Below are 56,623 nucleotides of genomic sequence, written 5' to 3'. Positions count from 1 at the left end.
GCCGTCGGCCTGCCGCCCGACGAGGCGCAGCATGCGCGGCTTGTAGGCGCCGACGACGATCGGGATCGGGTGGGCCGGGCGCGGGCCGCGCTTCGCGCCGTCGACGTGGTGGAACTGCCCGGCCACGCGCAGCGGTGAGCGGTCGTCGGCCGCCCAGATGCCCCGGATGATGTCGATCGCCTCCGACAGCGCGGTGACGCCCTGGCCCGGGGTGCGGCGCGGCTCGCCCATCGCCTCGATCGCGTCCCAGAACCCGCCGGCGCCGAGGCCGAGATCGACCCGGCCGCCCGAGAGGAGGTCCAGGCTCGCGGCGCTCCGGGCGAGCACCGCGGGTTGGCGCAGCGGCACGTTGAGCACGTTGCCGGCGAGGCGGATCCGGCTCGTGCTCGCAGCCACCCAGGTCAGGAGCGTCCACGTGTCGTGGAACTGCGGCTGGTAGGGGTGGTCCTGGAACGTCGCCAGGTCGAAGCCCAGCTCCTCGGCTTCCCGGGCGAGCTGGACCGGCGCGTGCGGGGAGGCGTTGGACGGCGTGAGGAAGACGCCGGTCTCGAGGTCGTGGCCGTAGTCGGGCATGTCTCGATCGTCCGCCTCGCGCGGGAGCGGGGCAACGTGTCGGTGAGTCGCTTACGATGGGTGAGTGACCATGGAGCTGATCGACGACGAGCTGTGCCGACGCATCAACCCGGTGATGGAGCTGGTGGGGCAGCGTTGGGCCTCCAGCATCCTGCTCGCGATCGGACGCGGCGCCACGCGGTTCACGCAGGTCACCGCGACCGTGGAGGGCCTCTCGGACCGGATGCTCGCGAAGCGGCTCAAGGAGCTGCAGCACGCGGGTCTGGTCGAGCGGACGATCGTGCCCACGACGCCCGTCCAGGTCCGCTACACGCTCACGGATCGCGGTCGGTCCCTGCTCGTGGCGATGCAGCCGCTGATGCGCTGGACGCACGCCGCGTCCCTCGAGCGCGCCGCCGGATGATCTCGCTGCTGCCGGTGCGTCGGGTCGAGGCGGACCCGCTCGCCGTCGCGCCGCGCGACCGCTGGCCGGCCACGATGCCCGCCGTCGCGCAGATGCTGACCGTCGGGCTCGACCTCGGCCCGGTCACGGTGATCACCGGTGAGAACGGTTCGGGCAAGTCGACTCTCGTCGAGGCGATCGCGATCGCCTACGGCCTCAACCCCGAGGGCGGATCGACCGGTGCGCAGCACGTCTCGCGGCCGACCGAGTCCTCGCTCGGCGAGCACCTCCGCCTGATCAGGGGTGCCGGGGCGCCCCGCAAGGGTTTCTTCCTGCGGGCCGAGACCATGCACGCGTTCTACAGCTACCTCGAGGACTCGGGCTGGCCGGACCGCCTGCACGAGCGCAGCCACGGTGAGTCCTTCCTCGACCTCGTCGCCGCGCGCTGGCGGGTGCGCGGGTTGTGGCTGCTCGACGAGCCCGAGGCCGCCCTGTCGCTCTCGGGCTGTCTCGCGCTCGTCCGGCTGCTGCGCGACCAGGTCGACGGCGGATCCCAGGTCATCGTCTCGACGCACTCGCCCGTGCTCGCCGCTTTTCCCGGTGCCGACCTGCTGGAGGTGGGGGAGTGGGGCATCCGCTCGTGCGCGTACGACGACCTCGACCTCGTCCGGGGGTGGCGAGGATTCCTCGCGGCGCCGCAGCGGTTCGTGGCGGACGACGGCGGGTGACGGTGGGGCCGGACGTGCGAGAGGCCGGACCGCTGCTGCGGTCCGGCCTCTCGTCGTTGCGCGGAGGATGGGGGATTCGAACCCCCGAGGGCTTTCACCCAACACGCTTTCCAAGCGTGCGCCATAGGCCACTAGGCGAATCCTCCCGGCCGAACGAGGATACCCGACCCGAGGCGTGAGGCCGAATCGGCCCGTGGTGGTCGCCGATCGACCCGCGCGGGCCGGTCGATCGGGGGGCCCGCCGGGGTCGGGTATCCTGGACACAGACCCCTCGTGCGACGTCATCTCGCTGAACTCCCCCAGGGCCGGAAGGCAGCAAGGGCAGGTGAGCTCTGGCGGGTGTGCGAGGGGTCCTTTTCATGCCCGGACGCGTCAGTCAGGGCCGCGGGCGCCGACCGTCGGCAGCGTCGGCCACGACCGCCGCGATGCGCGCCGCCCGGGTGGCCGACCGCCGCGCCGTGTCCACCGCCGCGATCCCCCTCTTCCTCGCCGACGGCGGGAAGGCGTCCCACGCCGCTCGCGCCGTCGGTACGGCATCCAGCGCCGCAGCGAGATCGGGCGGCTCGATGAGGGCCTCGGAGTTGTCCAGCACCGTCCACGAGCCGTTGTCCCTCGCCGTCTCGATCGCGCGGCGCCCCGCGTCCTCGACGAGTCCGGCGGCCTCGAGGTCCGCGAGCCTCGCCTTGTTCGTCGCGGCCCACCCGCTGGTCGGACGACGCGGAGAGAACCACTGGGCCACGACGCGATGGTCCAGGCCCTTCTTCGGCCCGTCGATCCAGCCGAAGCACAGCGCCTGGCGCACCGCGTCCTCGTAGCCGACGCTCGCGTCGTCGTTCCCCGCCCGCGGCTGCAGCAGCCACGCCCCGCGCGAGGTCGCGTGGTGCTCGGCCAGCCACGCGCGCCAGGCGGTGGTGTCCGCCGCGACCACCCGTTCGCCGTCGTCCAGTGCTCCCATGGTGCCGACCGTAGCGCCGACCACCCGCACCGCCAGGGCTGCGCGGCTCTCGCGGAGGGCGGTGGTCGAACGACGGCGCCCCTCGCCCGTCCCCAGGGGTCCGGACCCGCCCCGTCGTGTCCGACCCTCCGACTACCCTGAACCGGTGACCACAGCCCTGTACCGCCGGTACCGCCCGGACTCGTTCGCGGACGTCATCGGCCAGGAGCACGTCACCGATCCGCTGCGCGCCGCGCTCCGCGCCGACCGCGCCACGCACGCCTACCTCTTCTCCGGTCCGCGCGGCTGCGGCAAGACCACCTCGGCCCGCATCCTGGCCCGCTGCCTCAACTGCGCGAAGGGTCCGACCGACACCCCGTGCGGTGTCTGCGACAGCTGCGTCGAGCTGGCCCGCGGGGGTCCCGGCAGCCTCGACGTGGTCGAGATCGACGCCGCCAGCCACGGCGGCGTCGACGACGCGCGCGACCTGCGCGAGCGCGCCGTGTTCGCCCCGGCTCGTGACCGCTACAAGGTCTTCATCATCGACGAGGCGCACATGGTGACGCCGCAGGGCTTCAACGCGCTGCTCAAGCTCGTCGAGGAGCCGCCCGCGCACGTGAAGTTCGTGTTCGCGACGACGGAGCCCGAGAAGGTCATCGGCACGATCCGCTCGCGCACCCACCACTACCCGTTCCGGCTCGTACCGCCCGCCGTGCTCCAGGGTTACCTCGGCACGCTGTGCGAGGCCGAGCACATCGCCGTCGACAACGGTGTGCTGCCTCTGGTCGTGCGCGCCGGCGGCGGCTCGGTCCGCGACTCGCTCTCCGTGCTGGACCAGCTCATGGCCGGCGCGTCGGAGGACGGCGTCTCCTACGACCTCGCCTCGGCGCTGCTCGGCTTCACCCCGGTCACGCTGCTCGACGACGTCGTCGGTGCCCTCGCGGCGGGCGACGGCGCCGCGCTGTTCCGCGTGGTCGACCACGTGGTCGAGAGCGGACGGGACCCCCGCCGGTTCGTCGAGGACCTGCTCGACCGGATGCGGGACCTCATCGTGATCGCCGCGTCCGGCAGCGAGGCCGAGACCGTGCTGCGCGCGCTCCCGTCGGACGAGGTCGAGCGGATGCGCCCGCAGGCCGCGGCGCTCGGCGCGCACCGGCTGTCGACCGCCGCGGACATCGTGAACACCGGTCTGACGGAGATGGTCGGGGCGACGTCGCCGCGCCTTCTCCTCGAGCTGGTGCTCACCCGCGCGATGCTCGCGATCGGTGGGCTCGGGGAGGCCCCTGCGGCAGCGGCTCCCGCCGCACGCGGGGCGTCCGTCGCACCGATCGCCACGGTGGTCCCGCCGGTGGCGGCGCCCGTGGTGCGGGAGGCCCCGGCGACGGCGATCCAGGCGGCGGAGCGCCCGCGCACCGAGCCGGCCGAGCGGCGTCCCGCGGAGCAGCGTCCGACCGAGCAGCGTCCGACCGAGCAGCGGCAGCAGCAGGAGCAGCGTGCGCCCGAGCAGCGCCGGCCCGAGCAGCGCCAGCCGGTCGAGCGCCCCGAGCCCGAGCAGCGGGCGACCGAACGTTCCGCACGGGAGCGGCCGCCGGCGCGCGAGGACGCGGCCGAGACGCGACCGGCCGAACCCGCTGCGAACGCTGCGCCGGCTCAGCCCACCTCCGACGCCGGGGCGGTGGACGGGACCGAGCTGCGCCGTCGCTGGCCCGAGGTCCTGGAGACCCTCGCAGGCTCCAGCCGCGCCACGTGGACCCTCATCTCCCAGCACGCGCAGCCCGGTGAGGTCACGGCGGACTCCGTCACGCTGCTCTTCCCGACCTCGGGCCTGATCTCGGCGTTCACCTCGCGCGACGGCGGTTCGACCGTCTCGCAGGCCATCTTCGAGACGGTGGGCCTGCGCCTCCGCGTGATCGTCGACGTCGCCGGACCCGACGGTGGACCCGGCGGCGGTGGCGGCCGGGGCGGCGGGAACGACGGCGCGGACGGTCAGGGCGGGCAGCGTGGCCCCTCCGCACCGGGCGGCGCCGCCGGCTCCGGTCAGGGTCGGCCAGCCTCCGACGGCCGTGGCGGCCGCGACGGTCAGCGCGATCAGACCCGCGCCCAGGCGCCGTCGGCCCGCACCACGTTCGACGACGTCGGACCCGAACCCGACGAGGACCCGTTCGGCCCCGAGGACCCGGGTCTCGCCTGGGCCGCGACCGAGGACCCCGAGGCTGCCGCCACGGGGGGACCCGCGCCCACCCCCGCGCCGCCGTCGGCGGCACCGGCCGCCGTCACGCGGTCGATCTCCGCCCCCGCACCTGCAGCGACGATCGCCCCGGCGCCCGTCGCCGCACCGGTCGCGAACGCCGAGCCGGCACCGGCCGAGCGGCGCGCGGTCTCCGAGGCCGTCGCCCGCGCCCTCGCGGACTGGGACGCTCCGCAGGCCCCGGGCGCCCCGGCGGACGAGCTGACAGAGGACTCGAGCGACGCGGTCGAGGTGGCCGACGTGCCGCACATCCGCTCCCACCTCAGCGTCGTCGCCCCGGCCTCGGACGCCGCGACCACGCCTCCGACCTCGCCCCCGCCCACCGAGGACACCGCGGCCCACGCCCTCGCGACCGACGGCCCCGTCGCAGCCCCCGCCACCGGTGGGCTCGCCCCCGTCATCGACCTCCACGCCCGCACGCGGGCGCACGCTGCTCCGAGCGGAACGATCGAGGACCTCCCGCCCGCGCCGTGGGAGGAGGTGGACGAGGAGGAGCTGCGCGAGGCCGGCAGCTCCGTCCCGTCCGCGGCATCGGGCCCGATGGGTGCCACACTGGTCGCGAAGATGCTGGGCGGTGTCGTGATCGACGAGATCGTCGACGGCGTCTCGGACCTGCGGAGGTAGCGGCGTGAGCACTGCGTACGAGGGTGCGGTCGCCGACCTCATCGCCGAGCTGGGCCAGCTGCCCGGCGTCGGCCCCAAGGGCGCCCAGCGCATCGCCTTCCACGTCCTGGCCTCCGACACGGCCGACGTCGCCCGCCTCGCCGAGGCGTTGATCCAGGTCAAGGCGCGCGTCAGGTTCTGTGTCGTCTGCGGCAACGTCGCCGAGGCCGAGAAGTGCCGCATCTGCGTCGACGAACGCCGCAACGACACCCAGATCTGCGTCGTGGAGGAGCCGCGCGACGTCGTCGCGATCGAGCGCACCCGTGAGTTCCGCGGCAGGTACCACGTGCTCGGCGGCGCGATCAACCCGATCAACGGGATCGGACCGGACGAGCTGCGGATCCGCGAGCTGATGACCCGCCTCGCCGACGGCACCGTGACCGAGGTCATCATCGCGACCGACCCCAACGTCGAGGGTGAGGCCACCGCCTCCTACCTCTCCCGGCTGCTCGGGTCGATGGGCCTCGCGGTCACTCGCCTCGCCTCGGGCCTCCCCGTCGGAGGCGACCTCGAGTACGCCGACGAGATCACGCTCGGCCGCGCGTTCGAGGGTCGGGTGACGATGCGTGCGTGAGCCCACACCCGGCGCGCTCGACGCCGACCTGCTCGCCATCGAGGAGCGCACCGCCCAGGAGGCTCGCACGTTCCTCTCCACGGTCACCGAGGTCTCGGCCGGGACCGCGCCCGAGGCCGCGTTCCCGCTGCTGCTCCTGGCCCTGTCCGAGCTGGCGGCCGCCGGGTCCGTGCTCGGCGCGATCGTCGACGTCGTCCCCGCCGAACGCTTCGAGCCCGACGTCGGACCCGATGCCGATCTCGACCCGCTCCGCGAGGGCCTCGCCAACGCGCTCGAGGGTGTCGACGAGTACACCGACGTCGCCGATCCGGTCCTGGGCACCGACGCCGGGGTCTCCACGCTGTCCGGCGACCTCGCCGCGATCGCGCAGGAGCTGACGCTCGGTCTCGCCCACCACGACGCCGGGCACCGCTCCGAGGCGCTGTGGTGGTGGCAGTTCTCCTACCTCCAGATCTGGGGCGAGCGCACCGCCTCGGCGCTCCGCGTCGTCCTGGTGCTGCTCGGCCACCTCCGGCTCGACGTCCCCGACGACGTCGCCGGCGAGGCCGAGTTCGAGGCGCTGCACCACGACTGAGCAGGACCACCCCGCAGCACCCCCACCGCAGGAGATCTCGTGCGCATCGTCGTCATCGGTGGCAGCGGCCACATCGGCTCGTTCCTCGTCCCGCGGCTCGTCCGCGCCGGTCACGAGGTCGTCTCGCTGAGCCGTGGCACCTCGACGCCGTACACGGGCGGTGAGGAGTGGTCGCACGTCGAGCGGGTGATCGCCGATCGGGAGCAGGAGGATCGCGACGGCGTCTTCGCCGACCGGATCGCGCGGCTGCGGGCGGACGTCGTCGTCGACCTGCTGTGCTTCACGCTCGGGTCGGCGACGGCGCTCGTCGAACGGTTGCGCGGCGAGACCGGCCACCTCGTGGGCTGCGGCTCGGTCTGGCGCGCCGGCCCGAGCACGTCCCTGCCGATCTCTGAGGAGGACGCCCCGCCGCCCGTCGGCGAGTACGGGATCCAGAAGGACCGCATCGCCCGACTGCTCGCCGACGAGACGGCGAGCGGCGGCCTCGTCACCACCACGCTCCACCCCGGGCACATCAGCGGTCCCGGGTGGGCGCCGATCGGGCCGACCGGCAACCTCGACCCCGCCGTCTGGTCGACGCTCGCGGCGGGCGAGACGCTCCTCGTGCCCGGTCTCGGCGCCGAGACGATGCACCACGTGCACGCCGACGACGTGGCCCAGGCCTTCGAGCTCGCGATCACCCACCGCGACGCCGCCGGCGGTGAGGACTTCTTCGTCACCGCCGCGCACGGGCTGAACGTGCGCGGCTACGCGGAGCTCGCCGCGGGGTGGTTCGGGCGGGCCGCGAACCTCGAGCACGTGTCCTGGGAGACGTTCCGCGAGGGACTGGCGCCCGAGCACGCCGAGGCGAGCTGGGAGCACCTCTCGCGGAGTCAGGTCTTCTCGGTCGAGCGGGCGAGGCGGCTGCTCGGGTACGAGCCGCGCTACTCCGTGGTGGACACGGTGCGGGAGTCGGTCCGGCGGTTGATCGACGAGGGAACCGTCAGGGTCCCGCAGCCGATGGTGGTCTGAGCCGACCGTCCCGCCCGGTCGCCGATCACGCGATGCGCATCCCCCGAGCGAGCGTCGCCGTCGGGACCGCGAGTCTCCGAGCCGTGAGCGCGACCGCGCCCACGCCGATCACCAGGTACGCCGCGAGGCTCCACGGCCAGTACGGCGTCCCGGCCGGCACCTCGCCGTCGGGCTGGGTGCCGTCGTAGCACTCGTCCAGCTCGTCGGGCTGCCCTGCCTGGGCGTAGCGAACTCCGGCGCTGATGGCGCTCAGCGGGTCGCTGAACGAGCCGTCGTCGCTCGACGGTGTGAAGTCGGCGACCATGACGAACGGGTTGAGTCCGAGCAGCCAGGCCGTCCACTCGGTGTGGACGACGGTGCGCTCGTCCTCGTACCACTCGCACGTGTCGCTGGAGGCGGCCGAGCTCGAGTAGTCGTAGCCGTACACGCGCACGGTCTCGGTGCTGGACAGGAAGAACGCGGACAGCCCGAACGCGATGAGTGTGCCGACCGACAGCGCGGCCACCAGCACGTAGGTCAGCACGGCCGACCCCGCGGGACGCGAGACGAGGCTGGAGACGACCAGGCCGATCGCGCAGACCACGGCGAGCACGACCGCGAGCATGAGCACCGCCCCGATCGCGGCGAGCACGCCCGTCCCGCCGATCGCCAGACCCCACAGCAGGAACGGCAGCGATGCCACCAGGAACGCCAGCGCCGCGCCCCACGAGGCCAGCAGCTTTCCGACGGCGATGTCCCAGGAGGACAGCGTCGACGCCTGGAGCACGGCGAGGGTCCCGGCGTTCCGGTCGCCGTTGATGGTCGTGGCCGTCAGGGTCGGCGAGACGAGCAGACCGAGGAACAGGACGAACAGGAGGACGAGGCCGAAGACGGTGCGGCCGATCGTCTCGCTGGGGTCGTAGCCGACGTAGCCGAAGGACGACCGGTGCAACACGGCGACGATCCCCGCCGTCACGAGTCCGACCATCGCGAACCAGATCGCCAGCGCCACCTTCCACCGGGTGGAACGGATGCGCTGACGCGCCTCCAGCACCGCGACTGTCCGCACGCCCCACCAGGTGGGGCCGCGCGGGATGCGGTGGGGGGCCGTCGGGCCGGGGGCGGGGGCCGGCGCGGAGCTCGGCGGGGGCGAGGTCTGCGCGCTCATCGTCGCTCCGTCTCCATGGCCAGGTAGGTCTGCTCGAGGCGCCCGCCCGCGGGAGCCATCCGGGAGACCGGGATCCCGGCCGTGACGGTGTCGCGCAGCAGCGCCGCGGCGTGCGTCTCGTCCGGGAGGTGGACCAGGAACGTGCCGGCGCCCGGTGAGCCGGGTGGTTCGTCCGGATCGGGGGTGAGGGGGAGGCGGACCGTGGCCGCCCAGGCGAGGAGGGCGGCGGCGTCGAGCGTCGTGATCCGCCAGCGCGCGACGGCGGGGGCCGGTGCCCCCGCGACGGTCTGGCCCCGGTTGAGGAACACTGCGTCGTCCACCATCTCCTCCAGCTCGACCAGCACGTGGGAGGAGACCAGGACGGCGACGCCCGCGTCGGCGAGCGAGCGCACGAGACGGCGCAGGTCGACGCGGGATCGGGGGTCCAGGCCCGAGGCGGGTTCGTCGAGCAGCAGCACGCCCGGCGCGTGGATGAGTGCGCGCGCCAGGCCCAGCCGCTGCTTCTGTCCGCGGGACAGGACGCGCGCCGGCGCCCCCGTGTACTCCGCGAGGTGCACCGTCTCGAGCAGCCCGAGCGCGCGCTCGCGCGCGACCTCGGGAGGCACGCGGTAGGCGGCGCCGAACGTCGTGAGGACCTCGAGGCACGTGAGGGAGTCCCACGTGCCGAAGGTGTCGGGCATCCAGCCGACGTGGCGGCGCGCATCCGGACCGTGCTGGCCGTACGTCATGCCGTGCACCCTGACCTCGCCGGCGTCGGGCGCCAGGAGGCCCGCGAGCATGAGCAGCAGCGTGGTCTTGCCGGAGCCGTTCGGTCCCACCAGGGCCGTGACCGACCCGGGAGCCAGGGAGAGCGAGGCGTCCGCGACGGCGACCATCGACCCGAAGGCGCGGCGGACCGAGGAGGCCTGGAGCGCGGGGGCGCCGACGACGGGCGCGGCGGGCGGCGGTGGGAGACCCATGACCGAACACTAGGGGTCGGGCGGACTACAGTGGCAGCACCACCGACCCAAGGGAGGGTGCCTCGTGCGTCCCCAGCTCTGGCACATCATCGTGCTCCTTGTCGTCGTCCTGCTCGTCTTCGGGGCGGCCAAGCTTCCTGACATCGCCCGCAACGTGGGCAAGTCGGCGAAGATCCTCAAGGAGGAGGTCAAGGACCTCCGCGGGGACGAGCCGAGCAACCCGACCGCACCGGGGGCCGCCCCCTACACCCCGCCGCCGGCCGCGACGACGCAGCCCCACGTGGACCCGTACGCCCCGGGAGGCACCACGCCGCCCGGTGTGAGCAGCCCGACCGACGCGCCGTCGTCGGCTCCGAACGCCGGCCCGTCCGAGTGGCCCCCCGGCTCCTCGCCCCGCTGAGAGAGCTCGACCTCCAGCGGTGGTGACGCTGTCCCGCAAACCGAACCAGCGCTCGCGCCGGCAGAACCCCGAGGGCCGCATGGCCCTCGGGGATCATCTGCGTGAAGTCCGTCGTCGCTTCGTCCTCGCCTTGGTGGGTGTGGCCATCGGCGCGGGCGTCGGCTGGTTCCTCTACGATCCCGTCTTCGCGCTGGCGGCCGAGGCGATCCGCAACACCGACGGTGGCGGTGTGATCACGGACCTGAACTTCACGCAGTCGATGGCACCGTTCGACCTGAAGGTCCGCGTCTCGTTCTTCCTCGGCGTCCTGGCCTCGAGCCCGTGGTGGATCTACCAGCTGTGGGCCTTCGTCGCCCCCGGGCTGACGCGCCGGGAGAAGCGCACGGGCCTGGCCTTCGTGGCGGCGGCCGTGCCGCTGTTCCTCGGTGGCGCCTACCTGGCGTGGGCCGTGCTCCCGAACGCGCTCCGCCTGCTCACGTCCGCCACGCCCGACGGCGTCAGCAACCTCATCGACGCCGCGAACTACCTCACGTTCGTCATGCAGTTCATGCTGATCTTCGGTCTGGCCTTCCTGCTGCCCCTCCTGATGGTCGCGATCACCGCGGTCGGTGTCGTGCGGGGGTCGACGTGGCGGAAGGGCTGGCGCTGGGCCATCGTGGGCATCTTCACGTTCGCGGCCTTCGCGACGCCGTCGCCCGACGCCATCTCCATGGTTCTCATGGCACTGCCGATCTGCGGCCTCTACGGCGTCGCGCTCCTCGTCTGCGCGCAGCTCGACCGGCGCCGCGACAAGCGGCGCGCCGCCGAGGACGCCGAGCTGGCCGGCAGCTCGGAGGGATCCGCCGGACCCGGTCCTGCCGTTGCCTGAGCTCGAGGTCTCCACGATCCTTCTGCTCGTGCTGGCCGGTCTGGCCGCGGGCTGGGTGGACGCCGTCGTCGGTGGCGGCGGCCTGATCCAGCTCCCCGCGCTGCTCCTGACGCCGGGCGTGACGCCGATCCAGGCGCTCGCGACCAACAAGGTCGCCTCGATCATGGGCACCTCGGTCAGCTCGATCACCTTCTACCGGCGGGTCCAACCCGATCTCACGACGGCGGCGCCCGCGGCGCTCGCGGCCCTGGCCGGGGCGGTGGGGGGCGCCGCGCTGGCCTCGCGCATCCCCGAGGAGGCCCTGCAGCCGATCATCGTGGTGGTCCTGATCGGGGTGCTCGTGATGGTGATGGCGCGACCGCAGCTCGGTGCGCTCACCGACCTGCGGTGGGAGGGCAACAGGCACCGGACGGTCGCGGCCGCCGTCGGGCTCACGATCGGGCTCTACGACGGGATGCTCGGGCCGGGGACCGGTACGTTCCTCGTGCTCGCGCTCGTCGGGGTCCTGGGCTACGCGTTCCTGCCGGCGTCGGCGATCGCGAAGATCATCAACTTCGCCACCAACCTGGGCGCGCTGATCTTCTTCGTCCCGAGCGGGCACGTGCTGTGGGCGCTCGGTCTGGTGGTGGGCACGGCCAACCTCGTGGGCGGTTACGTCGGTGCCCGGATGGCCATCTCCCGCGGCTCGGGCTTCGTGCGGGTCGTGCTGCTCGTGGTCGTCTCCGTCCTCATCGTGCGGCTCGGCGGCGAGGTCCTCGGGCTCTTCTGACGCCCGCGCGTGTCTCTCGTGGTGAGCACCAGGGTCCACGCCTCGGTGCGCCGTCCTAGAATCGGCCCCGGCCCTCCTCCCTCCGACCGGTTCGGACTCCTCGTGTCGCTCATCGTCAGCAAGTTCGGTGGTTCCTCCGTCTCCGACGCCGCCAGCATCAGTCGCGTCGCCGACCGGATCGTGACCATGCGAACGCAGGGCCACGACGTCGTCGTCGTCGTCTCCGCGATGGGGGACACCACCGACGAGCTCGTCGACCTGGCCGAGCAGGTCTCCGCCGGGGCCGAGGCGCCGCAGCGCGAGATGGACATCCTGCTCACGGCCGGCGAACGCATCTCGATGGCCCTGCTCGCGATCGCCATCCACGCGCGGGGCGTCCAGGCCCAGGCCTTCACCGGCCAGCAGGCCGGCGTGCTGACCGACTCCGCCCACGGCAACGCGCGCATCATCGACGTCACGCCCGGCCGGCTGACGAGCTGCCTCGAGGCGGGCAGCGTCGCGATCGTCGCGGGCTTCCAGGGGGTCAACGAGGACGCGGGCGACGTCACGACCCTCGGCCGCGGCGGCTCCGACACGACGGCGGTCGCCCTCGCCGCCGCCCTGCACGCCGACGTCTGCGAGATCTACACCGACGTCGACGGCGTCTTCACCGCCGACCCGCGCATCGTGCCGACCGCGCGCAGGCTCGCGCGCGTCACGAGCGAGGAGATGCTGGAGATGGCCGCGAACGGCGCCAAGATCCTGCACCTGCGCAGCGTCGAGTACGCCCGCCGCTACGGCGTGGAGATGCACGTGCGCTCGTCGTTCTCCATGCTCGAAGGAACCCGCGTGGTCACGCCCACCGAGGAAGAGGAACAGTCGATGGAAGCCCCGATCATCTCCGGCGTCGCGCACGACCGCAGCCAGGCCAAGATCACGGCCGTCGGCGTGCCGGACGTCCCCGGCGCGGCCGCCCTGCTGTTCGAGGCGGTCGCGGGTGCCGGCGCGAACATCGACATGATCGTGCAGAACGTCTCCGTCCACGAGACCGGACGTACGGACATCTCCTTCACCCTCCCGGTGGCCGACGTCGCCGTCGTGCGCGCCGCGCTCGAGGCCGTCGAGGCCGAGCTCGGCCACACCGACCTCATCGTCAACGACGGCATCGGCAAGCTGTCGCTGGTCGGGGCCGGGATGCGCTCGCACCCCGGCGTCTCGGCCAAGCTGTTCGGGGCGCTGCGGGACTCGGGCGTCAACATCGAGATGATCTCCACCTCGGAGATCCGCATCTCCGTGGTGACGTCCGCGGACGATCTCGACACGGCCGTGCGCGCGGTGCACACGGCGTTCGGGCTGGACGCGACCGAGGTCGAGGCCGTGGTGTACGGAGGATCGGGACGATGAGCGAGCACGTGGACGAGCAGGTCGGCCGGCACAGCCGCGCCGAGACCGGACTGACGGTCGCCGTCGTCGGCGCCACCGGCCAGGTGGGCGCGGTCATCCGCCGCCTCCTGGACGAGCGCGACTTCCCGGTCGCGGCGATCCGGTTCTTCTCCTCGGCGCGGTCCGCCGGCACGACCCTGTCCTGGCGGGGGAGCGACGTCGTCGTGGAGGACGCCGCGGCCGCGAGCGTCGAGGACCTGCGCGGGATCGACGTCGCCCTGTTCTCCGCCGGCGGCGCGACCTCGAAGGAGCTGGCACCGCGGTTCGCGGAGGCGGGCGCCGTCGTCGTGGACAACTCCTCGGCCTGGCGCCGCGACCCCGAGGTGCCCCTCGTGGTCTCCGAGGTCAACCCGCACGCGGCGGCGCACCGCCCGCGCGGCATCATCGCCAACCCGAACTGCACGACGATGGCGATCATGCCCGTGCTGAAGGTCCTCGACGGCGCGGCCGGCCTCGAGCGTCTCAAGGTCGCCACCTACCAGGCCGTCTCGGGCGGCGGGCTCAAGGGTGTGGCCGAGCTCGGCTCGCAGGTCCGCGCCCTGACCGACGCCGGGGCGCCCATCGAGGAGCTCACGCACTCGGGCTCCGCCGTCGACTTCCCGGCTCCCTCGCTCTACACCGAGCCGATCGCGTTCAACGTGCTCCCGCTCGCCGGTTCGTTCGTGGACGACGGTTCCGGTGAGACCGACGAGGAGCAGAAGCTGCGCTTCGAGTCGCGCAAGATCCTCGAGCTGCCCGACCTGCTCGTGGCCGGCACCTGCGTGCGCGTGCCGGTCTTCACGGGCCACTCGCTCGCGGTGCACGCCGAGTTCGGCTCCTCGATCACGCCCGAGCGCGCTCGCGAGCTCCTCGAGCAGGCGCCCGGGGTCGTCGTCTCCGAGGTCCCGACGCCGCTCGCGGCCGCCGGTCAGGACCCCACGTTCGTGGGCCGCATCCGCGCCGACCAGTCGGTGCCCGCCGGACGCGGGCTGGTCCTGTTCGTCTCGAACGACAACCTGCGCAAGGGTGCCGCGCTGAACGCGGTGCAGATCGCCGAGCTGCTCGTCCCCGAGCTCTCCACGTAGGGGTCCACCGCCTCCGCGTCCGCCCACGGGCGGAGGTGGGATCGCCCCGGCGGCCGATGTGCTCCGCGCCCCCTCCCGCGAGGCTGGACGCATGGCACACCTGATCGACGACCTCTCCCTCGGCGACACCGATCTCCTCGGCTCCGTCCGCGGCTGGCGTCTGGGCGACTGCGTGGTCGCGGTGGTGCAGGACGGGGGCGTCGTCACAGCCGGGGTCGGGGCCGACCCCGAGCAGCACGTGGAGATCGGGTCGATCTCCCAGGCGCTCACGGGACTGCTGTACGAGGACGCGCTGGAGCGCGGCGAGGTGGCGCGGACGACGACCCTCGGTGACGCGTTGCCGACCCTCGTCGGGAGTCCTGCGGCCGGTGTCACGCTCGACGCGCTCGCAACGCACCGGTCCGGGCTGCCGCGCCTCGCTGCGGGCACGAGTCCGCGGCGGCGCGAGTGGGACCTGGTCCGGCACGGCCGCAACCCCTACGGGGAGACGCTGCCGCAGCTGCTGCGCCAGACGGTGTCGACGTCGGTGACCGCCACGCCTCGCGTGCTCTGCTCCAACCTCGGTGGCGCACTCCTCGGGCACGCGGTGGCCGCGCGGGCGGGGACGGACTACGCGGGCCTCCTCGACGCCCGCCTCGCGGCCCCGCTGGGGCTCGACTCGGTCCACGTCGCCGACGTCCGCGGCGATCTGCTCCCGGGGACCATGGTCGGGACCACGCGTCGGGGTCGCCGGCGCGAGGCGTGGGTGGGGGAGGGCATCGCCCCGGCGGTGGGTGTCCGCGCGACGGTCGGCGACGTCGCCCGGTTGGCGGCCGCGATCCTGGCCGGTGAGGCTCCCGGCCTCGGTGCCCTCGAGCCGCGAGCCGACCTCGACGGTGGTACGCGGATCGGGTCGGGCTGGTTGACGTCGGCGCCGGGTCGCACGGGGCGCACGGTCACGTGGCTCGGCGGCGGGACCGGCGGGTTCCGTTCCTACCTCGGACTGGACCGCGCGCGGGGGCGGGCGATCGTGGCGGTCTCGCCGCGCTCGGTCGCCCCCGACGGCCCAGCGCTCGGCTGGCTCGCGGGCTGAGCGCGTCGGCGCCGGTCCCGCGCCGGCCGCGCCAGTCAGGCGGCGTCGAGGTCGAGGACGGCGCGGCCGAGTGCCGCCGTCGCCTCGAGCAGCAGCGGGCGCGGCATCCCGAGGTTGACGCGGATGTGGCCGGGCGCACCGCACAGCGCGCCGTCGGTGATCGCGACGCCGGCGTGCTCACGGAAGAACGCGCCCAGGTCGTCCGGGAGCGCAGCGCCCGACGGCGACCGCACGTCACGCAGATCGACGAGCTGCAGGTAGGTGCCCTCGAGGTGGGTCGGAACGGCGTCCGGGATCGCCGAGGCGAGCGCGCCGACGAACGCGTCGCGGTTGCCGCGAAGGTAGTCGCGGGCGCCCGCGAGCCAGGGGCCGCCGTCGTCGTAGGCGGCGATGTTCGCGACGAGGCCGATGGTGGCGGCCTCGTAGCCGGCGAGCGTCGCGGGCTGCTGCAGGATCTCGCGCAGGCGCGGCGTGGTGGCGATCATCTGGGCGCACTTGAGGCCGGGCAGGTTCCACGCCTTCGAGGCGGACACAGCCGTGACGGTGTGCTGCGCGGTGGTCTCGTTGAGGCTCGCGTACGGGACGTGTGCGACGTCGTCGAGCAGCAGGGGCGCGTGGATCTCGTCGGAGAAGACCGTCGCGCCGTGGCGCTCGACGACCTCGGAGATCGCGAGGAGCTCCTCGGCCGTCAGGACGCGGCCGACCGGGTTCCACGGGTTGCACAGCACGAGGAGGGCCGGACCCTCGATGCTCGCGAGAGTCGCGTCCAGCGCGTCGAGGTCGTGGGCCCACCGTCCGGTCCCGTCCTGCGCGGCGGCCACCGTGCGCAGTCCGTGCCCGACGAGCCCGGGGCGCGTCAGGAACGGCATGTAGGCGGGCGTGGTGACCACGGCGGTGCTGCCGGGACCCGTGACGTGGTCCAGCGTGACCCGCAGCGCCGTCAGCACGTCGGGCACGAGGCGCACGTCGCTCGCCGGGAAGTCCCAGCCGCTGGTGCGTCGGTACCAGTCGGAGCACGCCCGCGCGGTGTCCCGCACCAGGTCCACGGGCAGGTAGCCGACGGTCGCGTTCTCGACGGCACCGTGCAGGGCCCGCGTGATCGGCGGCGCCAGCGGGAGGTCCAGCTCCGCGACCCAGGCCCCAATGGTCCCGGGGAAGGTGGTCCACTTCTGCGATCCGCGTGCGACCAGATCGGCCGCGGTGAGGGCGTCGACGGCGGCGGTGTCGAGGTCGGGAACGGTGGACGTCTGCTCGGAGGTGGCGGCGTTGATCACCTCATCAGCCTAGAGTCGCTCTCCCTCGGGGGCTCGCTGGGAGCAGCGTCGTCCGACGGACGGGACGGACCTCCGCCCCCGTCCCTGGCCGCCCGCATCGCGCGCTGCCCGGCCGGCAGGAGCAGCGCGAACGCGGCCGCGACGAGCGTGGCCACCCCGGCCACCACGAGCACGGTCTGCACCGAGACCACGTTCGCGAGCGGCCCGAAGATGGACATGCCGAGCGGCATCGACAGCGCCATGACGATGCCGACGAAGCCGAACACGCGTCCCTGCCGCTCGGCGGGCACCGTCTCCTGCAGCGCCGTCATCGACGGGGTCGAGAACGCCGGGACGGCGACGCCCACGAGGAACATGAAGACGAAGAAGATCCAGATGTTCGGCGAGAGGCCGAGCCCGATCGAGAGCACGCCGAAGGCGATCGACGACGCCAGGATGAGCGTCATCCGCGGGACCTTCTCCCCCCAGACCGCCACGGTCGCACCCGCCGCCATCATGCCGATGGAGAACGCCAGCTCGAGCGCCATGAGCTTCCACGGCTCCTCGCCGAACGAGCGGGCGACCATGAGCGGCGTCAGGAACGACGGCGCCGCGGCGAGCACCATCACCACGGCCCACAGGCCGAGCAGCCAGCGGACGAAGGGGTGGCCGACGATGTAGCGCACACCCTCGGTGAGGTCGGCGAAGTAGCCGGCAGGCGCTGCGCCGTCGGCGTTCCGCACGATCCGCCCGACGGGCACCAGCGCCAGCAGGCCGATGCCGATCACGGCGGTGGCGACGTCGACGAAGAAGATCGCCTCGATAGGGAAGCTGGCGTAGAGCGCGGCGGCGACCGCCGGCGCCAGCAGCATCATGGCGGCCTGGATGGTCTGGTTGATGCCGTTGACGCGCAGCAGCTTGCCGCTCGGCACGATCTGCGGCAGGAGCGCCGCGACGGCCGGCGTCTGGATGCCGGCGCCCGTGGACCGCACCGCCAGGGCCGCGAAGATGAGCCACAGGTCGTCGGCACCGCGCAGCATGAGGATCGCCAGGGTCAGCGTCGCGACCGCGATGGCCGCGTCCGCACCCATGATGAGCCACTTGCGGTTGTGGCGATCGGCCCAGACGCCACCGAAGATCGACACGATCGCCTGCGGCAGGAAGCCGAACACGGTCGACAGCGCCATCACGGAGCCGTCCTTCGTGGTCAGCGTGAGGTACCACATGACCGCGTACTGCACGAGCATCGAGCCGAACAACGACACGGTCTGACCGCTGAGGAACAGCGCGGTCTGGCGCCGCCAGCCCGGCTTCTCGGCCTCGGCGGCGGCGTTCAGCGCCGCCGAGTCCTGCGCGTCGTCTCGGATCGGGTCCACGGGGTCCATGGTGTGGTAGACCACCGACATCCGGGAAAGTCATTGCTGCTGCCGAAGATTCCTGCTCGGCAGCGGCCGGTCTGGCTCTGGTCGGCTCGGTCAGACCGCCACGTGGCGCAGCACGAAGTCCAGCTGTACCCGCATCTGCGCGATCCGCTCGTCGTCGGCGTAGGACCCGTGACCCGCCTCGTACCGGTAGGTCTCCACGGCTGGGGCGCCGTCGCGAGCCTCGAGCGCGGCGAGGTAGTTCTCGACCTGCCGGATCGGGCAGCGCGGGTCGTTCTCCCCGGCCAGTACGAGGACCGGGGCGACGACGTCGTCCACGTACGTCAGCGGGGAGGAGACGCGGTAGGCCTCGGGCACCTCCTGCGGCGACCCGCCGAACAGCGAGCGGTCGAAGGCCTTCAGGCCCTCCATCTCGTCCTCGTACGCGGCCACGTAGTCGGCGACCGGGACGCCCGCGACGCCGAGGGTCCAGCGCTCCGGCTGCGTCCCCAGTCCGAGCAGCGTGAGGTAGCCGCCCCACGACGCCCCGGCCAGCACGGACCGTGCCGGGTCGACCACGCCCTGCTCGACGAGGGCGGCGTGCACCGCCGCGACGTCCTCGAGCTCCGTGAACCCGACCTTCACCTCCAGCGCGTCGCGCCACGCGCTGCCGTAGCCGGTCGAACCCCGGTAGTTGACGGTGAGGACGGCGAACCCGTGGTCGACCCACGCCGCCAGGTCGGGGGCGAACGAGTCCGACTCGTGCCAGGTCGGACCGCCGTGCACCTCGACGACGACCGGCAGCGGGCCCGCGTCCCGCGCGATCCCGCTCGGCCGTCGCAGGAGGGCGTGCACGCGCCCGCCGGGCCCGTCGACCCAGACGTCCTCGACGTCGACGCTCGGTGGCGCCGCCTCACCCGGGGCGGCGAGCAGGACGGCGTCGGTGCCCGCGGAGCGCACGCTGCGCGGGGCGGCGGCCGAGGACCAGCCGAACCAGACGTCGCCGTCGGGCCGGACGCCCGCCGAGCTGACGGTGCCGTCGGTCGGGCCCACGGGCGCCGTGGTCCCGGTGGCGAGGTCGTGTCGGTACAGCCGGGTGCGGGCCTCGTGGTCGACGGCGACCAGCAGCGCCTCGCCGTCGGGGTACCAGTCGGCGTCCGCGACGTCGCCGGGCAGGCCGAGGTCGAGCAGCGTCGTCGCGCCCGTCTCGACGTCCCAGACCAGCAGCTCGGGGCGTCCGGAACGCTCGTGCTGGACGAGGAGGCGGGGATCGCCGTCGCGCGGCGCGAAGGCGACGGCGCCCAGGCCGAGGCCCTCGCCGTCGTCGAGATCGGCGACGGTACCGCCGTCGGCCACGCGCAGCACGCGCAGCGCGGGGTGGCGGTTGTCGCCACGTTCGCTGTGCTCGACGGCGACGCGCGCACCGTCGTGGCTCAGCGCGGCCACGCCCGCGTCCTCCTCGTGGGAGTACAGCAGGCGGCCCGCGGCGGGGACGTCGGTGGGGGAGGCGCCGACGGCGAAGGCGTGCACGCGCGTGCCGTCGTCGTCGCTGGAACCGGTCACGACCACCTCTCCAGGGCCGAGCAGCAGCCCGGCCGAGTAGGCGGCGGGCAGGTCGAGCGGGGTCTCGACGCCGGTGGCGCCGCCGTCGGGGCCCGTGGCGAACACCTGGCGGCGCCAGACGCCGTGCTCGTCACCGGCGTCGTCGTCGAACCACCACAGCCATGCGCCGTCGGCGCTGATCGAGGCGTCGGTCGTGCCTGCGGGGCGGTTCGTCGCGACGGCGAGCGCACCCGTCGCGACGTCGTGGGAGTGGACCTGGCGCACGCCGTCGTGCGTGGCGACGACGCACGCGCGGTCGGGTGCGTCCTGCGCCCAGTCCGGCAGCGAGACGTGGCCGGCGCGGAAGCGCGCCTCCCAGGCGGGCGCGGTCGTGGGTTGTGGGGTCATCGGTTGTGGGGACCCTGGCCGGCGGCGCGGTCGCGGCGCATCCGGGCGATCAGCGCGACGATCGCCCCGACGACGGCGAGCGCCACGACGACGAGCACCCACGGCGGGAGGTTCGACGTGGCGTCGTCCTCGGCGGGAGCGGTCTCGGTCTCGGTCGCCTCGGCCGAGGCGCTCTCGGACTCGACCTCGGTCGCGGTCTCGGACGCGCTCGTGGACGGCTCCGCCGTGGGCTCCGTCGTGGGCTCCGCCGTGGGCTCCGCCGTCGGGCTCGCGACGGCGGGCACGTCGAGCGTGAACGTCAGCGTGCCGTCGATCGGGTGACCGTCGGAGGAGGTGACGCGCCACGCGATCGCGTAGGCGCCCGGCGCCAGGTCCGCGGCGAGCGGGACGACGACGTCGGTCCCGGCCACCGTGAGCGGCTGCGAGACGACAGTGCCGGCGGGGTCGGTGACGACGACGTCGGCCCCGATCTGCGCGATCTCGGCGCTGTAGCTCAGCGTCAGCTCGGTCGGCGCCGCCGTCAGGGTCTCACCGTCGGAGGGGGTGGACGCGATCAGGGAGTCGTGCGCGGACGCCGGAGCCGCCACGAGACCGAACGAGAGGAGCAGAGCCACCAGGGCGGCGAGGGGAGCGAGAGCACGGCGGAGCACGAGCAGGCCTTTCGTCGGGGAACCCCTCCCATGGTAGGTCGGCGAAAGGTCCTCCCAGGGGCGCGCAGGCGCGTGAGAGCGTTGCGCCATGACCACGACCGACCCGCTCTTCCCGGGCAAGCAGTTCATCTCCACGGTGCTGGAGGCGCTCGACACGAAGACGGCGATGTCCGGGAGGATGGCCCGCCGCTACCTTCAGCGAGCCGCGATGGCCGGGATCATCATCGGGATCATGTACGGGGCCCACTTCGGGGTGATCGCCGCGTTCGACGCCGTCCAGGTCGGCGACACCTCGCTCTACACGCTCGGGCGGCTCGCCGGGGCCCTCGTGTTCGGGTGGGCGCTGGTCTTCATCTACTACTCGAGGTCGGAGCTGCTGACCTCGAACATGATGATCGTGACGATCGGTGCCTACCACCGGCGCACGTCCTGGTCCCGGGCCCTGCGGATCCTGGGCCTGTGCTTCCTCGGCAACGCGCTCGGCGGCCTGCTGGTCGCGCTGCTGCTGCGGTTCAGCACCCTGACCGAGGGGGCGACGGGGGAGCAGATGGGCCTCGCCGTCGAGCACAAGCTCGCCTACATCAGCGACGGTGCGACCGGCTGGGGCGACCTCTTCGTGCGGGCCGTGCTGTGCAACTTCATGATCAACCTGGCGATGCTGCTGGTCTACAACGGGCTCATCAAGGACGACCTCACCAAGAGCCTCGTGATGATCGTGGCCGTGTTCGTCTTCGCGTTCCTCAGTTTCGAGCACTCCGTGGCCAACACGGTGCTGTTCCTCGAGGTCGGCCTCAAGGAGGGGGTCGACGTCGGGCTCGCGGCCGCGAACGTCGGGATCGCGCTCGTGGGGAACTTCGTGGGCGGCGGGCTGCTCATCGGGCTCTACTACGCGTACGTGAACGACGACGGGCGGCGGGGTGGCGGGGGCGCCGTGGGGTGACAGGAACCGCCGCTCCGACCGACTCGTTCCTCGTCGGGCGGAGCGGCTCCCGGCATCCTGGCGCCCCGGAAGATGATCAGGGCCCTACCGGCTTCGCCGGCAGGGCCCTGATCATTTTGTCGGGGTGACAGGATTTGAACCTGCGACCTCTTCGTCCCGAACGAAGCGCGCTACCAAGCTGCGCCACACCCCGAGCAGGCCCTTGCGGGCCGCAGACAAGACTAGCCCGAACTTCGTGGAATCACGAATCGTCGTCGTGGGGCTCCCGTCACACCCGCGACGGACCCGAGGGCCTCGGGAGCGAGGTGCGGGGGACGAGCTCCAGCAGCGTCGCCTCGGGGCGGCACGCGAACCTGACCGGGGCGAACGGCGACGTGCCGAGGCCCGCGCTGACGTGCAGCCAGGTCGAACCCTCGCCGCCGGACTCGTCCGGGCGCGCGCCCGGCCAGCCGTGCAGGCCCTTGGCACGGCCGCGGTCCAGGTCGCAGTTCGTGACGAGGGCTCCGTAGCCCGGCAGGCACAGCTGCCCGCCGTGCGTGTGACCCGCCAGCACGAGCGCGGCGCCGTCGGCCTTCATCGCGTCGAGCACGCGACGGTAGGGCGCGTGCGCCACGCCGAGCCGGAGGGCGCCGTGCGGGATGGGCGCACGCGCCGGGAAGATGTCCCGGTCCAGGTGCGGATCGTCCACGCCCACCAGGTCGAGGTGGTGCTCGCCCACGACGACGGCGTCGCGCCGGTTCGTGAGGTCCTTCCAGCCCGCGCCGGTCATGGCCCGGGCGAGCTCGGGAGCCGGGAGGAGATCCGCCGGCTCGGTCGGGCGCGCGTCGGGGGCGTGGCCGTCGGCCTCGCGCGGGTCGCGCCGCAGGTAGCGCGTCCAGCTCTTGGCCATCGGCGCGAAGTAGTCGTTGGACCCCATCACGAAGGCACCGGGGATCGTCAGCAGCGGCTCGAGGGCCTCGAGCAGCGGTCCGAGCGACTCGCGGTGCGCCATGTTGTCGCCCGTGTCGACCACGAGGTCCGGCTGCAGCGTGGCGAGGTCGCGGACGAACGCCACCTTGTCGCGCTGCGACGGCGTGAGGTGGAGGTCCGAGATGTGCAGGATCCGGAGCGTGGGGCTGCCGGGGTCGAGCACCGGTACTCGGACCTCGCGGACCGTGTAGGAGCGCGTCTCCGCCACCGCCCACAGGGCGCCGACGGCGCCGGACACGGCCAGAGCGGCTCCCGCCTGCAGGAGGCGGGAGCCGCGGGACCCGGTCAGCCGTTACCCCCGCCGGGGGGCTCGGGCTGGCCGGGCTGGGCCGGCTGGTTCGGGTCCGGTGGGGCGTTGGGGTCCGGGGTCGGCGCGGGTGCCGGCTCCGGCCCGAGGCTCGGGTAGATCGTGATGCGGCTGCCGGGTGCCACACGGCCACCCGGAGAGGCCTCAGCGACGTTCCCGGGCGAGACGTTCGCGCTGTACCGGCCCTCGCCGACGCTGACGCTGAACCCGGCCCGCTCGAGCGTGGTGGTGGCTCCGCCCACCGACTGGCCGACGACGCCGGGCACGGCGACGCGGTCGCCGAAGACCTGGCGCTCCTGCGCGTCGGGGAACCCGACGACCTCCATGCCCTCGGTGGCCTTGGCCATGTAGTCGCCCCAGATCGGCGCGGGGATGCGGCCACCGTAGATCTGGGAGTTGTAGCGTCCGTTGAGCGTGGTGCGGACCATCGGGAGGTCGCCCTCGCTGTGGCCCATCCACACGGCGGTGGAGAGCTGCGGCGTGTAGCCGATGAACCACGCGTGGTAGTCGTCGTTCGCCGTACCCGTCTTGCCCGCGGCCGGCCGGCCGATCTGGGCGCCGGTCGCGGTACCGCGCTGGACGACGCTCTGCAGCGCGTAGTTCACGCCGGCCGCGATCTCCGGGTCGAGGGCCTGCGAGCACTGGGGCTCCGGCACGGGGATCTCGGTGCCGTCGCGGTCGGTGATGCCGGTGACGGAGCGCGGCTCGCAGTAGACGCCGTTGGCGGCGAAGGTCGCGAACGCGGCGTTCATCGTGAGCGGTGCGATGGTGTTGGACCCCAGCGCCATCGACGGGATGGCGAGGATGTCGGCACCGGCCTGCTCCTCGTAGAGGGCACGGGACCCGCTGTTCGGGGGAAGCAGGTCGGGATCGATGACGCCGGTGCCGACGTGCACACCCATCTTCGACGTCGTGTCGCGCAGCGCGCACAGGTCCATCTGGTTGGCCATGTTGACGTAGGCCGTGTTGACCGAGCCTTCGGTCGCGCGGAGCACGGACATGGTGCCGCCACCGGGCTCGAGGTTGCGAGGCGGGTAGTCCGCGGCGCTCGCGGGCGAGCACGAGATGTTCCACGAGTTCCGCGGGAAGACCTGGCCGTCGGCCGCGTTGATGTTCTGGTTGAGCGACTTGCCGTCGATCAGCCACTGCGCGAGCACGAACGCCTTGAAGGTCGATCCGGTCTGGAAGCCGTCCCCGCCGCCGTAGGCGCGGTCGACGTTGAAGTTCAGCTTCGTGGCGCGGGGGCTCTCGGGCGTGGCATCGCCGTAGCTGGTGTTCTGGACCATGGCGACGACGTTGCCGGTGCCGGGCTCCACGGTGCTGATCGCCCCGGAGATGCCGTGGACGTCGGAACGGTCGGAGGCGCGAGGCGAGTTGTAGGAGGGGTCGTTCTCGGGGATCTGCGCCGTGAGCGAGTCGTAGGCCTGCTGCTGGCGGGCCGGGTCGATCGTGGTGCGGATCGTGTAGCCGCCCCGGCGCAGGGCGTTCCGGGCGGCGGCGACGTCCTCACCGAAGTACCCGTCCTTGAGCAGCACGTTGGTCACGTACTCGCAGAAGTAGGCGCTGATCCCGGCGGTGCTGCACCCGACCGGTGTCGGGGTGATGTTGAGCATGTCGGCCACAGGGGTCGCGACGGCGACGTCAAAGTCCTCCGGCGTGATGTAGCCCTGGTCGCGCATCTGGACGAGCACGGTGTCGCGGCGGTCGGTCGCGGTCCGGTAGCCGTCGTCGGGCGTGCCGCGCGTCGGGTCGTACAGGCCGGGGCTCTTGGTGACGCCGGCGACCAGCGCGGCCTCGGCGGGCGTCATCTCGGCGGCACCGTGGCCGAAGTAGAACTGCGACGCGGCTTCGGCGCCGTAGTTGTTGACGCTGAACTGCGCGATGTTGAGGTAGCCCTCGAGGATCTGGTCCTTGTCGTAGACCTTCTCGAGCGAGATCGCGAGCTTCATCTCGCGCAGCTTGCGGCTGATGCCCTCGGCGCCGTCGGCCTCGCGCGCCGCCTCGATGGCGTCCTCGTCGCCGGAGACGCGGCCCTCCTCGATGAGGACGTTCTTGACGTACTGCTGCGTCAGCGTCGAGGCGCCCTGCGTGTTCCCGCTCGCGGTCTGGAGCACGGCGCGCGCCAGACCCTCGGGGTCGACCCCGCCGTGCTCGTAGAAGCGGCGGTCCTCGGTCGCGATCACGGCGTTGCGGAGGTTCGGCGAGATGCCGCCCTCGAGCGGGACCACCACGCGGTTCTCGACGAAGAACGTCGCCAGCAGGCTGCCGTCGGACGCGAGGATCTGCGACTTCTCCGACGGCGGCGCGATCTGCAGCTCGGTCGGCAGGTCGTCGAACAGCTGCTGGGCAGCGTTCGACGTCGAGCCGACGGCCGCGACCGCGGGCATCAGCAGTCCGGCCGTGAGCACGCCACCGGCTGCTGCGACGAGCAGGAAGCCCATGAGGAGTGCCACGGCCTGGAAGACGTTGACGGAGTGTCGGGGTGCGCGGGGAGCAGACGCCATGTCCTCCAGCGTACGGGGCCGCCCGCCGCCGCTTGTGGGGCCGGGGGCGAGGCCGTGTGGCGATTGTGTGCGCACGGCCTCGGAGCGGACGAAGGTCCCGACCTGCTCCCGCGTAGCATCGCTGCCATGACTACCTGGGAGTACTCGACGATTCCGCTCATCGTCCACAGCACCAAGCAGATCCTGGACCAGTGGGGTGCCGACGGGTGGGAGCTCGTGCAGGTCGTGCCCGGCCCCGGTGGCAACGGGCTCGTGGCCTACCTCAAGCGCCCGACCGGCGAGCGATGAGCGACGCGGGCCCCACCGCGGGCACGACGCCGTCGCGGACGCCCTCGCAGCGCCTGGCCGACCTCGGCCTCGAGCTCCCGCCGGTCGCCACCCCCGTGGCCGCCTACATCCCCGCGATCCGGGTGGGCGACCTCGTCCACTCCTCCGGGCAGCTCCCGGTGGTGCAGGGTCAGCTCCTGGCCACCGGCAAGGTGGGTGCCGGTGACGGCCTCGTCGCCCCCGACGAGGCCGCGGGCCTGGCTCGGGTCGCCGCGCTGAACGCGCTGGCCGCCGTCGCGGACGCCGCGGGTGGCCTCGACAACGTGGTGGCGATCGTCAAGGTCGTCGGCTTCGTCGCCTCCGACCCCGCGTTCACGGGTCAGCCGCTGGTGATCAACGGCGCCAGCGAGCTGTTCGGTGAGGTGTTCGGCACGGCGCACGCACGCTCCGCCGTCGGCGTCGCGGTGCTGCCGCTCGACGCACCGGTCGAGGTCGAGGTCGTCGCACTCGTGCGCTGACCCCGACCGGGGATCCTGCGCCGCGAGGCTCGGATCCCTCAGGTCGCCTCAGCGGGCGCGCTTCTCCAGCCGCTGCAGGTCCAGCAGCACGACGGCGCGGCCGTCGAGCTGGATCCAGCCGCGGGTGGAGAACTCCGCCAGAGACTTGTTGACCGTCTCGCGGGAGGCGCCCACCAGCTGGGCGAGCTCCTCCTGCGTCAGGTCGTGCGGCACGCGGATCCCGGCGCCCACGGGACGCCCGAAGCGGGCGGCGAGATCCAGCAGCGCCTTGGCCACGCGTCCCGGCACGTCCGAGAAGACGAGGTCGGCGAGTGCGGCGTTGGTCTTGCGCAGACGCTGGGCCAGCGAGCGCAGCAGCTGGCGCGAGAGGCCGGGGTGCTGCTGCAGCAGGTCGAGGAACTTGGAGTGCTCGAGCTCGAGGAAGGTCGAGGGCGCCAGCACCGTCGCCGTCGCCGTGCGGGGACCCGGGTCGTAGACGGAGAGCTCGCCGACGATCTCGCCGGGGCCGAGGACCGCGAGGAGGCTCTCCCGGCCGTCGGGGGCGGCGTGCCCGAGCTTGACCTTGCCGGCCGCGATCACCCAGAACCGGTCGCCCGGCTCGCCCTCGCGGAACAGCACCTCGCCCCGACGGACGCTCGTCGAGACCATCGCGCCGCGCACGGCGGCGTACGTCTCGTCATCCAGGTCCGCGAAGACGGGGACCGACCGTACGACGTCCTCAGACACTTCCGACCTCCTGATGGGTTTGCGGCCTCAGTCTCCCACCGTACGGCCTCGCGGCCCGGCAGGCCGGGTTAGCGTGGCACACGTGACGGCGTCGAGGCATCCCGTGGCGGGTGCGCCGCCCACCGAGAACCCTGCGCCGACGGCCGACGTCGCCGCCGAGCTCGCCCGCCTCTACCCGGACGCGCACTGCGAGCTCGACTTCGACTCGCCCCTGCAGCTGCTGGTCGCGACCGTCCTGTCGGCCCAGACCACGGACGTCCGCGTGAACCAGGTGACCCCCGAGCTGTTCGAGCGCTACCCGAGCGCGCGCGCGATGGCCGAGGCCGATCAGGACGACCTCGAGGCGATCCTGCGCCCACTGGGCTTCTTCCGGTCCAAGGCGACGGCGCTGATCGGCCTGGGCAGGGCGCTCACCGAGCAGCACCACGGCGAGGTGCCCGGGGACCTGGCCTCGCTGGTCGCGCTGCCCGGCGTCGGGCGCAAGACGGCGAACGTGGTGCTGGGCAACGCGTTCGGCGTCCCGGGGATCACCGTGGACACGCACGTGGGCCGGCTCGCGCGCCGGTTCGGGTGGACGGCGAACGTCGATCCCGTGCGCGTCGAGCGCGAGCTCGGCGAGCTGTTCCCGCCGGAGGACTGGGTGGTGCTGTGCCACCGGCTGATCTTCCACGGCCGTCGGATCTGCGTCGCACGCCGTCCCGCGTGCGGGGAGTGCCCGCTCGCGGGCATCTGCCCGTCAGCCGAGGTCTGAGAGACCGGAGTCCGGTCCGGAACCCGCGTCGGGAAGCGACCGCAGGAACGCTCGCAGGTGCTGCGTGACGACGTCGGGCGCCTCCTCCGGGAGGAAGTGGCCGGCGCCCGGGACCGTCCGGAAGGTCGACGGCCCGGCGACGTGCGCGGCGTCGTAGCGGCGCGAGCGCGGCGGCAGGCAGCGGTCGAGCTGACCGTGCAGCCCGAGGACCGGAACCGAGATGCGCTCCCGCATCGCCATCAGGTAGCGCTGACCGTCGGGGCGCGGGGTGGAGCGCACCTGCCACCGCGCCTGCTCCAGCACGTGGTGCGCCACCGACGGCAGCCGCATCGCGTCGGCGTAGATCGAGGCCGCCTCGGGCTCCCACCCGGGTGCGCCCCACGCCCGCAGCAGCTGCCCGACCCAGTCGCGGCGCAACCGCTGCTCGGGCACGAAGGGGAGCTGGGCGAACGCCAGGCTCGCGAGCGTTCCCGCCGGGACCAGGCGGGGACTGCGCGAGCGCAGCGGTACCGGGTGCGGCGAGGAGAGCACGCCGATCGCGCGCGTCACGGTGGGGGCCAGGGTCGGCATCGACCACGCGACCTGCGCGCCGTACCCGTGTCCGACGACGACGGCGTCGATCGCCCCGAGGGACCGGATCACCCCGGACACGTCGCGTGCGAGCGAGAGGGCGTCGTGCCCGCGGGGCGGCTTGTCGGAGCTGCCGAAGCCGCGCAGGTCCATCGCGGCGGCTCGGTAGCCGGCCGCCGCGAGCGCGGGGAGCTGGTGGCGCCACGCGTACCAGGTCTGGGGGAAGCCGTGCAGCAGCAGCACGAGTGGCGACTCCACGCCCACGCGGTCCTCGCCGGCGGGTTCGCTGACGGCCACGTGGAAGCGCGCACCGTTGGCCGAGATGTGGTGGTGGGTCCACGGGCCCTCGATCAGGAGGCTGGCGGGGTCGACACTCACGACGTCGAGGTTACCGGGGTCAGCCCGAGGTGCCGGGCGACGTCGACCAGCGCCAGCGGGAACGCCTCCCGCGCACCCGCCCAGGTGTGACCGGCGTCGACCTGGTGCAGCAGCACCGAGCGGCCGACGCCGCGCAGGTCGTCCGCGGTCTGCACGAGGTGCTCACGGACCGTGCCGTCGTCGTCGTCCACGAGCATCAGCGCGACCGCCTGGTCGGCCGTCGGCAGCGCGGGGGCGTAGGCGCGCACGTCGTGCGCGGCCCGTTCGGCGGCCGTCGCGAGCATGGCCTCGCCGCCGCTGCCGGGATCGAGGTACGGCGCGATCGCCACGATCCCCGCGTAGGTCTCGGGGTGGCGCAGGCCCTGGTCGAGCGCGCAGAACGCGCCGGCGGAGAAGCCCGCGATCAGGTGGGTGCCGTTCGTCGCGTACGTGGCGTCCACCCAGGGCACGACGACGTCGTCGAGATAGCTCTCGACGTCGGACCCGCCCGTGGTGGAGTCGAGGCACTCGGTGTCGTCAGCGCCCGGTCCCGTGCCGTTCATGTCGAAGGCGACCGCGATGACTGGATCGATCACCCCGGCGTCGATGAGGACGTCGAGCACGTGCGGGGCCTCACCCGCCGTGATCCAGTCCGCCGAGGTGCCCGGACTCCCGTGCGCGAGGAGGAGGACGGGGTAGGTCCGCGACGCGTCGTAGCCCGGCGGCGTGTAGATCCAGGTGCTCGAGGAGGGCATGGAGACGTCGGCGGGCACGGGGATCGTGACCTCCGCGACCTCGCCGGCGGGAGCTCCGCCGTCGGCGTCGTCCCCGCCCTCGTCGAGGCCCAGCATCGACCCCGTCCACCGCCCGAGGGCGCCGACGGTCGGGAAGTAGCCGGCCGTGACGTTCGCCGCCAGGGCCAGCGCGAGGACGGTCGCGACGCTCGCCGAGGCGATCGTGATCCAGCGGCGCCGCGGGCGACCGGCCGCGGCGCGCCGTCGCGACGCGCGCCACCCGAGGGCGAGCAGGGCGACAGCGAGTGCCGCGACCGCCGCCACCGTCCACCAGCTCGAGATCCAGTCGGTCGTGCCGGCGGCGAGGGCCCTGACCACGTCGGGGGAGAGGGTCGGGACGTCCGACGCGGGTGACATGGACGTCAGGCTACGACCGCCGGGACGGGAGGGCGTCGCCGCCGTCCCCGGGCGACGACCGGCCGACGGACCTAGGATCGCGCTGTGAGCGCCCCCGACCCCGCCGCCTCGGTCCTCCTGCCACGTGTCACGGCCACCACCGCCGACCACCGGCGGGCGCGGCAGCGGGTGCGTCTGCAGTCCTCGCGGGCGACGGTCGTGCTGGCCGTCGTCACGGTGGTCTCCGCGCTGCAGCGGCACCTGTGGGGCCACGTGGGCGTGGTGCACGACGTCGTCCCGTGGCTCGCGGCGGGATCGACCAGATTGACCCTCGTCGTCGTCTCCATCCTCCTGCTGGGTGCGGCCCGCGGTCTGCGCAACGGTCACACGATCGCGCTCTGGGGTTCGGTCGGCGCCCTGCTCACCTCGGCGGCGCTGCACGTCTCGCCCCACCCGAGCGCCCTGCTCGGGCTGCTACCGCTCGCGGGGGCGGTCTACCTCCTCCGCCACCGCGGGGCGTTCCGGGTCCGCGCGTCGCGTCGGGCGGTCAGGCGGGCCGCCCTCCTGGTGGTGATCGCCGTCGCCGTCGTGCTGTCGTTCTCGCTGGTCGGCCTCGCCCTGATCGACCAGGGTCCGGGCGCGGCCGCTCACGCCCGCACGCGGGAGGTCGTGCGGGCGGTCGACGTCGTCGCCCTCCTCGGGTTCCTCGTCGCGCTCGGCGCGACGCTCCTGGCACCCCGGCGGCCGACGCGGGGCTCGGCCGCCGACCACGTGCGCGACCGCGAGCGGGCGCGCGCCGTCGTGGCCGCCCACGGTGGCGGCACCCTGGACTACTTCGCCCTGCGCGACGACAAGGACTACTTCTTCACCGGGGAATCCGTCGTCGCCTACTCCACCCGCAGCGGCGTCTGCCTCGTCTCCCCCGACCCGATCGGACCGCGCGAGGAGCGCGCCGAGGTCTGGGCGGAGTTCCTGGCCCACACGCAGGACTTCGGCTGGTCGGTCTCGGTCGTGGCCGCGTCGCAGGAGTGGCTGCCGCTGTACGAGGCCTCGGGCCTGCGGGCCGCCTACCTGGGTGACGAGGCGATCGTCGACTGCTCGCAGTTCACGCTCGCGGGCGGCGCTCGCAAGTCGCTGCGCAACGCCGTCGGCCGCGTGGCGCGCGCGGGCTACACCACCACCTTCCACGATCCCGCGACCCTCGAGCCCGAGCTGCGCGAGGCGATCCTGGCGATCAGCGACGAGTCGCGGCGCGGCGAGACCGAGCGCGGCTTCTCGATGACGCTGTCGCGGCTGCTCGACCCGGCCGACACCGGGTTGTGGCTGTCGGTCACGCGCGACGGCGACGGCCGCGTCGACGCATTCATCCAGTGGGTCCCGGCGAGCGACGTCAACGGCTGGTCGCTCGACGTGATGCGTCGCCGCACCGACGTCGAGCACCTCCCGAACGGGCTCGTGGACTTCACGATCGCTCAGACCATCGCGGCGATCGGCGACGGCGTCGCCCCCGGCGTGCGCCCGGGCGAGGGTGTGCGCGGGCTGGGACTGAACTTCGCCGTCATGCGGCAGGTGCTCAAGGGCGAGTCAGAGAACCGGCTCGACACGCTCGTGAAGCCGCTGCTCGAGCGGTTCGCCAAGGGCACCCAGATGGAGACGCTGTCCTCCTTCAACGAGAAGTACGGCCCCGTCTGGGTCTCGCGATGGCTGCTGCTGGACGCGCCCGAGTTCGTCGCCTCCCAGCTGCTGGTGATGGCCGACGCCGAGGGCGTCACCGAGATCCCCGTCATCGGCCGGTTCTTCGACCGCGCCGGCCAGTACAGCTACACCGGGCGCTGAGGGGGCGGGCGAGGTGGGACCGGGACAGGGGTCCGGACTGGGACCCGACACGGGGTCGGCCCTCGGGCTCGGGCTGGGGCTCGCCCTCGTCGCGTGCGTTCTGTACGGCGTCGCCACGCTGCTTCAGGCCGCCGGCAGCCGCAGGGCCGAGGGCCTGGGAGCGTTCCTGCAGCCGCTCGTGGTCGTCGGCCTGGTGGCCGACGGCGGGGCGTTCCTCGTCTCGCTCGTCGCCTACGCCTCGGCGCCGCTGTTCCTCGTCCAGACGATCGTCGCGGCGTCCGTCGTGATCGCCGTGCTCGGGGCGCCGCGCGTGCTGCCCGGCGTCCACCTGCGACGTCGCGACGCCGGCGGCGCGCTGGTCGTGCTGGCCGGTCTCGTGGCGGTGGCCGGGTCGGCGGGCCGGGAGGAGCCCCGGGCGCCCGGCGGATCCTTCGTCGCGGTGCTGATCGTGCTCGCGGTGGCGCTCGCCGTGGTGGCCGTGCTGGCCTATCGCCGCGGGCCGGCCTGGCTCCTGGCCCTGCTGGCCGGGCTCGGGTTCTCGCTGGTGGCGATCGGGGCGCGCACCGCCGTCACGGACGGGAGCCTGCTGGGTGCGGTGCTGCACCCCGTCGCGGCGGTGGTCGTGCTCGGGGGTGCGGTCGGCGTCGTCGGCAACATCCGGGCGCTGGAGCGCGGGAGCGTCGCCGTCGCGGCGGCCACCGTCTCGGTGGTCGAGGTGGTGGTGCCGTCCGTGATCGGCGTCCTCGTGCTGGGTGACGGCGTGCGGCCCGGGTGGGGACCGGTGCTGGTCGGCGCCGTGGTCGTGGCGCTCGCGGGCTGCGTCGTGCTGGCCGCGAGCCCGGCCGGGCGCGCGACGGCGTAGCCCGCCCGCCGAGCGCCGGCCCGGTCCGGCCTACTCGCTCGGCTTGGCCATCCCCTGCTGGATCAGCCCCATCACGCCGGAGTCCGCCAACGTCGTGACGTCCCCGACGTCGCGGTTCTCGGCGACGTCGCGCAGCAGGCGCCGCATGATCTTGCCCGAGCGGGTCTTGGGCAGCTCGGCCACCACGAGGATCGAGCGCGGCTTGGCGATGGGGCCGATGGTCGTCCCGACGTGCGCGCGCAGCGTCGCGACGACCCGCTCGTCGGCGTCCTCACCCTCGGGGCGGTCGACGACCTCCTCGCCGCCGCGCAGGATGACGAACGCGACGACGGCCTGACCGGTCGTCTCGTCGGCGGCGCCGACCACGGCGGCCTCGGCCACCCACGGGTGGGAGACGAGCGCGGACTCGATCTCCGTCGTCGACAGGCGGTGGCCCGAGACGTTCATGACGTCGTCGACGCGGCCGAGCAGCCAGATGTCGCCGTCGGCGTCCCGCTTGGCGCCGTCGCCCGCGAAGTAGGTGCCGGGGAAGCGGGACCAGTAGGTGTCGGCGAACCGCTGCTCGTCGCCCCAGATGCCGCGCAGCATGGCGGGCCACGGCTCGGTGATCGCCAGGTAGCCGCCCTGCCCGTGGTCGACGGGGGCGCCGGCGTCGTCCAGCACCTCGGCGACGATCCCGGGCAGCGGCACCTGGGCCGATCCGGGCTTGGCCGCGGTCACGCCGGGCAGGGGCGAGATCATGATGGCGCCGGTCTCGGTCTGCCACCACGTGTCGACGATCGGCGTGCGGTCGCCGCCGATGACGCGGCGGTACCACATCCACGCCTCGGGGTTGATGGGCTCCCCGACGCTGCCGAGCACGCGCAGCGTGGACAGGTCGAACCCGGCGGGGAGGTCCTCGCCCCACTTCATGCAGGTGCGGATCGCCGTCGGCGCCGTGTAGAGGATGGTGACGCCGTACTTCTGCACGATCTCCCACCACCGGCCGCGGTGCGGCGTGTCCGGCGTGCCCTCGTAGATGACCTGCGTGGCCCCGTTCAGGAGCGGCCCGTAGACCACGTAGCTGTGGCCGGTGATCCAGCCGATGTCGGCCGTGCACCAGTAGACGTCGGTCTCGGGTTGTAGGTCGAAGACCGCGCGGTGGGTGAAGGACGTCTGGGTCAGGTAGCCGCCCGTGGTGTGGAAGATGCCCTTGGGCTTCCCGGTGGTGCCGGAGGTGTAGAGGATGAACAGCGGGTGCTCCGCCTCCACCCAGACCGGCTCGTGCTCGGGCGAGGCCTGCGGCACGACGTCGTGCCACCAGACGTCGCGTCCCTGCGTCCACTCGACCTCGCCGCCGGTGCGGCGCACCACGAGCACGTGCTCGACGGCGGTGCCCCCCTTGGCCAGCGCGTCGTCCACCGCGGGCTTGAGCGGGCTCGCCGCGCCGCGTCGGTAGCCGCCGTCGGCCGTGATGACCAGGGTGGCCTCGGCGTCGAGGATGCGGCTGTGCAGCGCCTCGGCGGAGAAGCCACCGAAGACGACCGAGTGCGGGGCTCCGATGCGGGCGCACGCGAGCAGCGCCACGACCGCCTCGGGAACCATCGGGAGGTAGATCGCGACGCGGTCGCCCGTGCCGACGCCGAGCGCGGTGAGCGCGTTCGCCGCCCGTGCGACCTCCTGGGCGAGCTCGGCGTAGGTGACGCGGCGTGACTCGCCGTCCTCGCCCTCCCAGAGGATGGCGACGCGGTCGCCGTGGCCTGCGGCGACGTGCCGGTCGACGGCGTTGTGCGCGGCGTTGAGCCGGCCGTCGGTGAACCAGCCGTAGCGGGGGGCGGCGGAGTCGTCCAGCACCGTGGTGAACGGCGTCTCCCAGTCCAGGGTGCGCGCCTGCTCCGCCCAGAACCCCAGCCGGTCGGCGGCGGCCCGCTCGTAGACGTCGGCGCCGGCCACCGCGGCGGCCGCGAACTCGGCCGACGGCGGGAACGTGCGCGTCTCCTCCGAGAGGTTCTCGAGGGCGGGTGAGGAGGACTGCTCTGCGGGCATCGCTGACTCCGACTGACGTGAGGCTGATGTGACGCGGGCCACTCTACGCACGGCCGCCGACACCGCGCCGGGCCGTTCGCGAGACGTCCGGGATGCGACGAGGGGCCCGCGTCGTCGCGCTCGGCGACGTCACGGGCCCCTCGATCACGCGAGGGCTGCGGGCTACAGGCCGCGCGCCTCGCGCTCGGCCCTGACCCGGCCCTCGTACCGGCCGCTGCGGCGCGCACCGTGCGAGACGAACGCCAGGAGGAGCAGCACGAGGCCGAACAGCAGCAGGACGCCGGAGCGGCCCGTGTCCGTCAGGTAGTCGTGCAGGTTGGTGCCGAAGCCCTCGTGCACGGCGAGGAAGCTGTCGCGCGAGCTCGTCAGGAAGTCGTCGACGGCGATCGGGAAGACCAGTGCCGCCAGGCCGGCCAGGGCGATGACGCCGCCCCAGATCCAGGAGCCCAGGCTCGTCACGCGCGTGACGACCGCGATGATCACCAGGCCGAGGAGGCCACCCGCCAGGCTCAGCAGGCCGGCGGGGTTGAGGGGCGCCTCGGGCGGCAGCCCGTAGAACGTCCGCAGCGCGCCGTCGGTCAGCAGGAACCACGTCACGGGTGCCGCGACCAGGATGCCGAGGACGCCCCAGACGTGCGTGCCGCCGCGCTTGGTCGGCTCGGCGGCCCAGTCCTCGTCGGGCAGCGGCTCGCGGGAGCCGGCCCTGAGGCGGCCGTTCGTCGATCCGGCGAGGGCGTCGGGGTCGGCGAGCGGGACGACGCGGGTGGCGTCGTCGTCCGCCTCCTCGGCGGCCGGGGTGGTGCCGGACGTGCCGGACGCTCCGGACGTCGGGATGCGCGTCGTGGCCTCCGCGGCGGGACCGGGGGCGACGACGGGGGTCGTCGTCGTGGGGTTCGCGCCGTCGTCGTCACCATCGGTACCGGCCGCGGTGGGCAGGGCGCGGGTGCGGTCGTCCTGGTCGGCACCGGGAGCGCTCGACCCGCTCGAGGCGCTGGGCTCGGCGTTGCGCGACCGGCCGAAGGCGGGGAACGCGCTGACGCGCGTGGGGGCACCGGTCCGGTCCTCGTCCCGACCCGCCGTGGGCGGGAGGGCTACCGAGGTCGCGTCGGGGTCGGCGTCGGTACCGGACGCGGGGGACTCCGGGCGTGACGCGGGGGTCAGCGGGGGCACCGGCCGGGGGGCCGAGTGGCCGCGTCCCGCACCGGTGGCGGGGTCCTGAGCGTCGTCGGGCTGCTCTGGGGTGGTCATGGGAGGTCCTTCCGTGGGGCTCAGCCGCCACGGTAGGCCGATGACGGGCGCGATCGGGGGACGCGCGCCGGTCAGCCGGTGCTGTCGGACCAGGCCTCGTCCTGCGACCGGATGTGCAGCAGCTCCTGGCGCTGCGCCGCGCGACCGCCGCGGCGCGCGCGGTGGACACCGAGGGCGCCACCGACCAGCAGCAGTGCGAACGCCCAGACGGGTCCCGCCTGGAGGAGTGACTCCTCCGGCACCCGCAGCCCACCGAGGTCCGCCAGGACCGGGCCGACGTTCTCGGCGACGATGCCCGGCCCCGGCGTCACCTGGCGGAACGTGGACAGGGCGGAGACGAGCCAGACCCCGCCGGCCACGGCGGGGCCGAGGCTCGAGAAGCCCCCCGCGAACGACTGGAGGAACGCGCCGACGAGCAGCACGGTCAGGGCGACGACGACCGGTGCGCTGTCGATCGGGGACTCGTCGACCGCGTACTCGGCGATGAACGCCTCCAGCAGCACGACGGCGAGCACCGACCCGACCGCGCCGAGCACGACCGCACCGATGTGCCCGAGGATGCGCGGGCGCGGCGGGGTGGTGACGGCACCGCCCTCGTGGGCGCGCTGCTCGGCCCGCTCGGACGCCCGGCCGAGGCCGCGGGCGGTGGAGGCGGCGACCGCGAGGCCCAGGAACGTGACGCCGATCGCGAGCACCACCCCGGAGGTCAGGAGGGCCTCCAGGAGGAGCTGCGAGGAGACGCCGTCGATGCTCGCCTCGGGGAGGTAGCGGGTCACGTCGCCGGGCAGCGACCCCGGCAGCAGCCCGACGACGCCGATCACCGACCACAGCCCGGCGGCCACGGCCGGGGCGGCGGCGCTGCGGCCGGCCCAGGAGGCGACCGAGCCGAGCACGCCGCCCGCGAGGACCGCGGCGAGCAGCGCGACGGCGTCGGCGCCGTCGTGAGCGGTGAGGCGACCGAGCGCGAGCACCAGGGCCGCCAGTGCGACGACGGTGCCGAGCACCGCCAGCCCGGCGCCCGCGAGGTGGTCGCGACCGCGGGACCGCGGCGGGACGGGTGCGGCAGGTCCGACGTAGGTCGAACCGTTCCCGCCGTCCGTCACCCGGGTCGGGTCGTGCGCGTCGTTCGTGGTCATCCGGGTCCCGCTCCTCGCCGACGTGAGGTGCCAGTATGCCGCGCCCTCCTTCCCCGGTCCCGCCGTCGCGTGGGCTGTCCCCAGCAACGGGACCGGTCGCGGGGTCGGCGGGGTGTCCACAGACCGCACCGAGACCGGGGCCGGGCGGGGACGATCGCGGCGGAGGTGACGCCATGTCCACGACGCGTCGGACCAGCACGACCACCCGGAGCGCGCAGGATCCTCGCGCGGCTCGGGCCCCTCGACCTCAGCGGTCCTCGCGGTCCTCGCGGTCCTCGAGGACCGCCCAGGCCCACGCCGTCGCGCGTCTCGTGGTCGCGCTGCGGTCGGACGATCCCGTGCTCGCCGCGGCCGTCGGGGAGGTCGTCGAATGGCTCGACGGCGACCTCGTCCTGTGCCCCTCGGGTGCCGCTCCCGTGCCCGCGCACGTCCACCTCGACGACGGCGCCGCGGCGCGGACGGCCGGGGTGGCGACGCCGTCGTGGGGGAGCGGGGTGGTCGCCGTCGCCCGGGAGGTGCACGGCGGCGGCGCGACGGTGTCCGGACGGTCCGACCCGTCCGCACCGCCCGGTTCGCTCGAGCGCCCCTTCCACCTGCCGGCCGAGGCCGGTGAGCTGGCCGACGCCATCAGTGCCCGCGCGGTCTCGATCGCCTCCACCACGATCGGCGTGGTCGGGGTCGGCGGCGGTGCCGGAGCGAGCGTCACCGCGGCGCTCCTGGCTCGTGCGGTGAGCGAGGGCGGGCGCTCGACCGGGCTCGTGGACCTGTCCGGCGGGCTCGACGTCATGCTCGGGATCGAGGACGAGCCCGGCCCGCGGTGGGCGGATCTCACGGCGGAGGCCGGGCCGTTCCCCGCCGACACGCTCGTGGCCCACCTGCCCCGCTGGGCGGGCGTGCACGTCCTGGCCTGCGACGTCCGGGGTGCGCCGACCCGCGCCGCGGTCTCCGGTGTGCTGGCGTCGACGCGGCGGGCGTGCCGCGTCGTCGTCGTCGACCTGCCCCGGACCGCCGGACCGGATCTGCTGCGCCAGTGCGACGTGGTGGTGGTCGTGGCCGGGACCGACGCCGTGGCGGCCGCCGGCCTCACGGCGCTCGCCCGCCGCCTCGCGCCGCTCGGGCTGCGAACCGGGCTGGCGGCCCGTCGCAGCCCCGGTGCCGCGATCGCCGATCCGGCGGAGCTCGCCCGCTGGTGCGGGCTGCCGCTCCTGGCCGCGCTGCCGAGGTCACCGACCCTGCGCGGCGACCTCGCGCGCGGGCTCGGCCCGGGGGAGCGTCGGCGCTCCGGTCTGACCCGCGCCGTCCGGGCCCTGGCGGACGAGCTGGGGCTCGTGTGAGCCTCCTGGCGCACGTCCGCCGCACGGTCGCCGCCCGCTCCGACGCACCCGATCGCGGCGCCGTGGTCGGGGCGGTCCGTGGCCTGCCGCGCGGCGCCGGTGGCTCGGCGACCGGACGCGGGAGGGAGGTGGGCGCGTCGGCGCCGTCGCTCCCGCCCGCCCCGGTCCTCGGGGTGCGGCGCGTCCATCGCGACGTGGCCGACGCCGTCGCCGACATCGCCGGGACCGGCGCGCTCCTGCGACACCTCTGGGCCGATCCGGACGTGACGGACGTGCTGGTGAACTCGCCGACCGAGGCCTGGGTCGACCGCGGACACGGCCTCGAGCGGGCACCCGTGCCGGGTCCCGAGGGCTTCGGTGACGTCCGGGCGCTCGCGGCCCGGCTCGCGGCGGCCGCCGGACAGCGCCTCGACGACGCCGCCCCCATCGCCGACGGTCGGCTGCCCGACGGCACGCGGCTGCACGCCGTGCTCGCCCCCGTGGCCGCGGGCGGCGCGTGCGTCTCGCTGCGCCGCCACCGTCCGCTCGCGCTCCGACTGGGTCACTGGCGCGACGGCGGCGGCGTCGGCGAGCAGGGGGAGCTGGTGCTGCGCGCCCTCGTCGCGGTCCGCGCCAACCTGCTCATCAGCGGCAGCACCGGCAGCGGCAAGACGACGCTGCTCGCGGCGATGCTGGCCGAGGCGCCGGCGACCGAGCGGATCGTGTGCATCGAGGAGACCCGCGAGCTCGCGCCGGACCACCCGCACGTCGTGCACCTGCAGTCCCGGGCGGCCAACGTGCAGGGGGCGGGCGCCGTCGACCTCGCGCAGCTCGTGCGGGCGGCGATGCGGATGCGGCCGGACCGGCTCGTGCTGGGGGAGTGCCGCGGCGGTGAGGTGCGCGAGGTGCTGATGGCGCTGAACACCGGGCACGACGGCGGGATGGCCACGGTCCACGCCAACGCCGCCACGGACGTCCCGGCGCGCCTGGTCGCGCTGGGATCGCTCGCCGGTCTCGGCGCCGACACCGTCGCGGCGCAGGCGGTGAGCGCGTTCGACGCCGTCATCCACGTCGCGCGGCTGCCCGGGCGTCGCGTGGTCACGCAGATCGCGGTGCTCGCGCGTGTCGACGGGGCCCTCGTGGCCCCGCTGGCGATGCAGCGTCGCGACGGCAGGGGGCCGGGTGCGGGAGATCTCGAGGTGGGACCCGCGTGGGACGTGCTCGCCCGGCGCCTGGAGCTGGGGCGGCGATGAGCGGGTTGCCCACGGTGGCCGGTGGGGTCGCCGTCGGAGTGGCGGCCGTGCTCCTGGCGCTCGCGGCGGCGCTCCTGGACCGCCGCTGGCTGCTCCGGCCGGGGCGGGGGGTGGGAGCGGGAGGTCTGCGGTCGTGGAGCGGGGGTCGGCGTCGGAACCGGAGCCGACGGAGGGCCTCGTCGTTCGGGCGCGGACGACGATCCGCCTCGGCCGGTCAGGCGCCGCTCGGCGTGCTGTGCACGCAGGTGGCCAGCCGGTTGCGCTCCGGGGCGAGCGTCGAGGAGGCGTGGCGCGGGGCTCTCGGACGCGGTGGCGACGGTGGGCCCCCCGCGCCCGGCGCCGCCACGTCCGATCCGGCCGTCAGCTCCGACGGTGACGGCGTTCCGCGCGAGCTCGTGACGCGCGTCGGGACCTCGGCCGCCGCCGACGCCGTCGTGGTGGCGTGCCGGTTGGCGCACCGGTGCGGCACGCCGCTGGCGGAGATCCTCGACGAGTGCGCGCACGGCATCACGGAGGTCGAGGCCGCCGACGCCGACCGGCGGCGCGCCCTCGCGGGACCGGCCGCGACGGCGCGGCTGCTGGTCTGGCTGCCCGTGGCGAGCCTGCTCATCGGCGCGGGGATGGGCGCCGACCCGCTCGGGTCGGTGCTTGCCGGCGGACCGGCCGCCCTGGCCGTGGTCGCGGGCACGGGCTTCCTGCTGCTGGGACGGTGGTGGATCAGGCGACTGGTGCGGGTCGCCGAGCGGTCCGGGCGAGGGTGGGGGTGATGGACGGGTCGGTGGTCCTGGCGGGTCTGGCCCTCGCCGTCGCGGTGTGGTTGGCGCTCGAGCGCGGACGCCGCGCCGGCCTCGGGCGCGGTGAGCGGTCGGTGCCGGTGACCGCCGTCGTCGACCTCGATCCCGCCGTGGCGTGCGACCTGGTGGCGGCCGTGCTGGCCGCGGGGGCGTCGGTCCCGGCGGCCCTGGAGTCGCTGGGCGAGGCGGTGGGTGGCGACGACGGTGCGGAGGTCGCGGTCGCGGCGCGGATGCTCCGGTTCGGGGCGACCTGGGAGGAGGCGTTCGAGCGGGTGCCGCCGACGTGGGACCCCGTCACCGACGCTCTCGAGCTGGCGTGGAGCGACGGCGTCGCGCCCGGACCGACGCTGCTCGCGACGGCCGGCGCCCTGCGGACCTCGCGTGCCGCACGGGCGCGCGAGGACGCGGAGCGGCTGGCGGTCCGGCTCGTGCTGCCGCTCGGGCTGTGCCTGCTCCCGGCGTTCGTCCTGATGGGGCTGGTGCCGGTGATGATCGCGACCGGCGGCGACCTGCTGGGGTGGCCGTGACTGTCCCCACCATCGGGGCGCGACGTCGTCGTCCCCGATCGTTCCGGGGGGCCTGGTGGGTCGGGGCGCTCGCGCCCACGGTGGTCCCGGGTCGAGCACGGCCCACGTCACGCGGCGCCGGGCGCCGGGAAGGGAGCACAGCATGAGGTCATCGGTGCGACGCAGCACGAGGAGGACGAGCGGGGGTGCGGGCGAGCGGAGGCGCACCCGGGTCCTCGCGGCCGTGGCGAGGTGGGGGCACCGGTGGCGCGTGCGCGCCGGCCGGACGATGGAGGCGCTCGCGGCGCGGTGGGGCGTGGTCACGGCTCGTCCGGAGGCGGGGATGGCGACGGCGGAGTACGCCATCGCCACGCTGGCGGCGGTCGCGTTCGCGGGGCTGCTGCTCGTCATCATGCGGAGCGACGAGGTGCGCGGACTCCTCCTGGGGATCATCCGCGAGGCGCTGTCGCGATGACCGCCCCGACCGCGCCGGCAGCCCGCGGGGCCTCGGGCTGCCGGGCGGTCCCGGCGGGCGAGCGGGGCAGCGCGACGGCGGAGCTCGCCGTCGCGCTGCCGGCGGTCGTGCTCGTGCTGCTGGCGCTGCTGTTCGCGGCCACGGCCGGATCGGCCGCGCTGAGCTGCGCGGACGCCGCCCGCGTCGGGGCGCGATCGGCAGCGCTCGGGTTCGACGCCGGCGAGGTGCGTGCGGATGCGCAGCGCGTGGCAGGCCCGGGGGCGCGGGTGGAGGTGGTCGAGGACGGCGACTGGGTGCGCGTCACCGTCACGCGCGACGTGCGGCTCGGCGGTGCTCGCCTGGGTGGCACGGTGACCGTGACGGGTCGGGCCGCGGCGCGTGCGGAGCCGGGCACGTGACGGCAGGCGACGCTGACGCCCACGGCGAACGGGGCTCCTCGACCGTCCTCGTCCTAGGCCTGGTCGGCGTGGGGGCGGTCCTGCTGCTGACGCTGGCGGTGCTCGGCGGGGTCGTCCAGGCGAGGGCGCAGGCTCAGGCCGCGGGGGATCTCGGCGCGATCAGCGCGGCGAGCGCAGCCGCGCGCCCGTCGGGCACCGACCCGTGCGCCGCCGCCGCGACGGCCGTGGACCGGGCGGGCGCCACGCTGGTGTCGTGCTCGCTGACTGGGGGTGACGCCGTCGTCGTCGCGCGTGTGCCGACGCCGGTGGGTGACGCCGTCGCCACCGCCCGAGCGGGACCGGCGCCACCCGGGACCAGGCCGCCGGCCGCCGGAGCACCGCCGTCGGGCAGCACGTCAGGGCGCGAGGGACCTGAGGTAGTCCAGGACCGCGAGCGCGCCGGCCTTGTTAAGGGGCGAGTTCCCGTTGCCGCACTTGGGCGAGTACACGCAGCGCGGGCAGCCGTGCCGGCAGCCGCAGGACGCGACGGCCTGGTAGGTCGCCTCGATCCAGCGGGCGGCGGCACGGAAACCCCGCTGGGCGAATCCGGCACCGCCGGGGTGGCCGTCGTGCACCAGCACGGTCGGCGCGCCGGTCTCGGGGTGCAGCGCCGTGGAGAGCCCGCCGATGTCCCACCGGTCGCACGTCGCCAGCAGCGGCAGCACGCCGATCGCCGCGTGCTCGGCCGCGTGCAGCGCGCCCGGCACGTCGCCGGGGGCGATCCCGGTCTCGGCCAGCAGCGTGTCTGACCCCACCGTCCACCACACCCCCGTGGTCGGCAGCACGTGCACCGGCATGTCGAGCTCGTGGCGCGCGACGACCTCCATCGACGGCGGCACGCGCACGTCGTAGCCCTGCACCTGGCTGGTGACCTCCACGTGGCCGTAGCGCCAGGTCACCGGACCCCAGCTCATCTCCTCCAGCACGTCGACGAACGTGGCGTGGTGGGCGGCCGTCGCCATGGTGCGGTGGGCGACGTCGCCCGGCACCACCAGCGCGACATCGTCCTCGAGCGTCTCGACGACGAAGCTGCGGCCCTGGTGCACGTAGACGGCACCGGGGTGGACCGTGGAGTCGGCCCGGCCGCCGTCGACCGTCCCGAGCATCGCCCCCGTCACCGCGTCGACCACCGCGACCCCCGCGGTCCCCGACCCGCGCAGGTCGGTCAGCTGCGAGGGCACCTCGCGGCGCGCCTGGTTCCAGTACCACCCCGTCGGGCGACGGCGCAGCAGCCCCCGGCGCACCAGCTCGTCCAGGAGCGTGGTGTCGGTGAGCCCGAACGAGGGCAGGTCGGACTCCGTCAGCGGCACCTCGGCCGCCGCGGCGCACAGGTGCGGTGCGAGCACGTACGGGTTGGTCGGGTCGAACGTGGTGACCTCGATCGCCTCGTCGAGCACGGCCGAGGGGTGGTGCACGAGGTAGGTGTCCAGCGGGTTGGCGCTCGCGACGAGCACCGCCACGCCGTCGGCTCCCGCGCGCCCGGCCCGGCCGGCCTGCTGCCAGAACGACACCCGCGTTCCCGGCCAGCCGGTCATCAGGACGGCGTCGAGCCCGGAGATGTCGACGCCGAGCTCGAGCGCGTTGGTGGTCGCGAGCGCCGTCAGGCGGCCGGTGCGCAGCGCCTGCTCGAGCGTGCGTCGCTCCTCGGGCAGGTAGCCGCCGCGGTAGGCGGCCACGGCGACCTCGCCACCCTCCCGCAGCACGTCGACCGGATCGCCCTCGAGCGCGTCCTGCCCCACGGCCTGCGCGGCGGTGGCGGCGACCACCTCGCTCCCGGCGCGCGAGCGGACGAACGCCAGGGTCCGGCGCCGGGCACGCACGAGGTCGCGCAGCAGCTCGGCCGACTCGGTCAGCGCGCTGCGCCGGGGGACGTCCGGGGTACCGCTGATGACCCCGCCCTCGCCCCAGTCCTCACCCCACTCGCCACCCTGGTCGGCCGTGTCCCAGGGGTTCCCGCCGTGGGAGTCGAGCGCGGCCGGCTCCCAGAACACGATGCGTCGCTGCCCCTGGGGTGCCGTGTCCCGCGTGGTCGCGTGCACGCTGCCCGGATCCACGCCGGTCAACCGCACGAGCGTGTCCGCCGGGTCGCCCGTGGTCGCCGAGGCGGCCACGACGATCGGGTCGGCACCGTAGAACCGGGCCAGCCGCAGCAGGCGCCGCAGCACCAGCGAGACGTGCGCGCCGAAGACGCCGCGGTAGGCGTGGCACTCGTCGACGATCACGTGCGTGAGCCCGCGCAGCAGGCGGGCCCAGCGCTCGTGCCCCGGCAGCAGCGAGAAGTGCAGGAAGTCGGGGTTGGTCAGCACGACGTCCGCGTGCGCGCGGACCCAGTCCCGCTCGTCGAAGGACGTGTCGCCGTCGCACGAGGCGACCCGGGCCTGGCCGCCGAGGTCGGTCCCGCCTGCCGATGCACCGCGCAGCAGGCGCTCCAGCGAGGCGAGCTGGTCGGCGGCGAGCGCCTTGGTGGGGGAGAGGTAGAGAGCGCTCGGGCGACGCCGCATCGCCGCGACGCTGCCGGTCGGCGCCGGGGCGGACAGGATCGCCGAGATCGTCGGCAGCCAGAGCGCGAGCGACTTGCCCGATCCGGTCGAGGTGGCGATGACCGTGTGCCTGCCGGCGTGGACGGCGTCGGCCGTCTCGACCTGGTGGCGCCACGGAGCCTCGACGCCGGACGCGCGGTAGTTCGCCACGAGCCGCGGGTCCGCCCACGTGGGCCACTCACCCCGCACCCCCGGGCGGGCGGGAACGGTCCGGACGTGACGCAGCTGCTCGGCGCGCTCACCCCCGGCCAGCAGCACGTCGAGGACGTCAGCTCCGCCGTCGAGCGGTGGGGAGGGGGGACGGTCGGACACCCGGCCATCGTCCCAGGTGCGGGGGATCCGGCGGGGGCGCCGTCGTCCCGGCGGTAGATTTGGCCCATGCTCGATGCCGCCTCCGTTCTCGGGGACCGTGTCTCCGCCGCTATCGAGTCCGCGTTCGGTCTCAGCGGCGTGGACCCCGTCCTTCGCCCCTCGCAGTTCGCCGACACCCAGGCGAACGCCGCGCTCGCGCTGGCGAAGCGCATCGGACGCAACCCCCGCGAGGCCGCTGCGGCGATCAACGAGCACCTGGACCTCTCCGACGTCGGCACCGTGGAGGTCTCCGGCCCCGGCTTCCTGAACATCACCGTCAGCGCCGACTGGATCGCGGGCCAGCTCGCCACCCTGGTCGCCGACGAGCGTCTCGGCGTCCCGCGGCAGGAGCGACGCACCATCCCCGTGGACTACTCGGCGCCGAACGTCGCCAAGGAGATGCACGTCGGTCACCTGCGCACCACGATCGTCGGCGACTCCCTCGTCCGTTCGCTCGAGGCGCTCGGTCACCACGTCATCCGCCAGAACCACATCGGGGACTGGGGCACGCCGTTCGGCATGCTGATCGAGCACCTCCTCGAGGTGGGCGAGGACTCGCCCGAGGCGGATCTGCTCGCCACCGACCCGAACGCGTTCTACCAGGCGGCTCGCGCCAAGTTCGACAGCACCGACGACGGCGGGGCCTGGGCCACGCGCGCCCGCGAGCGCGTCGTGAAGCTCCAGGCCAAGGAGCCGGAGTCGCTCGAGATCTGGCGCGGCATGATCGAGCACTCCAAGGGCTACTTCCACCGGATCTACTCGGCGCTCGACGTCACGCTGACCGACGACGACCTCGCCGGCGAGAGCACCTACGACCCGATGCTCGCCGGAATCTGCGACGAGCTGATCGACCGGGGTCTCGCCGTCGAGAGCGAGGGTGCGCTGTGCGTCTTCCCCGAGGGCTTCACCGGTCGCGAGGGCAAGCCGCTCCCGCTCATCGTGCGCAAGTCCGACGGCGGCTACGGCTACGCCACCACCGACCTCGCCACGATCAAGCACCGCGCCCGGACGCTGGGTGCCGACGAGATCCTGTACGTCGTCGGGGCCTCGCAGGCGCTGCACTTCAAGATGATCTTCTGGGCGGCGAAGGCGGCCGGCTGGCTGACGCGCGCCGACGGCAGCGAGGTCACCCCGATCCACGTGCAGATCGGGTCGGTGCTCGGTGAGGACGGCAAGATCCTGCGCACCCGCTCGGGCGCTCCGCTGCGGCTGTCGTGGCTGCTGGAGGAGGCGGTCGAGAAGGCCGGCACGGTGGTCGCGCAGTCGCGTCCCGACCTGTCCGACGACGAGCGCGCGGTCATCGCCCGCCAGGTCGGCATCGGCTCAGTGAAGTACGCCGACCTCTCGGTCGCGCACGACACCGACTACGTCTTCGACTTCGACCGCATGCTCGCGCTGACGGGCAACACCGGCCCCTACCTGCAGTACGCGACCGCCCGCATCCGCTCGATCTTCCGCAAGGCGGGGCTCGATCCCACGCAGGCGCGCGACGCCGTCGCCGTCCTGGAGCCGACGGAGCGGGTGCTCGCGCTGGCGCTGCTGCGCTACGGCGCCACCGTCGCGGAGGTCGGCGACCTCCAGGCGCCGCACCGCCTCGCCGGCTACCTGTTCGAGCTCGCGCAGGCCTTCACCAGCTTCTACGACGCGTGCCCCGTCCTCACCGCCGACGAGGACGTCCGCCGTTCGCGGCTCACGCTCACGGCCGCGACGCTCGCCGTGCTCGACCACGGCCTCGGCCTGCTGGGGATCCAGGCGCCCGAGCAGATGTAGTCGGGCACCGACCGCGAGACTGTGCCGGCACGACGCCGCGACGACCGAGAGGTCGCCGCGGCGTCGTCGTAGGGCGTTGGCACTACTCGATGACGACCTCCTGGGAGGGGGCCCGCGCCACCACGACGAGTCCCTCGGCGGCGCCCTGGACGAGGACCGGATGAGCCTCGTAGGCCCCCGCGGGCAGCGGCTGGTACTCGCAGTCGGTGAGCGTCGACCAGGTGTCCAGGGTGAGCGAGGTTCCCGTCGACATCGTCAGGGAGGCGACCGCGTCGGTGGCGGGGACGTGGTTGACGAGGAGCCCGTCCTGCGTCAGCAGGACCGCGGCGAACACGACCTCCCGGTCGATCGGCGCCCCCGCGGTGACGGTGATCTCCAGCTCGTCGATGCTGTCGTCCGCCGTGCGGGGACTCCTGATGTCACCGGCCGTGATCGACAGGGCCGTCGTCGGCCTCGGGTCGAAGGGCACGGAGCACTCGCTCCCGAGGAACGCAGCACCCGCCAGCAACGGCCGATCCTCCATCGGCAGGTCGGGACGCACGGCGGGCGCCTGGGTGGAGATCGTCAGCGGCCACGGCCCACCCTGCGCCTGCTGGAGGACGACCTGCCCGTCCCCGTACAGGTTCGACAGCCCGTACGCCTGGTAGTCACCCGCGGAGAGGACCCTCGCGTCGTCGCCCCCGGCGCCGGGACACGCGCTGCCGAGTCCCACCGCCACGGCGGCTGTGTCTCCGGCCGAGAGCGCCAGCTGGGAGTAGTACTCGGCCGTCGGTGTCTCGGGATTGGCCTCGGTCGCGACGACGCGACCCTCGGTGTCGACGACGACGAGGTACACCTGGAGATCGGGGTAGCCGACGACGTCGTCGCCGCCCTGGTTCGTGAGGGTGGCGTCGCCCGTCAGCGTCCCTGTCCGACCGCTGGCCGGCGGGGGTGCCCACTCCGTCAGGCCGCCCTCGAGCTCCAGCGACAGCTGCGGAACCCGCTCCGGCAGCGCGAACACCTCACCGCACACGGGGTAGGCGATGTCGGACCCCTCGGGCGCGGGGGGCGGCTCAGGAGTCGGTTCGGGGGTCGGTGCCGGCGTGGGCGTCGGCTCCGAGGTGGGGCTCGGCGTGGACGTCGGCGTCGCGGTCGGGGTGACCGTCGCCGTCGACGACGGCGTCGACTCAGGGGGGTTCCACGGCTGCGCGGCGGCCGTCCAGGCCACCCCGCCCAGCAGCACCACTCCGACGGTCGACGCCGTGACGGTGCGAAGGGTCCGTGCGCGCCGCGCCCTGTCCAGAGCCGTGGCCAGGTCGGCCTGGAGCGCGGCGTCGTCCACGGGTGCGGCGTCGGCGGCCTCGTGGAGCAGACGGCGGAACTCGTCCTCGGGAACAGTCATCTCAGGCCTCCTCGACCGTGCTGGGGGTCAGCGTGGCGCCGAGCGCCGCCGTCCCGTCGTGCAGGTAGCGCTTGACGGACCCCTCGGCGAGCCGCAGCTCCGCAGCGATCTGAGCGACGGTGAGGTCGGCGTAGTACCGCAGCACCAGGCAGGTCCGGGGTCGTGGCGGCAGCGCCGCGAGGGCGGCCACGACGTCGAGGCGTAGGTCGGTCCGGCCCGGGGCGTCATCGGGGCTGGCGTCGGGTGACGCCACGAGGTGCTCGACACCGCGCCAGCGGCTCGCGCTGCGACGGTCGTCCAGGAACTGCGAGGTCAGCGCCCGGCGGACGTAGGCCTCCGCCTCGGCAGGCGTCGGCGGACCCGCGGGGCGGGGGCCACCGCGTCGTCGCCGGCTGCTGCCGATCGTTCGCGCCAGGGCATCCTGCAGCAGATCCCTCGCCCCGTCGGCGTCGCCGCACAGGAGGTAGGCCGTGCGCAGCAGACGGTCCCCCCGCTCGCGTACGACGCCGGCGACAGCCTCGTCCCAGTCGTCCACCGATGGCCTCCCCTGTCCGGGCGCGCGGGGGTCGTTCCCCGACGACGCCTCACCGCTCGATCCGTCACCTGGAAGAACGTCCGTGGTCGGCAGAACGTTGGGTCGGGATCGCGATCAGCTGTCGGAGACCGTCAGCGGCACGACGCCGCTGGTCGCCACGACGCTGGTGCCGATCGCACCGTCGCGCACCAGGTGGATCGCCACGACGGCGGTGTAGTCGCCGGCAGGAAGCGGACCGAGCTGGCCGGCGCCGACCGCGGGCTCCGGGTTCAGGACGAGGTCGTCCTCGGTCGGCGGCGGAGGCGCCACGGAGGACGTACCGGCCGAGATCGAGGCGGCGGAGGTGGAGGTGGCCGAGGGCGGCCCCGGGCTCCGGACCCCGCCGGCCGCCGGGCACGTCTCCTTCAGGTCGTGGTCGACGGGCACGACGAGCGTGCCGCGGGCGGCGAGGGCGATGGCCGGTCCGACGTCCTGCCCCTCGACCCAGGTCGAGACGACGGTCCCGGACCGGGCGATCGTGACGCTGGCGGCGTAGTGCTCGGCGGCGATCGGCGCTTCGGCGCCGTTCGTCAGCACCGCCTCCGTCCGGAGCTCACCGTTCGTGATGGCCTGCAGGCTGACGGCGACGGACAGCTGGTTCACGTCCGGGGGCGCGGTCAGCGTCGCACCGCACGGGGGCTGCCAGGTCTGGGTCTGCAGGACGACGGCGGCCGGGGTGGTGGGGGTGGGCGTGGTCGGCGCCGGCGTCGTGGGCGACGCCGAGGTGGGCGGCGTGGTCGGCACGGGCGTCGACGGCGCCGACGTGGGTGCTGCCGTGGGCTCCGGCGCCGCCGACGGCGGGGGCGTCGCGCTCGGGTCCACGGTCGGCGTCGGGGTCGGTTCCGCCGTCGGCGTCGCGGGCGGTGAGCCGCCCGGTACCTCGGGCTCGTCGGACGTCTCGACAGGGTCCGGCGTGCCGCCGGGCGACACGCCGTCGGGCGACGTCGCGGGCGGCGTGTACTGCGGGTACCCGGGTTCGGCGCCCGCGGGATCCGGGGCCAGGGTCTGCTCGGAGGTGCACCCCGCGAGAACGATCACACCGGCGATGACCAGGGCGGATGCGCGCACGCGCCTGCGGGTCGCCACCATCGCACACCCCGTCCTCGCCCTGCGGTCCACGGATGTGGCCGCTCTCATAGCAACGCACGTCACGCGGAAATGCAAGGACGTCACTGAGGTTTCCCTCACACGGACGCCCCTCCGGGAGCGGAGAGTCCGCTCTGGCTACACTCGCCGAACGCGGGCGAAGGCGCTCGCGCCCTACACGGATCCCCTTGATCCGTGGTGTCAAGGAGGACACATGTCGCAGCTCGGGACCCCCAGTCTCGTGATCGTCGCGGTCATCGCGGTGCTCGCCCTCGCCTCGCTCGCCGTCGCCGCGTTCCTGCGCGGTCAGGTGCTCGCGGCCCCCGAGGGCTCACCGAAGATGCGCGACATCGCCCAAGCCATCCAGGAGGGTGCCAGCGCCTACCTGCGCCGTCAGCTGCGCACGCTCGCCCTGTTCGCCGTCATCGTGTTCGCCCTCCTGTTCCTCCTGCCGGGCGACGGCGGGGTGAAGGTCGGCCGATCCGTCGCCTTCCTGCTCGGTGCGGTCTTCTCCGCCGGCATCGGCTACCTCGGCATGTGGCTGGCCACGCGGGCCAACCTCCGCGTCGCGGCCGCCGCCGACCGCCCCGACGGCCAGGAGTTCGGCGCCCGGATCGCCTTTCGCACCGGCGGCGTCGTCGGGATGAGCGTCGTCGGCCTCGGTCTCCTCGGCGCCAGCGGCGTCGTCCTCGTCTACGGCATCGAGGCGCCCGCCGTGCTGGAGGGCTTCGGCTTCGGCGCCGCGCTGCTGGCGATGTTCATGCGGGTCGGCGGCGGCATCTTCACCAAGGCCGCCGACGTCGGCGCCGACCTGGTCGGCAAGGTCGAGCAGGGCATCCCCGAGGACGACCCCCGCAACGCCGCCACGATCGCCGACAACGTGGGCGACAACGTGGGCGACTGCGCCGGGATGGCGGCCGACCTGTTCGAGTCCTACGCCGTCACGCTCGTGGCCGCCCTCATCCTCGGCCGCGCGGCGATGGGCGAGCAGGGCCTGGTCTTCCCGCTCATCGTGACGGCGATCGGCGCCGTCGTGGCGGTCATCGGCGTGTTCCTCACGCGCATCCGCCAGGGCGAGAACGGGCTGCGGGCGATCTATCGCGGGTTCGCGGTCTCCGCCGCCGCGGGTGTCCTGCTGGCCGCCGTCGCCGCCTTCGCCTACCTCCCGGGCGACTTCGCGCAGCTGCAGGGCACCGCCGACATCGGCGACGTGGCCGGCGACCCGCGCGTGATCGTGGCCGCCGCCGTCGCGATCGGCGTCCTGCTGGCCGGCGTCATCCTGGCGATCACCGGCTACTACACCGGGACGACGACGCGCCCCACGATGCACGTCGCGGCCACCACCCGCACGGGTGCGGCGACCGTGGTGCTCTCCGGCATCGGGGTCGGCTTCGAGTCGGCGGTCTACACCGCGGGCGTCATCGCGGCGGCGATCTGCGGCGTCTTCCTCCTGGCCGGCGGCTCGATCTGGCTCTCGCTCTTCCTCATCGCCGTGGCGGGCTGCGGCCTGCTGACCACGGTCGGCGTCATCGTGGCGATGGACACGTTCGGACCCGTCAGCGACAACGCGCAGGGCATCGCCGAGATGTCGGGTGAGGTGAGCGAGCGGGGCGCCGCGATCCTCACGGACCTCGACGCTGTCGGGAACACGACCAAGGCCATCACCAAGGGCATCGCCATCGCGACGGCGGTGCTCGCCGCCACCGCGCTCTTCGGCTCGTACGCCGACGCCGTCAGCACCTCGCTCACGGCGCTGGGCGGCGACGTCGCCGACGCGTCGGACGGCCTCGTAGCCGCCATGATGACCTACTCGATCATCTCGCCGATCACCCTGGTCGGCGTGATCCTCGGGGCGGCGACCGTGTTCCTCTTCTCCGGTCTCGCGGTCGACGCCGTCACGCGCGCCGCCGGCGCGATCGTCCTGGAGGTGCGCCGCCAGTTCCGTGAGATGCCGGGCATCATGACGGGCGAGCAGCGCCCGGACTACAGCCGCGTGGTCGACATCTGCACGCGCGACTCGCTGCGAGAGCTCGCGACCCCCGGTCTGCTGGCGGCGTTCGCGCCCATCGCGGTCGGCTTCGGGCTGGGCGTCGGTCCTCTCGCGGGATTCCTCGCGGGGTCGATCGGCACGGGCGTGCTGATGGCCGTGTTCCTCGCCAACTCGGGCGGGGCGTGGGACAACGCGAAGAAGATCATCGAGGACGGTGCGCACGGCGGCAAGGGATCGCCCGAGCACGCCGCCGCCGTCATCGGCGACACGGTCGGCGATCCGTTCAAGGACACCGCGGGCCCGGCGATCAACCCGCTGATCAAGGTGATGAACCTGGTCGCGCTGCTGATCGCGCCCGCCGTCGTGGCCCTCAGCGCGACGGCGGAGCCCAACCACGCCCTGCGCATCGGCATCGCGGTCCTCGCCGCACTCATCGCCGGCGGCGCCGTGCTGGTCTCCCGGCTGCGCGCCACGCGCACGGACCGCGCCAACACCGTGCGGGCCGAGCACGAGGCCCCCCGCTGACGACGCCGCACGCCCACCGGTGACAGGGGGTCGAGCATGGGGAGAGGTCCCCATGGTCGGCCCCCGCCCGCGTCTCGTAGGGTCGCGACCATGACTCGTCCCGCCCCCCTCGGCCCGATGTACGAGCGGTTCCGCGATCGGCACCCGGACGTGACCCTCGTCCTGCTGCCGGCCGACGACGTCGGGAGCGACCCGGCCGGTGCGGTCGAGGCGTCCCCGCCCGACCCCGACCTGGCCGCGCACGACCTCGAGCAGGCGCGCGACGACGTCGGGAGCCTGCTCACCGACGTGTGCGCGCTCCTGGAGGTCGAGGCCCGGATCGAGGTCGACTGGCGGTCGGGTTCTCGCGCCGGCGCGGTCCAGGCGACGGCGACCGCTCACGGCCCGCTGCCGGGTCTGCCGGCAGAGATCCCCTCGACGTTGAGGTCCGCCGGGTGGCACGCCCGGCTGACGTCGTCCTCGCCGGTGCCGTGCGTCGATGCGCGGCTCGCCGGGCACGCACTGCGGATCGTCGTGCACCGGGGCCGGGCGGTGCTGACGCTCCGCGGCGACGACGTCGTGGTGGGGCGCGCCCGCTCGCGTGCGCTGGTCGCTCCCGAGAGGATCTCCCGTGGGTGACTACACCGTCGACTACGCGACCCTGATGGAGTCGGCCAGGTTCTGGCGCGAGGAGAACGCGCGCCTGACGACGGCGAGCGGACGGCTGGCCGACGCCTCCACGAGCGGCTTCGGTTCGGGCGTCAGCGGCGACGTCGCCGCTTTCGTCACCACGTGGAGCACGACCGTGTCGACGACGGCGAGCGCCGTCGAGGAGATCGCGCAGAACGTCGACGACGCCCACGCCGCCTACCTCGGTGCCGACTTCGAGGCGCAGCTCGCGTTCGAGGCGTGGCTGGAGGAAGCCTCGTGAGCATCACGATCCCGGCGGACGTCCCGATCATCCCGTGGTTGAGCGGCAGCCCGGAGCAGGTCGTCGCCTTCGCCGACGACCTGTTGTCGGTCTCGGCCACGCTCGACGACCTCGACACGACCGCTGACGCCAACGCCACCTACGACGGCTGGGAGGGCGCGGCGGCGGACTCCTACGGGACCTACGTGCGCGCCGCCGCCGAGAACGCGCAGACGAGCTCGCTGGCGCTGCGCGCCGTCGTGCAGGCCTCCGACACGTACGCGACCGAGCTCCAGCGACTCCTGGACGAGCGCGAGCGCCTGGTCGACGCGCGCACGACGTTCAACGCCGACTGCGACTCCCTGCGTGCCAGCGTGGACGCGGCAGCGCCCGAGGACGATCTCACCGAGCTGGAGGCCGTGGCCTCCGAGCTCGCCACCCGTCGCACCACGATCGTCGACGACATCGCCACGATGGAGACCGACACCACGGCCAACGAGGACGACCTGCGGAGCGTCCTGACGGCGAACGCGAGCGTCGCGGCCGTGCTGGCCGCGCCCGGCGGCGGCATCGATCCCGCCGACACGGCGATGGGACTGCCCGGCGCCCCCGGCAGCGGCGGCTCCGCCGAGGACGTCGCCGCGTGGTGGGCCGCCCTCACGCCCGAGCAGCGGTACGCCGTCCTGGCCGCGCACCCCGAGGTCATCGGCTCGGCGGACGGGCTGCCGGCCGAGGTCCGCGACGAGGCCAACCGCGCTCTCCTCACCGCGGATCTCGAGGCGCTCGAGCTGCTCGAGGAGCAGGGCATGCTGCCGTCGGACCTGCGCAAGACGCTGGAGAACGCGCAGGCGGCCCACGAGGCGCTCGAGCTGCTCGAGGAGCAGGGCATGCTGCCGTCGGACCTGCGCAAGACGCTGGAGAACGCGCAGGCGGCCCACGAGGCGCTCGGGAACGTCGTGGTCGATCCCGTCTCCGACCCGCCCGTCGAGGTGCCGCCGCTGCTGCACCTGTACGACCCGAACGCGTTCGACGGCGAGGGCGCGGTCGCGATCGCCTACGGCAACCCCGACACGGCCGACAACGTCGCGACCATCGTCCCCGGCACCACGGTCAAGGGGACCAGCATCGCGAGCGACGTCCGCAACGCCGAGAACCTCTACACCTCGGCGCGGGTCTCCGACCCGAGCGCGACGACCGCGACGATCCTGTGGATCGGGTACGACAGCCCCGAGTTCACCGACCTCTCCGTGGCGAGCGAGAGCATGGCGATCGCCGGCGGTGAGCGCCTCGCCGACTACGTCGACGGGTTGAACGCCGCGCGCGCCGAGGGCGATCCGGCGCACATGTCCGTCGTCGGGCACTCCTACGGCTCCACCACCGTGGGCCGTGCGGCGACCGACCACGGTCTCGACGTCGACGACATCATCGCGATCGGCAGCCCGGGTCTGGGCGACGAGGCGCAGAGCGCCGATGACCTCGGCGGACCGGAGGTCTGGGTCGGCAACGCCAGCCGGGACCCGGTCGCACGGCTCGGCGACAACGGCTGGGTCGGCCTCGGCGCCGACGGGCTGGGGCGCGACCCCGCCGAGCAGGGCTACGGCGCGACCCGGTTCGAGGCTGAGGACGTCAACCGCGCGGACGAGAGCGAGTCCGCCGACTGGGGCTTCACGGGCAACATGAACGGCACGAGCCTCGACGACCACTCGCGCTACTTCAACGACGGCACCGAGTCGCTCCACAACATGGGCCGGATCGTCGCGGGCGACGACGGCGACGTCGGCACCGCCGAGGGCACGCATGACCCCTGGTACTCGGGTCCCGTGGATCCCGAGTTCGATCGCGATCCGCAGGCGCAGCCGTCCATCGTGGTGGAGCCCGACCGGTGACGGCGCGGCGCGCCCGTGTCGCCGCCGTCGTGTCCGGGGTGGCCGCGGGGCTGGCCGTGCTCACGGGGTGCGGCCTCGACCGGGGCGACTCCGTCGAGGAGGTCGCCGAGGTGCGCGAGGCGCTCGTGGAGCGGGCGAGCGACGAGCTCGTCGCCGTCGGTGACGAGCTCGCGGCGCAGCCCGTCGACGCGGTGATCGGTGACAACGGCGGGTCCGGGGTCGCCGACCGCTTCGTGGGGACGCTGCAGGTCCGCGCGCTGTTCGACGTCGAGGCCCCCACGGCCGCGGCGCTCGAGGAGCTCGTGCGGTCCGCGGGCTACGACGGCGAGGCGTCGGTGCAGGACGGCTTCTACTCGGCCGACGATGGCGACGGGTGGCGGATGTCGATCACCTACCGCGACTGGGAGAGCGACGGGCCCCGGCTCGTGCTCACGTGGGACTCACCGTCCGTCTCCCTCGACGCCGACACCCGGATCCTGGCCAGGGACGCCGGGTTGATCGAGGGGGAGCAGGCGCTGGACGAGGCGTCCTGAGCCCGCCCGGTCACTCCTCCTCGTAGAGCCCGTCCAGCACCTGCTGCGCGAGCTTCTCCCCGACGACGATCGGCGCGCTGCTGACGCGCAGCGCGAGCGTGCGCCGGGTGGCGACGAGGCGGAGGTGGTAGCCGTCGCGCACGCCGTCGATGCGGACGATCGGCGTCATGGCCCTGATGCCGCCCATCCAGCCGTCCGCGGCGAGGCGGTCGCTGATCCGACGGGCGACGTCGAGGCACGGGGTGGGCGCGTTGACGCAGACGTCGAACGTCGAGGCGATCGTCTCGACCTTGCCGGCGCCGGAGTTGCCGGCGGCGCGCCAGCGGCTGCGCCCCCACGTCGCCAGGATGCCGACGGTGCGGCTCGCGCTGCGGGCCAGGAGATCCGTCTCGATGCGCACGGTGTCGAGGTCCAGCGGGCGGCGACCCGAGCTCGGGAGCGGGTGGGGCTGCAGGTGCTCGTGCCGGGGCGCGCCGGCGATCGTCGTGAGATCGGTGGGCAGCGACGTCGAGGGGCGCAGATCGGGCAGGAGGCGCAGGTGCGGGCGGGCGTTCGTGGGCCCGGCCGCGGGGGGCTGCATCGCTGTGATGGACATGTCTCGAACCTAGGCAGCGCCTGGGAATCGGTCGATGGGGAGAGGTGCCCACGGGTGGGTGGGCGGGGATGTCAGCCGGCGGTCACCACGGGCGCGTCGCCCGGGCGCGGGTCGCGCAGCGGGAGGAAGGCCAGCAGGCCCAGCAGCAGCACGACGACGATGCCGAGGATGCCGGCCTTCTGGGTGCCGCCGATGCCGATCGCGACCGTGAACGCGAACGGCGCGAGGAAGCTGACCGCGCGCCCCGTGGTGGCGTACAGGCCGAAGTTCTCGTTCTCCAGGCCCGGGGGCGTCATGCGGGCGAGCATGGAGCGCGACGCCGACTGCACCGGCCCGACGCACGCCGAGATCACGATGGCGCACACCCAGAAGGCGATCTGCGCCGTCGTGAGGAAGACGGCCGAGCAGGCCACGACCAGGAGGACGAGGCCGACGACGATGACCAGCCGCGACCCCACGCGGTCGTCCACGCGCCCGAGCACCCACGTCGAGATCCCGGCGACGAGATTCGCCGCGATGCCGAGGTAGATGACCTGCTCGGAGGTGAAGCCGAACGAGCCGGCCGCGATGATGCCGGCGAAGGCGAACACCGCACCGAGCCCGTCGCGGAAGATCGCCGAGGCGACGAAGAAGTGCAGCAGCGACCGCTGGTGCCGCCACAGTGCGGCGATGCGCCGCAGGATGTCGCGGTAGGCGCCCACCACGGAGAACCGCCCCGCACCCGGGGCGGGTTCGGTGTTGGGTCCGAGGATCAGCAGCGGCAGGCAGAACACTGCCGTCCACGCGGCGCTGAGCAGCGCGACCGGCTGGATGTCGGCCGTCTCGCGGCCGAGCACGAAGGCGAACAGGCAGATGACGAGCGCGACCAGGCCGCCGAGGTAGCCCAGACCCCAGCCCATGCCGGAGATGCGGCCGAACGTGGAGGGCGTCGCGATCTGCAGGAGCATGCCGTTGTAGAAGACCGAGGCGATCTCCGA

52 protein-coding genes, 2 tRNA genes, 1 other RNA gene and 1 pseudogene (2 of these 56 only partly in view) are annotated in these 56,623 nt (G+C 74.0%); 32 read left to right on the top strand and 24 right to left on the bottom strand.

Annotated features, from left to right (window positions below; translation table 11 throughout):
* Positions 1–573, bottom strand: partial view of an LLM class flavin-dependent oxidoreductase gene (locus SERN_RS03980; protein ID WP_135848767.1) — the start only. The gene continues 1,704 nt to the left of window position 1, outside the view; only the first 573 of its 2,277 coding nucleotides appear in the window; the start codon lies at positions 571–573; the stop codon falls past the left edge of the window.
* Between the two features lie 70 nt (positions 574–643).
* On the opposite strand from SERN_RS03980, the gene SERN_RS03975 reads away from it, so the two are divergent.
* A complete protein-coding gene (locus SERN_RS03975; protein WP_135849019.1) occupies positions 644–976 on the top strand; it encodes a winged helix-turn-helix transcriptional regulator in 333 nt (110 codons plus the stop codon).
* Complete coding sequence (locus SERN_RS03970; protein WP_135848766.1) at positions 973–1,683, top strand: AAA family ATPase; 711 nt, start codon at positions 973–975, stop codon at positions 1,681–1,683. The genes SERN_RS03975 and SERN_RS03970 overlap by 4 nt, the downstream gene beginning before the upstream one ends.
* 61 nt (positions 1,684–1,744) lie before the next feature.
* On the opposite strand, the gene SERN_RS03965 is transcribed toward SERN_RS03970, so the two are convergent.
* A tRNA-Ser gene (locus tag SERN_RS03965) sits at positions 1,745–1,829 on the bottom strand.
* 116 nt (positions 1,830–1,945) lie between these two features.
* On the opposite strand from SERN_RS03965, the gene ffs reads away from it, so the two are divergent.
* An RNA gene (gene ffs / locus SERN_RS03960) (signal recognition particle sRNA small type) lies at positions 1,946–2,042 on the top strand.
* A 17-nt stretch (positions 2,043–2,059) separates the two neighbouring features.
* Here the strand turns inward: ffs and SERN_RS03955 are convergent.
* Positions 2,060–2,638 (bottom strand): YdeI/OmpD-associated family protein, encoded by a 579-nt coding sequence (locus SERN_RS03955; protein ID WP_135848765.1) that lies wholly within the window; start codon positions 2,636–2,638, stop codon positions 2,060–2,062.
* A gap of 145 nt (positions 2,639–2,783) precedes the next feature.
* On the opposite strand from SERN_RS03955, the gene SERN_RS15445 reads away from it, so the two are divergent.
* From SERN_RS15445 to SERN_RS03935, 4 genes are read left to right on the top strand one after another with little or no spacing between them, the layout of a single operon-like run.
* On the top strand, positions 2,784–5,489 hold the full coding sequence (locus SERN_RS15445) for a DNA polymerase III subunit gamma and tau (RefSeq protein ID WP_233251443.1): 2,706 nt from the start codon (positions 2,784–2,786) through the stop codon (positions 5,487–5,489).
* A gap of 4 nt (positions 5,490–5,493) precedes the next feature.
* A complete protein-coding gene (gene recR / locus SERN_RS03945) occupies positions 5,494–6,102 on the top strand; it encodes a recombination mediator RecR (RefSeq protein WP_135848764.1) in 609 nt (202 codons plus the stop codon).
* Entirely contained in the window at positions 6,095–6,676 is a 582-nt protein-coding gene (locus SERN_RS03940) for a DUF5063 domain-containing protein (protein ID WP_135848763.1), read from the top strand. The genes recR and SERN_RS03940 overlap by 8 nt, the downstream gene beginning before the upstream one ends.
* 39 nt (positions 6,677–6,715) lie before the next feature.
* Positions 6,716–7,687, top strand: a complete 972-nt coding sequence (locus SERN_RS03935) for an NAD-dependent epimerase/dehydratase family protein (protein WP_135848762.1) — start codon at positions 6,716–6,718, stop codon at positions 7,685–7,687.
* A gap of 25 nt (positions 7,688–7,712) precedes the next feature.
* On the opposite strand, the gene SERN_RS03930 is transcribed toward SERN_RS03935, so the two are convergent.
* Both SERN_RS03930 and SERN_RS03925 read right to left on the bottom strand, forming a co-directional pair.
* Complete coding sequence (locus SERN_RS03930) at positions 7,713–8,834, bottom strand: ABC transporter permease (RefSeq protein ID WP_135848761.1); 1,122 nt, start codon at positions 8,832–8,834, stop codon at positions 7,713–7,715.
* Positions 8,831–9,793 carry an ABC transporter ATP-binding protein gene (locus SERN_RS03925; RefSeq protein WP_135848760.1) on the bottom strand — a complete coding sequence of 321 codons (963 nt, stop codon included), beginning with the start codon at positions 9,791–9,793 and terminating at the stop codon, positions 8,831–8,833. Before SERN_RS03925 ends, SERN_RS03930 begins: the two co-directional genes overlap by 4 nt.
* A 64-nt stretch (positions 9,794–9,857) precedes the next feature.
* Here SERN_RS03925 and tatA point away from each other — a divergent pair, with 64 nt between their 5' ends.
* The 6 genes from tatA to SERN_RS03895 all read left to right on the top strand — a co-directional run bounded on the left by tatA (position 9,858) and on the right by SERN_RS03895 (position 15,388).
* Positions 9,858–10,193, top strand: a complete 336-nt coding sequence (gene tatA / locus SERN_RS03920; RefSeq protein WP_135848759.1) for a twin-arginine translocase TatA/TatE family subunit — start codon at positions 9,858–9,860, stop codon at positions 10,191–10,193.
* A gap of 139 nt (positions 10,194–10,332) precedes the next feature.
* Positions 10,333–11,061 carry a twin-arginine translocase subunit TatC gene (gene tatC / locus SERN_RS03915; RefSeq protein WP_233251442.1) on the top strand — a complete coding sequence of 243 codons (729 nt, stop codon included), beginning with the start codon at positions 10,333–10,335 and terminating at the stop codon, positions 11,059–11,061.
* A complete protein-coding gene (locus SERN_RS03910; RefSeq protein ID WP_135848757.1) occupies positions 11,054–11,830 on the top strand; it encodes a TSUP family transporter in 777 nt (258 codons plus the stop codon). The genes tatC and SERN_RS03910 overlap by 8 nt, the downstream gene beginning before the upstream one ends.
* Before the next feature lie 102 nt (positions 11,831–11,932).
* Positions 11,933–13,213 (top strand): aspartate kinase, encoded by a 1,281-nt coding sequence (locus SERN_RS03905; protein WP_135848756.1) that lies wholly within the window; start codon positions 11,933–11,935, stop codon positions 13,211–13,213.
* Positions 13,210–14,316 carry an aspartate-semialdehyde dehydrogenase gene (locus tag SERN_RS03900; RefSeq protein WP_135848755.1) on the top strand — a complete coding sequence of 369 codons (1,107 nt, stop codon included), beginning with the start codon at positions 13,210–13,212 and terminating at the stop codon, positions 14,314–14,316. The genes SERN_RS03905 and SERN_RS03900 overlap by 4 nt, the downstream gene beginning before the upstream one ends.
* Before the next feature lie 91 nt (positions 14,317–14,407).
* Positions 14,408–15,388: a serine hydrolase domain-containing protein gene (locus SERN_RS03895; protein ID WP_135848754.1), complete on the top strand. Its 981-nt coding sequence runs from the start codon at positions 14,408–14,410 to the stop codon at positions 15,386–15,388.
* Positions 15,389–15,423: 35 nt separating this feature from the next.
* Here the strand turns inward: SERN_RS03895 and SERN_RS03890 are convergent, their stop codons facing one another.
* The 4 genes from SERN_RS03890 to SERN_RS03875 all read right to left on the bottom strand — a co-directional run bounded on the left by SERN_RS03890 (position 15,424) and on the right by SERN_RS03875 (position 20,566).
* A complete protein-coding gene (locus SERN_RS03890) occupies positions 15,424–16,662 on the bottom strand; it encodes a MalY/PatB family protein (protein WP_233251441.1) in 1,239 nt (412 codons plus the stop codon).
* On the bottom strand, positions 16,659–18,017 hold the full coding sequence (locus SERN_RS03885; RefSeq protein WP_233251440.1) for an MFS transporter: 1,359 nt from the start codon (positions 18,015–18,017) through the stop codon (positions 16,659–16,661). The genes SERN_RS03890 and SERN_RS03885 overlap by 4 nt, the downstream gene beginning before the upstream one ends.
* Positions 18,018–18,116: 99 nt before the next feature.
* The gene (locus SERN_RS03880; RefSeq protein ID WP_135848753.1) at positions 18,117–19,952 is read right to left on the bottom strand and encodes a S9 family peptidase; all 1,836 of its coding nucleotides are present in this window, start codon (positions 19,950–19,952) and stop codon (positions 18,117–18,119) included.
* The gene (locus SERN_RS03875; protein ID WP_158292555.1) at positions 19,949–20,566 is read right to left on the bottom strand and encodes a copper resistance CopC family protein; all 618 of its coding nucleotides are present in this window, start codon (positions 20,564–20,566) and stop codon (positions 19,949–19,951) included. Before SERN_RS03875 ends, SERN_RS03880 begins: the two co-directional genes overlap by 4 nt.
* A 124-nt stretch (positions 20,567–20,690) precedes the next feature.
* On the opposite strand from SERN_RS03875, the gene SERN_RS03870 reads away from it, so the two are divergent.
* On the top strand, positions 20,691–21,542 hold the full coding sequence (locus tag SERN_RS03870; protein WP_135848751.1) for a formate/nitrite transporter family protein: 852 nt from the start codon (positions 20,691–20,693) through the stop codon (positions 21,540–21,542).
* Between the two features lie 119 nt (positions 21,543–21,661).
* Here SERN_RS03870 and SERN_RS03865 read toward each other — a convergent pair.
* The 3 genes from SERN_RS03865 to SERN_RS03855 form a co-directional block, all read right to left on the bottom strand.
* Positions 21,662–21,735, bottom strand: a tRNA-Pro gene (locus tag SERN_RS03865).
* 75 nt (positions 21,736–21,810) lie between these two features.
* Positions 21,811–22,749 (bottom strand): metallophosphoesterase, encoded by a 939-nt coding sequence (locus tag SERN_RS03860; RefSeq protein WP_233251439.1) that lies wholly within the window; start codon positions 22,747–22,749, stop codon positions 21,811–21,813.
* Positions 22,750–22,796: 47 nt separating this feature from the next.
* Positions 22,797–25,322 carry a penicillin-binding protein gene (locus SERN_RS03855; protein ID WP_135848749.1) on the bottom strand — a complete coding sequence of 842 codons (2,526 nt, stop codon included), beginning with the start codon at positions 25,320–25,322 and terminating at the stop codon, positions 22,797–22,799.
* 126 nt (positions 25,323–25,448) lie between these two features.
* On the opposite strand from SERN_RS03855, the gene SERN_RS03850 reads away from it, so the two are divergent.
* Both SERN_RS03850 and SERN_RS03845 read left to right on the top strand, forming a co-directional pair.
* Positions 25,449–25,610, top strand: coding sequence for a DUF4177 domain-containing protein (locus tag SERN_RS03850; RefSeq protein ID WP_135848748.1), 162 nt, complete (start codon positions 25,449–25,451; stop codon positions 25,608–25,610).
* The gene (locus SERN_RS03845; protein WP_135848747.1) at positions 25,607–26,107 is read left to right on the top strand and encodes a RidA family protein; all 501 of its coding nucleotides are present in this window, start codon (positions 25,607–25,609) and stop codon (positions 26,105–26,107) included. Before SERN_RS03850 ends, SERN_RS03845 begins: the two co-directional genes overlap by 4 nt.
* Positions 26,108–26,155: 48 nt before the next feature.
* Here SERN_RS03845 and SERN_RS03840 read toward each other — a convergent pair whose 3' ends face one another.
* Positions 26,156–26,833: a Crp/Fnr family transcriptional regulator gene (locus tag SERN_RS03840; protein WP_199241485.1), complete on the bottom strand. Its 678-nt coding sequence runs from the start codon at positions 26,831–26,833 to the stop codon at positions 26,156–26,158.
* 82 nt (positions 26,834–26,915) lie between these two features.
* Here SERN_RS03840 and nth point away from each other — a divergent pair, with 82 nt between their 5' ends.
* Positions 26,916–27,584: an endonuclease III gene (gene nth, locus SERN_RS03835; RefSeq protein ID WP_408640859.1), complete on the top strand. Its 669-nt coding sequence runs from the start codon at positions 26,916–26,918 to the stop codon at positions 27,582–27,584.
* Here nth and SERN_RS03830 read toward each other — a convergent pair.
* Positions 27,570–28,532, bottom strand: coding sequence for an alpha/beta fold hydrolase (locus SERN_RS03830; protein WP_135848745.1), 963 nt, complete (start codon positions 28,530–28,532; stop codon positions 27,570–27,572). The two genes, nth and SERN_RS03830, sit on opposite strands and share 15 nt — an antisense overlap.
* Positions 28,529–29,662, bottom strand: a complete 1,134-nt coding sequence (locus SERN_RS03825; protein ID WP_135848744.1) for an alpha/beta hydrolase — start codon at positions 29,660–29,662, stop codon at positions 28,529–28,531. Before SERN_RS03825 ends, SERN_RS03830 begins: the two co-directional genes overlap by 4 nt.
* Before the next feature lie 84 nt (positions 29,663–29,746).
* On the opposite strand from SERN_RS03825, the gene SERN_RS03820 reads away from it, so the two are divergent.
* Positions 29,747–31,477 carry a bifunctional lysylphosphatidylglycerol flippase/synthetase MprF gene (locus tag SERN_RS03820; RefSeq protein WP_135848743.1) on the top strand — a complete coding sequence of 577 codons (1,731 nt, stop codon included), beginning with the start codon at positions 29,747–29,749 and terminating at the stop codon, positions 31,475–31,477.
* Positions 31,478–31,490: 13 nt separating this feature from the next.
* Positions 31,491–32,339 (top strand): hypothetical protein, encoded by an 849-nt coding sequence (locus SERN_RS03815; RefSeq protein WP_135848742.1) that lies wholly within the window; start codon positions 31,491–31,493, stop codon positions 32,337–32,339.
* Positions 32,340–32,369: 30 nt separating this feature from the next.
* Here the strand turns inward: SERN_RS03815 and acs are convergent, their stop codons facing one another.
* The 3 genes from acs to SERN_RS03800 all read right to left on the bottom strand — a co-directional run bounded on the left by acs (position 32,370) and on the right by SERN_RS03800 (position 36,748).
* Positions 32,370–34,364 (bottom strand): acetate--CoA ligase, encoded by a 1,995-nt coding sequence (gene acs, locus SERN_RS03810; RefSeq protein ID WP_135848741.1) that lies wholly within the window; start codon positions 34,362–34,364, stop codon positions 32,370–32,372.
* Positions 34,365–34,526: 162 nt separating this feature from the next.
* Positions 34,527–35,612, bottom strand: a complete 1,086-nt coding sequence (locus SERN_RS03805) for a hypothetical protein (protein ID WP_135848740.1) — start codon at positions 35,610–35,612, stop codon at positions 34,527–34,529.
* 71 nt (positions 35,613–35,683) lie between these two features.
* Positions 35,684–36,748 (bottom strand): hypothetical protein, encoded by a 1,065-nt coding sequence (locus SERN_RS03800; protein WP_135848739.1) that lies wholly within the window; start codon positions 36,746–36,748, stop codon positions 35,684–35,686.
* A gap of 173 nt (positions 36,749–36,921) precedes the next feature.
* Here SERN_RS03800 and SERN_RS03795 point away from each other — a divergent pair, with 173 nt between their 5' ends.
* From SERN_RS03795 to SERN_RS15950, 7 genes and pseudogenes are all read left to right on the top strand, one after another.
* Positions 36,922–38,082 carry a hypothetical protein gene (locus tag SERN_RS03795; protein ID WP_135848738.1) on the top strand — a complete coding sequence of 387 codons (1,161 nt, stop codon included), beginning with the start codon at positions 36,922–36,924 and terminating at the stop codon, positions 38,080–38,082.
* Positions 38,079–39,314, top strand: a complete 1,236-nt coding sequence (locus SERN_RS03790; RefSeq protein WP_233251438.1) for a TadA family conjugal transfer-associated ATPase — start codon at positions 38,079–38,081, stop codon at positions 39,312–39,314. The genes SERN_RS03795 and SERN_RS03790 overlap by 4 nt, the downstream gene beginning before the upstream one ends.
* Positions 39,311–40,081, top strand: a complete 771-nt coding sequence (locus SERN_RS03785) for a type II secretion system F family protein (protein WP_135848737.1) — start codon at positions 39,311–39,313, stop codon at positions 40,079–40,081. The genes SERN_RS03790 and SERN_RS03785 overlap by 4 nt, the downstream gene beginning before the upstream one ends.
* Positions 40,081–40,635: a type II secretion system F family protein gene (locus SERN_RS03780; protein ID WP_135848736.1), complete on the top strand. Its 555-nt coding sequence runs from the start codon at positions 40,081–40,083 to the stop codon at positions 40,633–40,635. The genes SERN_RS03785 and SERN_RS03780 overlap by 1 nt, the downstream gene beginning before the upstream one ends.
* Positions 40,636–40,777: 142 nt before the next feature.
* Complete coding sequence (locus SERN_RS15670) at positions 40,778–41,089, top strand: DUF4244 domain-containing protein (protein ID WP_233251437.1); 312 nt, start codon at positions 40,778–40,780, stop codon at positions 41,087–41,089.
* Complete coding sequence (locus SERN_RS03770) at positions 41,086–41,487, top strand: TadE family type IV pilus minor pilin (protein ID WP_135848735.1); 402 nt, start codon at positions 41,086–41,088, stop codon at positions 41,485–41,487. The genes SERN_RS15670 and SERN_RS03770 overlap by 4 nt, the downstream gene beginning before the upstream one ends.
* A pseudogene (locus SERN_RS15950) lies at positions 41,484–41,816 on the top strand (Rv3654c family TadE-like protein); the annotation flags it as partial. The gene SERN_RS03770 and the pseudogene SERN_RS15950, both read left to right, overlap by 4 nt.
* Positions 41,817–41,882: 66 nt before the next feature.
* Here SERN_RS15950 and SERN_RS03760 read toward each other — a convergent pair.
* Positions 41,883–44,378: a DEAD/DEAH box helicase gene (locus tag SERN_RS03760; protein ID WP_135848734.1), complete on the bottom strand. Its 2,496-nt coding sequence runs from the start codon at positions 44,376–44,378 to the stop codon at positions 41,883–41,885.
* Positions 44,379–44,444: 66 nt separating this feature from the next.
* Between SERN_RS03760 and argS the strand changes: the two genes are divergently transcribed.
* The gene (gene argS / locus SERN_RS03755; protein WP_135848733.1) at positions 44,445–46,187 is read left to right on the top strand and encodes an arginine--tRNA ligase; all 1,743 of its coding nucleotides are present in this window, start codon (positions 44,445–44,447) and stop codon (positions 46,185–46,187) included.
* 82 nt (positions 46,188–46,269) lie between these two features.
* Here the strand turns inward: argS and SERN_RS15440 are convergent, their stop codons facing one another.
* The 3 genes from SERN_RS15440 to SERN_RS03740 all read right to left on the bottom strand — a co-directional run bounded on the left by SERN_RS15440 (position 46,270) and on the right by SERN_RS03740 (position 49,210).
* Positions 46,270–47,568, bottom strand: a complete 1,299-nt coding sequence (locus SERN_RS15440; protein ID WP_199241484.1) for a hypothetical protein — start codon at positions 47,566–47,568, stop codon at positions 46,270–46,272.
* Position 47,569: 1 nt separating this feature from the next.
* Positions 47,570–48,103 (bottom strand): sigma-70 family RNA polymerase sigma factor, encoded by a 534-nt coding sequence (locus SERN_RS03745; protein WP_135848732.1) that lies wholly within the window; start codon positions 48,101–48,103, stop codon positions 47,570–47,572.
* Between the two features lie 114 nt (positions 48,104–48,217).
* Complete coding sequence (locus tag SERN_RS03740; RefSeq protein WP_135848731.1) at positions 48,218–49,210, bottom strand: hypothetical protein; 993 nt, start codon at positions 49,208–49,210, stop codon at positions 48,218–48,220.
* A gap of 232 nt (positions 49,211–49,442) precedes the next feature.
* On the opposite strand from SERN_RS03740, the gene SERN_RS03735 reads away from it, so the two are divergent.
* The 5 genes from SERN_RS03735 to SERN_RS03720 all read left to right on the top strand — a co-directional run bounded on the left by SERN_RS03735 (position 49,443) and on the right by SERN_RS03720 (position 55,051).
* Positions 49,443–51,743: a sodium-translocating pyrophosphatase gene (locus SERN_RS03735; RefSeq protein WP_135848730.1), complete on the top strand. Its 2,301-nt coding sequence runs from the start codon at positions 49,443–49,445 to the stop codon at positions 51,741–51,743.
* Between the two features lie 90 nt (positions 51,744–51,833).
* Positions 51,834–52,361, top strand: a complete 528-nt coding sequence (locus tag SERN_RS03730; RefSeq protein WP_135848729.1) for a hypothetical protein — start codon at positions 51,834–51,836, stop codon at positions 52,359–52,361.
* The gene (locus SERN_RS15240) at positions 52,354–52,653 is read left to right on the top strand and encodes a hypothetical protein (RefSeq protein WP_158292554.1); all 300 of its coding nucleotides are present in this window, start codon (positions 52,354–52,356) and stop codon (positions 52,651–52,653) included. Before SERN_RS03730 ends, SERN_RS15240 begins: the two co-directional genes overlap by 8 nt.
* Positions 52,650–54,518 (top strand): alpha/beta hydrolase, encoded by a 1,869-nt coding sequence (locus SERN_RS03725; protein ID WP_135848728.1) that lies wholly within the window; start codon positions 52,650–52,652, stop codon positions 54,516–54,518. The genes SERN_RS15240 and SERN_RS03725 overlap by 4 nt, the downstream gene beginning before the upstream one ends.
* Complete coding sequence (locus tag SERN_RS03720) at positions 54,515–55,051, top strand: hypothetical protein (protein WP_135848727.1); 537 nt, start codon at positions 54,515–54,517, stop codon at positions 55,049–55,051. The genes SERN_RS03725 and SERN_RS03720 overlap by 4 nt, the downstream gene beginning before the upstream one ends.
* 10 nt (positions 55,052–55,061) lie before the next feature.
* On the opposite strand, the gene SERN_RS03715 is transcribed toward SERN_RS03720, so the two are convergent.
* Together SERN_RS03715 and SERN_RS03710 are read right to left on the bottom strand one after the other, a co-directional pair.
* Positions 55,062–55,646, bottom strand: coding sequence for a hypothetical protein (locus SERN_RS03715; protein WP_135848726.1), 585 nt, complete (start codon positions 55,644–55,646; stop codon positions 55,062–55,064).
* Between the two features lie 71 nt (positions 55,647–55,717).
* Positions 55,718–56,623 carry the 3' portion of an MFS transporter gene (locus SERN_RS03710; RefSeq protein ID WP_233251436.1) on the bottom strand. Its footprint extends 420 nt past the window's final position, so only the last 906 of its 1,326 coding nucleotides appear in the window; the start codon falls outside the window, past its right edge; the stop codon is at positions 55,718–55,720.

Origin of the sequence: Serinibacter arcticus, assembly GCF_004786095.1 — a bacterium.
Classification (GTDB): Bacteria; Actinomycetota; Actinomycetes; order Actinomycetales; family Beutenbergiaceae; genus Litorihabitans; species Litorihabitans arcticus.
Note: the sequence above shows the minus strand (reverse complement) of the source record. Positions and strands in the feature narration are given on the sequence as shown.

Excerpts from the sequence above, each read along its gene's own strand:
- SERN_RS03785 (WP_135848737.1), top strand. The coding sequence starts at position 39,311 with ATGAGCGGGTTGCCCACGGTGGCCGGTGGGGTCGCCGTCGGAGTGGCG.
- SERN_RS03855 (WP_135848749.1), bottom strand. The coding sequence starts at position 25,322 with ATGGCGTCTGCTCCCCGCGCACCCCGACACTCCGTCAACGTCTTCCAG.
- SERN_RS03770 (WP_135848735.1), top strand. The coding sequence starts at position 41,086 with ATGACCGCCCCGACCGCGCCGGCAGCCCGCGGGGCCTCGGGCTGCCGG.
- SERN_RS03850 (WP_135848748.1), top strand. The coding sequence starts at position 25,449 with ATGACTACCTGGGAGTACTCGACGATTCCGCTCATCGTCCACAGCACC.
- SERN_RS03805 (WP_135848740.1), bottom strand. The coding sequence starts at position 35,612 with ATGACCACCCCAGAGCAGCCCGACGACGCTCAGGACCCCGCCACCGGT.
- SERN_RS03870 (WP_135848751.1), top strand. The coding sequence starts at position 20,691 with ATGACCACGACCGACCCGCTCTTCCCGGGCAAGCAGTTCATCTCCACG.
- SERN_RS03845 (WP_135848747.1), top strand. The coding sequence starts at position 25,607 with ATGAGCGACGCGGGCCCCACCGCGGGCACGACGCCGTCGCGGACGCCC.
- SERN_RS03925 (WP_135848760.1), bottom strand. The coding sequence starts at position 9,793 with ATGGGTCTCCCACCGCCGCCCGCCGCGCCCGTCGTCGGCGCCCCCGCG.
- SERN_RS03795 (WP_135848738.1), top strand. The coding sequence starts at position 36,922 with ATGTCCACGACGCGTCGGACCAGCACGACCACCCGGAGCGCGCAGGAT.
- SERN_RS03900 (WP_135848755.1), top strand. The coding sequence starts at position 13,210 with ATGAGCGAGCACGTGGACGAGCAGGTCGGCCGGCACAGCCGCGCCGAG.
- SERN_RS15670 (WP_233251437.1), top strand. The coding sequence starts at position 40,778 with ATGAGGTCATCGGTGCGACGCAGCACGAGGAGGACGAGCGGGGGTGCG.
- SERN_RS03730 (WP_135848729.1), top strand. The coding sequence starts at position 51,834 with ATGACTCGTCCCGCCCCCCTCGGCCCGATGTACGAGCGGTTCCGCGAT.
- SERN_RS03800 (WP_135848739.1), bottom strand. The coding sequence starts at position 36,748 with ATGACCACGAACGACGCGCACGACCCGACCCGGGTGACGGACGGCGGG.
- SERN_RS03895 (WP_135848754.1), top strand. The coding sequence starts at position 14,408 with ATGGCACACCTGATCGACGACCTCTCCCTCGGCGACACCGATCTCCTC.
- SERN_RS03970 (WP_135848766.1), top strand. The coding sequence starts at position 973 with ATGATCTCGCTGCTGCCGGTGCGTCGGGTCGAGGCGGACCCGCTCGCC.
- SERN_RS03880 (WP_135848753.1), bottom strand. The coding sequence starts at position 19,952 with ATGACCCCACAACCCACGACCGCGCCCGCCTGGGAGGCGCGCTTCCGC.
- argS (WP_135848733.1), top strand. The coding sequence starts at position 44,445 with ATGCTCGATGCCGCCTCCGTTCTCGGGGACCGTGTCTCCGCCGCTATC.
- SERN_RS03715 (WP_135848726.1), bottom strand. The coding sequence starts at position 55,646 with ATGTCCATCACAGCGATGCAGCCCCCCGCGGCCGGGCCCACGAACGCC.
- SERN_RS03930 (WP_135848761.1), bottom strand. The coding sequence starts at position 8,834 with ATGAGCGCGCAGACCTCGCCCCCGCCGAGCTCCGCGCCGGCCCCCGCC.
- SERN_RS03780 (WP_135848736.1), top strand. The coding sequence starts at position 40,081 with ATGGACGGGTCGGTGGTCCTGGCGGGTCTGGCCCTCGCCGTCGCGGTG.
- SERN_RS03735 (WP_135848730.1), top strand. The coding sequence starts at position 49,443 with ATGTCGCAGCTCGGGACCCCCAGTCTCGTGATCGTCGCGGTCATCGCG.
- SERN_RS15440 (WP_199241484.1), bottom strand. The coding sequence starts at position 47,568 with ATGACTGTTCCCGAGGACGAGTTCCGCCGTCTGCTCCACGAGGCCGCC.
- SERN_RS03955 (WP_135848765.1), bottom strand. The coding sequence starts at position 2,638 with ATGGGAGCACTGGACGACGGCGAACGGGTGGTCGCGGCGGACACCACC.
- SERN_RS03825 (WP_135848744.1), bottom strand. The coding sequence starts at position 29,662 with ATGTCACCCGCGTCGGACGTCCCGACCCTCTCCCCCGACGTGGTCAGG.
- acs (WP_135848741.1), bottom strand. The coding sequence starts at position 34,364 with ATGCCCGCAGAGCAGTCCTCCTCACCCGCCCTCGAGAACCTCTCGGAG.
- SERN_RS03975 (WP_135849019.1), top strand. The coding sequence starts at position 644 with ATGGAGCTGATCGACGACGAGCTGTGCCGACGCATCAACCCGGTGATG.